The 57,671-nt window shown below is 43.4% G+C and carries 50 protein-coding genes and 1 pseudogene (2 of these 51 cut by a window edge); 13 read left to right on the plus strand and 38 right to left on the minus strand.

Features of this window, described 5'->3' with window-relative positions:
• The 25 genes and pseudogenes from B6A27_RS03685 to B6A27_RS03805 all read right to left on the minus strand — a co-directional run.
• Window positions 1-597, minus strand: the 5' portion of a protein-coding gene (locus B6A27_RS03685; protein ID WP_080860265.1) for an ATP-grasp domain-containing protein. Its footprint begins 360 nt before the window's first position; the window shows 597 of its 957 coding nt (coding positions 1-597); its start codon is at window positions 595-597; the stop codon falls past the left edge of the window.
• A gap of 13 nt (window positions 598-610) precedes the next feature.
• Window positions 611-1,315: a class I SAM-dependent methyltransferase gene (locus B6A27_RS03690; RefSeq protein ID WP_080860267.1), complete on the minus strand. Its 705-nt coding sequence runs from the start codon at window positions 1,313-1,315 to the stop codon at window positions 611-613.
• 88 nt (window positions 1,316-1,403) lie between these two features.
• Window positions 1,404-1,817, minus strand: coding sequence for a sugar 3,4-ketoisomerase (locus B6A27_RS03695; RefSeq protein WP_080860269.1), 414 nt, complete (start codon window positions 1,815-1,817; stop codon window positions 1,404-1,406).
• Window positions 1,818-2,001: 184 nt separating this feature from the next.
• Complete coding sequence (locus tag B6A27_RS03700; protein ID WP_080860271.1) at window positions 2,002-4,230, minus strand: glycosyltransferase; 2,229 nt, start codon at window positions 4,228-4,230, stop codon at window positions 2,002-2,004.
• The gene (locus B6A27_RS03705) at window positions 4,227-4,910 is read right to left on the minus strand and encodes a tetratricopeptide repeat protein (RefSeq protein WP_080860273.1); all 684 of its coding nucleotides are present in this window, start codon (window positions 4,908-4,910) and stop codon (window positions 4,227-4,229) included. Before B6A27_RS03705 ends, B6A27_RS03700 begins: the two co-directional genes overlap by 4 nt.
• Before the next feature lie 310 nt (window positions 4,911-5,220).
• Window positions 5,221-6,291, minus strand: a pseudogene (locus tag B6A27_RS03710) (glycosyltransferase); the annotation flags it as partial.
• A 13-nt stretch (window positions 6,292-6,304) separates the two neighbouring features.
• Entirely contained in the window at window positions 6,305-8,233 is a 1,929-nt protein-coding gene (locus tag B6A27_RS03715) for a glycosyltransferase (RefSeq protein ID WP_236546354.1), read from the minus strand.
• A gap of 125 nt (window positions 8,234-8,358) precedes the next feature.
• On the minus strand, window positions 8,359-9,168 hold the full coding sequence (hag, locus tag B6A27_RS03720; protein ID WP_080860277.1) for a flagellin Hag: 810 nt from the start codon (window positions 9,166-9,168) through the stop codon (window positions 8,359-8,361).
• 146 nt (window positions 9,169-9,314) lie between these two features.
• Window positions 9,315-9,500, minus strand: a complete 186-nt coding sequence (locus B6A27_RS03725) for a hypothetical protein (RefSeq protein ID WP_080860279.1) — start codon at window positions 9,498-9,500, stop codon at window positions 9,315-9,317.
• Window positions 9,497-9,745: a carbon storage regulator CsrA gene (gene csrA / locus B6A27_RS03730; RefSeq protein ID WP_080860281.1), complete on the minus strand. Its 249-nt coding sequence runs from the start codon at window positions 9,743-9,745 to the stop codon at window positions 9,497-9,499. The genes B6A27_RS03725 and csrA overlap by 4 nt, the downstream gene beginning before the upstream one ends.
• Before the next feature lie 13 nt (window positions 9,746-9,758).
• Window positions 9,759-10,196, minus strand: a complete 438-nt coding sequence (gene fliW, locus B6A27_RS03735) for a flagellar assembly protein FliW (RefSeq protein ID WP_080860283.1) — start codon at window positions 10,194-10,196, stop codon at window positions 9,759-9,761.
• A 15-nt stretch (window positions 10,197-10,211) separates the two neighbouring features.
• On the minus strand, window positions 10,212-10,805 hold the full coding sequence (locus B6A27_RS03740) for a DUF6470 family protein (RefSeq protein ID WP_080860285.1): 594 nt from the start codon (window positions 10,803-10,805) through the stop codon (window positions 10,212-10,214).
• A 46-nt stretch (window positions 10,806-10,851) separates the two neighbouring features.
• Window positions 10,852-11,766: a flagellar hook-associated protein FlgL gene (gene flgL, locus B6A27_RS03745; protein ID WP_080860287.1), complete on the minus strand. Its 915-nt coding sequence runs from the start codon at window positions 11,764-11,766 to the stop codon at window positions 10,852-10,854.
• Window positions 11,767-11,776: 10 nt separating this feature from the next.
• Window positions 11,777-13,381: a flagellar hook-associated protein FlgK gene (gene flgK, locus B6A27_RS03750; RefSeq protein ID WP_080860289.1), complete on the minus strand. Its 1,605-nt coding sequence runs from the start codon at window positions 13,379-13,381 to the stop codon at window positions 11,777-11,779.
• 102 nt (window positions 13,382-13,483) lie between these two features.
• Entirely contained in the window at window positions 13,484-13,978 is a 495-nt protein-coding gene (locus B6A27_RS03755) for a flagellar protein FlgN (protein ID WP_080860291.1), read from the minus strand.
• 54 nt (window positions 13,979-14,032) lie between these two features.
• Complete coding sequence (flgM, locus tag B6A27_RS03760) at window positions 14,033-14,302, minus strand: flagellar biosynthesis anti-sigma factor FlgM (protein ID WP_044746292.1); 270 nt, start codon at window positions 14,300-14,302, stop codon at window positions 14,033-14,035.
• Between the two features lie 239 nt (window positions 14,303-14,541).
• On the minus strand, window positions 14,542-14,961 hold the full coding sequence (locus tag B6A27_RS03765) for a TIGR03826 family flagellar region protein (RefSeq protein WP_080860348.1): 420 nt from the start codon (window positions 14,959-14,961) through the stop codon (window positions 14,542-14,544).
• Window positions 14,962-14,989: 28 nt separating this feature from the next.
• On the minus strand, window positions 14,990-15,430 hold the full coding sequence (locus B6A27_RS03770) for a YaaR family protein (protein WP_080860350.1): 441 nt from the start codon (window positions 15,428-15,430) through the stop codon (window positions 14,990-14,992).
• Between the two features lie 12 nt (window positions 15,431-15,442).
• Entirely contained in the window at window positions 15,443-15,700 is a 258-nt protein-coding gene (locus B6A27_RS03775) for a flagellar biosynthesis protein FlhB (RefSeq protein ID WP_044746293.1), read from the minus strand.
• Entirely contained in the window at window positions 15,697-17,493 is a 1,797-nt protein-coding gene (locus tag B6A27_RS03780; RefSeq protein ID WP_080860293.1) for a hypothetical protein, read from the minus strand. The genes B6A27_RS03775 and B6A27_RS03780 overlap by 4 nt, the downstream gene beginning before the upstream one ends.
• Window positions 17,494-17,748: 255 nt before the next feature.
• A complete protein-coding gene (locus B6A27_RS03785; protein WP_080860296.1) occupies window positions 17,749-18,465 on the minus strand; it encodes a ComF family protein in 717 nt (238 codons plus the stop codon).
• Window positions 18,462-19,964 (minus strand): ATP-dependent helicase ComFA, encoded by a 1,503-nt coding sequence (locus B6A27_RS03790; RefSeq protein ID WP_080860298.1) that lies wholly within the window; start codon window positions 19,962-19,964, stop codon window positions 18,462-18,464. Before B6A27_RS03790 ends, B6A27_RS03785 begins: the two co-directional genes overlap by 4 nt.
• Window positions 19,965-20,356: 392 nt before the next feature.
• The gene (locus tag B6A27_RS03795) at window positions 20,357-21,199 is read right to left on the minus strand and encodes a DegV family protein (protein ID WP_044746304.1); all 843 of its coding nucleotides are present in this window, start codon (window positions 21,197-21,199) and stop codon (window positions 20,357-20,359) included.
• A 253-nt stretch (window positions 21,200-21,452) separates the two neighbouring features.
• Entirely contained in the window at window positions 21,453-22,133 is a 681-nt protein-coding gene (locus B6A27_RS03800) for a response regulator (RefSeq protein WP_044746297.1), read from the minus strand.
• On the minus strand, window positions 22,130-23,308 hold the full coding sequence (locus B6A27_RS03805; RefSeq protein WP_066149535.1) for a sensor histidine kinase: 1,179 nt from the start codon (window positions 23,306-23,308) through the stop codon (window positions 22,130-22,132). Before B6A27_RS03805 ends, B6A27_RS03800 begins: the two co-directional genes overlap by 4 nt.
• Before the next feature lie 259 nt (window positions 23,309-23,567).
• Here B6A27_RS03805 and B6A27_RS03810 point away from each other — a divergent pair, with 259 nt between their 5' ends.
• Together B6A27_RS03810 and B6A27_RS03815 are read left to right on the plus strand one after the other, a co-directional pair.
• Window positions 23,568-24,203 carry a YigZ family protein gene (locus tag B6A27_RS03810; protein ID WP_044745022.1) on the plus strand — a complete coding sequence of 212 codons (636 nt, stop codon included), beginning with the start codon at window positions 23,568-23,570 and terminating at the stop codon, window positions 24,201-24,203.
• A gap of 44 nt (window positions 24,204-24,247) precedes the next feature.
• Window positions 24,248-25,297 (plus strand): LCP family protein, encoded by a 1,050-nt coding sequence (locus tag B6A27_RS03815; protein WP_080860300.1) that lies wholly within the window; start codon window positions 24,248-24,250, stop codon window positions 25,295-25,297.
• A 43-nt stretch (window positions 25,298-25,340) separates the two neighbouring features.
• On the opposite strand, the gene B6A27_RS03820 is transcribed toward B6A27_RS03815, so the two are convergent.
• The 8 genes from B6A27_RS03820 to B6A27_RS03855 all read right to left on the minus strand — a co-directional run bounded on the left by B6A27_RS03820 (window position 25,341) and on the right by B6A27_RS03855 (window position 35,541).
• Entirely contained in the window at window positions 25,341-26,408 is a 1,068-nt protein-coding gene (locus tag B6A27_RS03820; protein WP_080860302.1) for a glycosyltransferase family 4 protein, read from the minus strand.
• 278 nt (window positions 26,409-26,686) lie between these two features.
• The gene (murJ, locus tag B6A27_RS03825; RefSeq protein WP_080860304.1) at window positions 26,687-28,174 is read right to left on the minus strand and encodes a murein biosynthesis integral membrane protein MurJ; all 1,488 of its coding nucleotides are present in this window, start codon (window positions 28,172-28,174) and stop codon (window positions 26,687-26,689) included.
• Between the two features lie 29 nt (window positions 28,175-28,203).
• On the minus strand, window positions 28,204-28,686 hold the full coding sequence (pssE, locus tag B6A27_RS03830; RefSeq protein ID WP_080860306.1) for a PssE/Cps14G family polysaccharide biosynthesis glycosyltransferase: 483 nt from the start codon (window positions 28,684-28,686) through the stop codon (window positions 28,204-28,206).
• Window positions 28,683-29,168, minus strand: coding sequence for a PssD/Cps14F family polysaccharide biosynthesis glycosyltransferase (gene pssD / locus B6A27_RS03835; protein ID WP_044745027.1), 486 nt, complete (start codon window positions 29,166-29,168; stop codon window positions 28,683-28,685). The genes pssE and pssD overlap by 4 nt, the downstream gene beginning before the upstream one ends.
• Window positions 29,161-30,273, minus strand: coding sequence for a glycosyltransferase (locus tag B6A27_RS03840; protein ID WP_236631780.1), 1,113 nt, complete (start codon window positions 30,271-30,273; stop codon window positions 29,161-29,163). The genes pssD and B6A27_RS03840 overlap by 8 nt, the downstream gene beginning before the upstream one ends.
• Window positions 30,266-31,420, minus strand: coding sequence for a polysaccharide pyruvyl transferase family protein (locus B6A27_RS03845; protein ID WP_044745028.1), 1,155 nt, complete (start codon window positions 31,418-31,420; stop codon window positions 30,266-30,268). The genes B6A27_RS03840 and B6A27_RS03845 overlap by 8 nt, the downstream gene beginning before the upstream one ends.
• Before the next feature lie 149 nt (window positions 31,421-31,569).
• Window positions 31,570-33,072: an N-acetylmuramoyl-L-alanine amidase gene (locus tag B6A27_RS03850; RefSeq protein WP_236631781.1), complete on the minus strand. Its 1,503-nt coding sequence runs from the start codon at window positions 33,070-33,072 to the stop codon at window positions 31,570-31,572.
• Window positions 33,073-33,252: 180 nt separating this feature from the next.
• A complete protein-coding gene (locus B6A27_RS03855; RefSeq protein WP_236631782.1) occupies window positions 33,253-35,541 on the minus strand; it encodes a S8 family peptidase in 2,289 nt (762 codons plus the stop codon).
• 584 nt (window positions 35,542-36,125) lie between these two features.
• On the opposite strand from B6A27_RS03855, the gene B6A27_RS03860 reads away from it, so the two are divergent.
• From B6A27_RS03860 to B6A27_RS03875, 4 genes are all read left to right on the plus strand, one after another.
• Window positions 36,126-39,080: an SH3 domain-containing protein gene (locus tag B6A27_RS03860; protein ID WP_236631783.1), complete on the plus strand. Its 2,955-nt coding sequence runs from the start codon at window positions 36,126-36,128 to the stop codon at window positions 39,078-39,080.
• Between the two features lie 220 nt (window positions 39,081-39,300).
• The gene (locus tag B6A27_RS03865; protein WP_080860310.1) at window positions 39,301-40,509 is read left to right on the plus strand and encodes a polysaccharide deacetylase family protein; all 1,209 of its coding nucleotides are present in this window, start codon (window positions 39,301-39,303) and stop codon (window positions 40,507-40,509) included.
• A gap of 1,632 nt (window positions 40,510-42,141) precedes the next feature.
• Entirely contained in the window at window positions 42,142-43,083 is a 942-nt protein-coding gene (locus B6A27_RS03870) for an ABC transporter substrate-binding protein (protein WP_080860312.1), read from the plus strand.
• Window positions 43,084-43,322: 239 nt separating this feature from the next.
• Window positions 43,323-44,240 (plus strand): S-layer homology domain-containing protein, encoded by a 918-nt coding sequence (locus B6A27_RS03875; RefSeq protein WP_044745031.1) that lies wholly within the window; start codon window positions 43,323-43,325, stop codon window positions 44,238-44,240.
• A gap of 81 nt (window positions 44,241-44,321) precedes the next feature.
• On the opposite strand, the gene B6A27_RS03880 is transcribed toward B6A27_RS03875, so the two are convergent.
• On the minus strand, window positions 44,322-46,253 hold the full coding sequence (locus tag B6A27_RS03880) for an S-layer homology domain-containing protein (RefSeq protein ID WP_080860314.1): 1,932 nt from the start codon (window positions 46,251-46,253) through the stop codon (window positions 44,322-44,324).
• Window positions 46,254-47,005: 752 nt separating this feature from the next.
• On the opposite strand from B6A27_RS03880, the gene B6A27_RS03885 reads away from it, so the two are divergent.
• Entirely contained in the window at window positions 47,006-48,319 is a 1,314-nt protein-coding gene (locus B6A27_RS03885; protein WP_080860316.1) for a processed acidic surface protein, read from the plus strand.
• A gap of 1 nt (window position 48,320) precedes the next feature.
• The gene (locus tag B6A27_RS03890; RefSeq protein WP_080860318.1) at window positions 48,321-48,917 is read left to right on the plus strand and encodes a class D sortase; all 597 of its coding nucleotides are present in this window, start codon (window positions 48,321-48,323) and stop codon (window positions 48,915-48,917) included.
• Window positions 48,918-49,119: 202 nt separating this feature from the next.
• On the opposite strand, the gene B6A27_RS03895 is transcribed toward B6A27_RS03890, so the two are convergent.
• A complete protein-coding gene (locus B6A27_RS03895; RefSeq protein ID WP_080860320.1) occupies window positions 49,120-50,355 on the minus strand; it encodes an MFS transporter in 1,236 nt (411 codons plus the stop codon).
• A 409-nt stretch (window positions 50,356-50,764) separates the two neighbouring features.
• On the opposite strand from B6A27_RS03895, the gene B6A27_RS03900 reads away from it, so the two are divergent.
• The 5 genes from B6A27_RS03900 (at window position 50,765) to B6A27_RS03920 (ending at window position 55,329) form a co-directional block, all read left to right on the plus strand.
• Entirely contained in the window at window positions 50,765-51,562 is a 798-nt protein-coding gene (locus B6A27_RS03900) for an ABC transporter permease (protein WP_080860322.1), read from the plus strand.
• Between the two features lie 95 nt (window positions 51,563-51,657).
• Window positions 51,658-52,707, plus strand: coding sequence for a taurine ABC transporter substrate-binding protein (locus B6A27_RS03905; RefSeq protein WP_080860324.1), 1,050 nt, complete (start codon window positions 51,658-51,660; stop codon window positions 52,705-52,707).
• An 18-nt stretch (window positions 52,708-52,725) separates the two neighbouring features.
• Entirely contained in the window at window positions 52,726-53,574 is an 849-nt protein-coding gene (locus tag B6A27_RS03910) for an ABC transporter ATP-binding protein (protein ID WP_080860326.1), read from the plus strand.
• A 254-nt stretch (window positions 53,575-53,828) separates the two neighbouring features.
• The gene (locus tag B6A27_RS03915; protein WP_080860328.1) at window positions 53,829-54,761 is read left to right on the plus strand and encodes a TauD/TfdA dioxygenase family protein; all 933 of its coding nucleotides are present in this window, start codon (window positions 53,829-53,831) and stop codon (window positions 54,759-54,761) included.
• Window positions 54,762-54,954: 193 nt separating this feature from the next.
• The gene (locus B6A27_RS03920) at window positions 54,955-55,329 is read left to right on the plus strand and encodes a DMT family transporter (RefSeq protein WP_080860330.1); all 375 of its coding nucleotides are present in this window, start codon (window positions 54,955-54,957) and stop codon (window positions 55,327-55,329) included.
• A gap of 221 nt (window positions 55,330-55,550) precedes the next feature.
• Here the strand turns inward: B6A27_RS03920 and B6A27_RS19025 are convergent, their stop codons facing one another.
• The 3 genes from B6A27_RS19025 to cydC all read right to left on the minus strand — a co-directional run.
• Window positions 55,551-55,712 carry a hypothetical protein gene (locus B6A27_RS19025; protein WP_236631784.1) on the minus strand — a complete coding sequence of 54 codons (162 nt, stop codon included), beginning with the start codon at window positions 55,710-55,712 and terminating at the stop codon, window positions 55,551-55,553.
• Between the two features lie 21 nt (window positions 55,713-55,733).
• A complete protein-coding gene (locus B6A27_RS19030) occupies window positions 55,734-56,072 on the minus strand; it encodes a lipoprotein (RefSeq protein WP_236631785.1) in 339 nt (112 codons plus the stop codon).
• Between the two features lie 338 nt (window positions 56,073-56,410).
• A protein-coding gene (gene cydC, locus B6A27_RS03930; RefSeq protein ID WP_080860332.1) for a thiol reductant ABC exporter subunit CydC crosses the window boundary here: on the minus strand, window positions 56,411-57,671 show its 3' portion. The gene runs 464 nt beyond the window's last position; the window shows 1,261 of its 1,725 coding nt (coding positions 465-1,725); its start codon lies off the right edge, out of view; it ends in the stop codon at window positions 56,411-56,413.

Genomic DNA, 57,671 nt, shown 5'->3' on the forward strand with positions numbered 1-57,671 from the left:
CTTAGAATTAAATACTTCAACTGTAACCTCAGGACCTTGACAAATTTCCTGTAATAAAACATCTTCGTTTCCAATATATTCGCGTGACTCCCTCTTGGATATTTTTTTTATTCCTCTACTACCAAAACCGGATATAGGTTTAATTAAAAACTCATCTGCTTCTGCCTCTTCGATTTCAACTAGTGTATTATATAAATTTGGTACATTTATCTTATTTTCTTGTAGATAATATGAAAGTACTTTTTTATTGCGTAGTTTTTTACATGAACTATGATTGACTCCTGTTGAGAAAACGCCAATTTCTTTTAACATAGGATCATCGCAAGGAAACTCGTATACATCGAAATCAATCAATGGAACAAAAATATCAATATTATACTCCTTAAATAAATTAATCATTGTCTGTTTATAACCAACTGAATGTATTGGCGGCACTTGAATAAATTTATCAGATAATGTCGATGCAGGAACCAAATAGCTCGGATTTATATCACACATATATAGTTCAAAATATTCTTTAAACTCACTTTTAACTAAATTAGCTAAATGCCATGCTGTTGCTGTCCCACCAGCACTAATTAGTATATTTCTTCTCATACTCTTCCCCTCCTTAAGAACCTGCGGAGGCAACTATATAAATCTCAGCAGCAATATCAGGATATAATTCCCCTAACTTAAAAAAAGCGTTCATCATATCTTCAGTCCAATACTCTTCAAGTTGAGCATCAGATAGCGGTTTTAACCAATAACCACCAAAAACCTCGATATTATAACCTGCCTGTAAAAAATGTTCTCTAAATAGCCTTGAATTATATACACGTTTATGGCCATGATGGATATCTTTTTCGCTCATTGCTGACTCCTTACTAAGCAACCCCATGAGTACAGCAGCCTGTCGATGAATACTATGCGAATTTGGAACAGCGGCTAACAACAATCCATTTGGCCTTAAAAATTTTTTGAATTTTCTTAGTATATCAATTGGGTCGTCAACATGTTCCAAAACATGCCCCAAAATAATGTAATCATACTTTTGATGTAAATTAACTTCTTCAAATAATTGATTAATTACTATAGCTTGAGGAAATTTTTTACGCAATTGATTACAAAAAACAGAAGAGCCCTCGACTAAAGTTAGTGTTTTAGCATATTTCTGTAACTCTTCTGTTAAAAGTCCTTCTGCTGGTCCAAGCTCGAGTATATCACCTGAGCGAATGAAACGCCCAAATACTTTAGCCGTGTATTTAATCATTAAAGCATTAACACCTTTATCATATAAGCTATTGCTCGCTATTTTATCTAACTCTTCTTTCATAGTAATAATCCCCTATTTTATAATTTATATATATCATTACCATACTGTAATTTAAATTCACTTATTGGAAAATAATCTCGATTATTAATCAAATTGATTTCTTTACACGATAAATATAGTTTTTAAATTCTTGATAGTTTCTTATATAGTCTTCCTCTTTATAATATTCATTTGCTAAAACTAGCAAAACGCAATCCTCTGAAAAATTATAGATTTCCCTCCAAATCAACTTGTCTATAAATAATCCCTTATCTGGGGAATTCAACTCAAATTCAACAAACTCTCTTCCGTCATCTAGAAGAATTTTGCATGAACCGCTTAATGCTATCAAAACTTGTTGGAGATCTTTATGGGCATGTAGACCTCTTTTTACATCTTCCTTTGTATTAAAAATGTAATAAACCCTTTTAATTTCAAAAGGAATATTTTTATTCTGCTCAAGTGCAATAAGTGAGCCTCTTTCATCACCCATAATTTCAAAGTTAATAATTTTTACATTCATTTTTTTTACACTCTCTTTACCTTAATCAAATTAGCGGGAAGGTTAATCATAAATAACTATATAAATAAATTCAGTTCAAAAAACTGATATAAACAACACCATCTCTGGTTAACTGAAATGAGAAACACAAAAGTGTTTACATATATTGAAAGATCAATCTGTATTTATATATTCCGACAAAAGCCTATAGACTATTTAGAATTTGATTATAAAAATTTATTTCAGCGGAGAGAAAAACCTTTTCTCCACTATTTCTCTGCATTTCTGCCCAAATTGCATCAAATTCAGAAGGTTCATCAATTTTATTAAAACAAACTCTAGTTCTCTTATTGTTATTATTTAGTACATTTGTTAAAAGAATAGAATCTAAGCAATTGTTCCATCCATCCCCAGTGTGTTTATTTATAACCTCTTCACGTTGCTGATTACCTCTCTCTTTTCTTATTTGGAAATCATGTATATAGTTAAAAACTAATTCTCTGTAATCCCTTAAACTTTTTGGTGTTCCATCCAACGAAGTATAGTCGTCTCCTATAGTTAACAGATTAGATAAAGGCTTAGGAGCCTTAATAACAGGTAAACCATACAACATTGCATCTAACTCAGCCGTTAAGGATCCTATAGGAAAACTTTCTAGGAAGATATCAGATAGTTGATAAAATTCTTCTATCTCTGTTGTAGCTCCTATAACTATAATACGTCCATTCGTGCTCTTACCTACTTCCCTCCAAATATCATCTTGTGGATTAGGACCTATTACTATTAGTATGGCATCTGGAGCCTTTCTTAATACTTCTGCTAAAGTAATAGGAAAATTTAAATGTCTATAAGGCTTGAATTTATAGCCACTGGCAATAGAAAGTAAGATAACTGCCTCATTAGGTAGGCCATACTTTTCTCTTAATTTTGTCTTAGAGATTTTTCTCTCTTTCTTCATTAGTGGAATAGGCAGTACAGCACTATTTTGAATGCCTCGTCTATGTTTAGTAATAAATTGACCTGCCATTCGTATATCCATAACAGCATCAGATACGCTTCCACCTAACCAGTAAACATGATCTGCATGATTAACTAAAATAATTGGTGGTAGCCCTTCTTTATTTCCGAAAGCTAGAATAGGTATAGGATCGTTTGGATGTGTATGCAAAACAACTAAATCTGCCCACTCTTGAGCCAACTTTCTCAATTTAAGACACTGACTCCTAAAATTATAATCATTATTAAAAACATAGTACCAACCATTAGCTTCATTAATCGTTTTAATAAGCCAATCGGGGACTACATTATTTCGTTGATCTGTAAACACTACTGAGTGTACTTCATCATAGTGCTTTCTTAATCTAATCCATCGATCCATTAACCTAGTGTGTCCACCAGTTAAATAGGCTGTAGAGATAACATGCAATACCTTAAATCCGGAGTTTCTGTTTATCCGGATTTCTTTTAGATCAACTTTTGCAGAGCTATAGAACAACTTATTAGACATTTCTAATAACTCATCTTCTAACTTATAATCTGCATAATAACCGGTATGCGCTAACCAACCATAAGCCCCAATTATTTTCGAAATAATTACTTTTTTATTAAAATCTATACTTTTATTAGCGTTAAAAATAGATTTAAAAGACCTATAAAATTTTTGATTTTGCTCTAAAATATCGTACATTGTAGAATCATGAAAAAGTTTATCTACATTTTGATTACTATGGTGATACTTTACACTGTTTAAAGTATCTCCTTTACTATCTTTTATGCCTAAATACTTTCTGACAAATATTCTCCTATTTATTTCAAATATCTCACTAATAATTATTTCTCCGCAGTCGTGAACTACCCATGGCCTCGTTTGAAAAGGAACCCCTACATGAAACCCGGCATTAATAAATTCTTTTGACTGAGACAAATCATAAAAATGCCACCCTTTAAAAATGTCTTCTCTCCAAGGTATATCATACTGGGTCATCATAAGAAGGCCATCAATTGCCTGCACAGGCTCATAGCCTTGGTCTACCTCTTCAAATTGCAATAACTCTATTTTCCCTGTATGACTATCATAAACTTTGCCAATCTTGTTTTCGCTTTCCCACCATATTCCTGAGTTAGGAATCGTTTTCGCACCAATTACACCAACCATTCCAAGTTGTTCGTTTTTTTCAAACAATTGAATAGTATCAACTAAAAAGTTCTTATTAACAATAAACACATCCTGATGCAAATACACTTTATACTTCGCATCCGTCTGCTTCATCGCTTGGTTATACCCTGAAGTAATGCTTTGTGCCCCTTCAATCGCAATAAATTCAATTTCATAACCTTCTGGTACATGTAGTGATTTTACATAGCGTACCGATTCTTCATATAAATCACGGTTATTGACACAGTAAATGAACGCGATTTTTTTATCATTCATCATGAAGACTCTCCTCTTGCAGCCTTGAGCAATTCGATTACTTGTGCATCAGGCTGTTGAATTTGCTGTAAGAATCTTTCTGCCAATTCGTATTCCCCATAATAAAGCAGTACATAACCTAAATTGTAAAGAGTATCTCCATTCGTTGGATCAAGGTCGTAAGCAGCGTGCAAATAAGGCAAAACATGTTCGTGCAGCCCGTGCTCAAAACAAATAATTGCAAGGGACTGGAGCACTTTAATTTTGTCGATGATGCTTGTGTTCAACACTTCTTTTACAAGCGTTTCATCAATTTCATTTTCCATTAATTTTCGCACAATCGCTAGTTTCGTTTCTTCTAAATCAACCTCGAACTCCAATCGACGCAACAAAAATGTAAGCGTTTGAATGTTTTTTAGCGACTTTTCATTAATTTCCTCAAACAACTTTTGGACCTCTTCATCCGGATTTTTAATGAACGACAAATATCGTTTAGCCAATTCTTTCTCTCCATACGAATTCAGCACAAACGCTAAATTATAAAGAGTATCCGCATGATCTGGTTCCATTTCAAAAGCAGCATGCAAATAAGGTAGGACATGTTCATGGTGTCCAGCTGCAAAGTTTTCAATTGCCAATCGATTCAATATATCCATTGAATTGTGATTATTTTCTTTAATCGCTGTAATAATTTGTTCTGGCAAATAATTCTGCCCATACGTTTTTCCCAGACATAAGTTCATCTATTAAAGATAAGAGTTGACGATTTTCAAACTGCGCCGCCACTAAAAAGTAGCTCGACTCCAACATCGGGCGAACACTATCTCCATATATAGTCGCTAACTGATTAATAAAGTGCTGCTGGCTGTCGCTAATAAAAGGCTTTAGTCCAGAGATAGAGGTGCGAAATCCCACCTCTTTTAACAGGCAATCGATTTGTGAAAAACTGTACATATTACGATTCGAAACAGGATTACCGCCGCCTAATAAATCCTGTATCACTAAGCAATGGCCGATATTAGGAAGCTTCGCAATAAACGTTCCATTCTCCTTGAGATGCCTTACAATAAATTGAAGCAGCCTTTTGTCTAGGGAAAAAGTGTCGCCGCTTAATAAAATGGCATCAAACTCCCGGCCAATGATGTCATGATGCTCAAAGCTGTCAGTCATGATCGCGAATCTGCTTGCCTCTTCAATTGAAAATGGATTTTTCTCGACACCATATAATTGGGCAAGTGGATACTCATTTTTCACTTTCAACAAAGTGCCTCCCGATCCAGCGCCAATATGAAGCACACGAAGTGCTTCGTCTTTACGCGCCTTTATGCATTCCACCATTTCACAATCCACTCGATATGAATTCGAATCTGTGCCCCACTTCTCCTTAAACTTCTTCTCATTTTCAGTCAAAATGCGAGAATAGGCATTAACATCCTTTTTCCACGATACACTGCCGTAATGGTGAATAAACGTATCTTTGCATAGCATCAAACGGTATCCTGCTTTGCGTAAGCGGACCGAGTAATCGTCATCCTCGAAATTCCCTGGCGTAAATCGCTCATCGAGTAAACCAATTTCATTAATCGCTTTTCTTTTAATCAGCATGCAAAAACCAATTAATTTTAACCGCTCTTCCCATTTACTATGATCAGAAACATTATAGCTCGCGGCAAACCGATGCATTTCATCAATCGATGTATAGTCCACCGGAATTGTTGAATAATATGTCGCCGAGTTGGTCACCGGTCCAACTGCACCTATATCATCAGAGCTATATAAACATGCCAACAAATTCTCAAGCCAATTTTCAGTTACAACCGTATCGTTGTTTAAAAGAAGAATATTGTCCCCTGTTGCTATTTCAATTCCTTGATTACATCCTTTTGGAAAGCCCAGATTTTTATTATTAAAGATTACTTTTAAGTTATTTTGTTCTTTTAACCACTCCACCGTACCATCAGTAGAATGGTTGTCAACAATAATAATGTCGTAACTTCCTTCTTTTGTATATTTAATAATACTTTCTATACACTGTTTTGTGTAATTCAATTGATTATGAGTGAGAATGATAATACTAGTTTTCATATAAGTCTCCCTCTTAATTGCCCTGTTCCATTAACCATTTGCTATCAGGGTAGATTTGTTTGGCACTTTCCAGTATACGTCTCCGTTCTTCATTCATCTCATTCAATTTCATTAGTTCCAACACATATTTATATAAGCGGAAATCGTGATGACCAAGATTCATTCCTAACAGTCCATACTGGATTGCTTCTGCAAATTGTTCTCGCATCGCTAAACCTTCGATGATGTTAACAAAAGCATCTGCATCCAAATCATTAAAGTCTTCAATACTCTGATAAAAGCCAAGAGCCACTTCAATAAATTCATAGCGATGAAGCAAGTGTCCAAGAGAAAGATTAATTCGATTGTCAAATTGATCCCGTAATTTGATTAACTCTTCAAATAGATCATATTTTTGAAGCTGAATCGTCCGTTCAATCATATTCAGATAGAAATTTTGCTCCGGAATATCGTCTGTTTCTTTAAGGATGAATCGTAAAAATTCTTTTTCCTTTTCTTCCCCCACAATATTAATTAACAATCGAATGATATCTAGCTTGCCAATACTCATCGATGCAACTAAAACATCATATAAATCTAAAGAGCCATTTTGGATATACACTTTAAGTGAGGATAAGGAACTATTCAACAATTCTGCAATCGCTGCTTTATATTCTTCTTTTAAAATCTTGAGTTTAATCTCAAAGCCCTTTTTAGTAGTTCCCTCTTCTAACATTGAAACATAATATTCAGCAGTGCCTGTCATTCTGATAGTGAAAACAACTCTTAATAGCAGTAATATATCGCGCTCATTTGTAAACCAGCTTCTTTTTTCTAGAAAATGAATAATCTCATGTTCAGAATGAAATTTGGCCAATAAGCTTAACAAATGAAATAGCGCTTCATAGCTCTTATTGTTGACAGATAAGGCGCTTGTATAATGATGGACGGCTTCTTGAAAATTTTGTTTATGTTTATGAATATGTCCTAGTAAAACGTGAGGATCATACTCTAGATATTCAATACTTTTAATAGATTTCGAATATTTGTGTTTGTTATTAACTAATTCAGTTAAAACGGTTAAGGCATCATCATGTCGGCGCTGTAAATAGTAAATTTCGCCTCTTAAATATTTAAAATCAGGCGTTTCGCTGTAGATATTCTCAGCATCACTAATTACATGTAGCGCATCAGCAAACCGCTCTAAGTATTTTAAACATAGAATAATTTGAACAACACAAATTGAGACCCAGCTAAATCTAAAGTCTGGCTTTAGCCTATAAGCTTCTAAATAATATTGCAATGCTTTTTCTACTTCAGCTTTCGAAAGATACTCATTCGCCAAATTGAAATAATCAAATCCTTTGCTGTTAGAAGATTGTAGCTCTTTTTCAATTAACTCTGTATTCCGTTCATTTTTATTCTTTGCTTTCACTGTTTGAGTCATGTATCCAGAATGATAAACAATAAAAGGAAGGGATTCTGTGGTCAATGCTTCACTTCCATTTTTCTTTAATTGCTCATGAATAGAGCGATAATAGAAGATATGAGAGCGATTCCGATATATTCTCGTGCTTCTGTGCTGAAGAACTCTTTCTCCATATGAACCCATGAAATTATAGATAGTTACATCATAACCATCAACAGTTTCTCTTGCATTTTTTAGCTCTTCTACTACTTGTTTTAAGTTCTCTCTATCCACATACTCATCTGCATCAAGAACTAAAATCCATTCTCCATTAGCTTGTTTTTGTGCATAATTTCGGGCATCTGCAAAACTATTCGTCCACTCAAATTCATATATTTTTTCAACATAATTTAAAGCTATTTTTTTTGTAGAGTCCGTTGATCCAGTGTCAACAATAATAATTTCATCTACAATCCCATAGACAGAATCAAGGCAGCGCTGCAACACCTTTTCTTCATTTTTGACAATCATGCATAAAGATAATAATGGCCTCATGGTACACATCCTTTTAAAAATAAACTCGCTTAAAAAAATATCGTGCCGTTCTTTCTTGTTTGGAAAGGACACGATACTTTTTTAAACGTCCCTCTCCTTGAATTAAGAAGAGGGACTCAACTATATTAGCGAAGTAATTGAAGAACGCCTTGCGGCTGTTGGTTCGCTTGAGCAAGCATTGCTTGTGATGCTTGTGTCAAGATATTATTCTTAGTGAATTCCATCATTTCCTTCGCCATATCGACATCGCGGATGCGAGATTCTGCAGCAGTCAAGTTTTCAGACGAAGTCGACAAGTTGTTAATAGTATGCTCTAAACGGTTTTGATACGCACCAAGTTTAGAACGCTCTTGAGATACTTTGCTAATCGCGTTGTCGATAGATGCGATCGCTTGGCTCGCTAATGCGTTAGAACCAACTGAAATACCAGCAACAGCAAGAGCGCCTGTGCTCATTGAGTTAACTGATAGTGTAATAATTTGTCCATCATTAGCGCCTACTTGGAATGTTCCAGTAAATGAGCCGTCTAACAAGTTTTTAGTGTTGAACTGTGTTGTGTTAGAAATACGGTCAATTTCAGATAACAATTGATTTAACTCGTCTTGAATGTTGTTGCGGTCCGCAGTTGTGTTTGTATCGTTACCACCTTGAACTGCCAACTCACGCATGCGTTGAAGAATCGCATGAGTTTCGTTTAATGCGCCTTCCGCTGTTTGAATTAAAGAAATTGCGTCTTGCGAGTTTTTCGCAGCCATATCTAATCCGCGAATTTGTCCGCGCATTTTTTCAGAGATCGCCAAGCCTGCAGCGTCATCGCCTGCACGGTTGATGCGAAGACCAGAAGATAATTTTTCCATGTTTTTAGCAGCTGCGCTTGTGCCAGCCGTTAATTGGCGGTATGTGTTTAACGCCGCAATGTTGTGGTTAATTCTCATATTCTTTTCCTCCTTGAATGTTGGTTTCCACATCCATGTGGAACATTTTTTTGCAGATAGATAGAAAGTCGGCCGCCTTTCTTCCCTGCTTCCACTTTTAATATCGGTCTAACGTTTGCAAAGTTTAATAGTTTGCTTGTAAAAAATTATATTTTTATGTCGAGAAATTGTGAAAATGGCGAAGGCTGCTGAATTTCTTTAATGACATGCGCCGGATCTTCTTTATGCTTATTGATGATTTCATTGAGCACCTGTTCCGCGATTTGTTTGTTGTCCTCGACTACGCGGGCGATGACTCCTTGAACCGGCACTCCGCCAATGCCCAAGCTCATGATTGTTTCCCCCCTTTCAAATGCTTTAATTGCTGATAAAGCTCATCCAATGATGCTTTTGAGGCGAGTGTTGCTTGCTGATTTTCGTCTTGGATGGCGAGATAGACTTCCTTTCGATGGATTTCGACCTGCTTGGGCGCGCTGATACCAAGCTTAACTTGGTCGCCGTTAATGGAAAGAATGGTGATTTCAATATCATCGCCGATTTGGATCGCTTCCTTTAGTTTGCGTGTAAGTACCAGCATCTGTCTCGCCTCCTTATTTCGCCGCAGTCTTTTCTGGAAATAGGCGATGCTTCGTTTGATACGGCGTATTCGTTAAAATGACTTGCTTGCCGAGCCGCTTTTGTTGGTTTAACACAATCGGTGCCTGCAAATTCGCCGTAGTTTGGTCAAATGGGTCGGCGACGGTCAAAATGACATAAACCGCGACTTCCTTCGCCGAGGACAATTCAAGCTGCTCGATCGAGGCATCGTCAAGTTCAAAATCATAATCTGGAAAATAGAGAAAGGGATCAATCATCGCAAACCCAAGCGCGGGCGTGGCGACCGACTGTAAAATGACAAACGGCGTATCTTCAAGCGGCAGCAAAACAAATCGTTTTTCTTCAGAAAAGCCGGGAATCCCTTGTGCAAAATGAATGATCTGCTGCTGTTGCAATTCATATTCACCGTGGTATTTTGTTTCGATTTTCATGGCTTCTCACCTTTTTTAAATGGAAGTTTCAAATTGGTTGGCATTCGCTAGTTTTAAGTTGACCACATCTATTTTCAGCGTCGGCCGCTGCGCTAAATCAATCTCCACTTTTCCCGGCGTATAGCGAAGAAGCGGCGGATTGGGTTTGGCTTGAATCATCGGACGCCGAGTTTGAACATCAATATGAACCTTCGCCGGTTCATAATTGGTTTTGACACTAAAAAGAGATGGAATCCAGCCGATGTTAAACTCATACATCGGAGGCTCGCTGTTTTCCTTTGCCTGATCCGCGATGGGATTGCCGCCATCTTCAATGCGCATCAGCTCATCTCCTTGTTCAGACAGGCGGGCCATTCCCGCGAGCCAATCTTGATAGCCTTGTTCCGCAAATTCTTCAATGCGGCGAAAAATATGCTTTAAGTCCATATCCTCCCATGCTTTCGTTTGATCAATCGTCAGCTTTCCCGGGGTGGTTTCGATTTGAAGTTGCGCTGGCGGCTGTCTAATTTCAAGCTCTGCCGGCGGCTGTTCGATTTCTTGCACAGGCGGTGTCGTTGCGATGGAAATTCTCGCAACTGTCGATTGTAAACGAATTTGCGGCAGCTGCATCTTTTTCCCTCCTAAAAGAAAAGCCATCTTGGCTTCGCCAGATAGCTTAACGTAAAAAGTCAAGAAGCGTTGGCTGAATAATGCGAGAGCCGACACCAAGCGCCGCGCGATGCACGGTTTCTTGCATTTTTAAATCCGTAATCACCCGCTCAATATCGGCATCTTCATTGTCTGACAAAATCCGATTGGCCACAACCTCCTGCTGGTCCACGCGCTCTTCCATCAATTCGATTCGATTCATGCGCGCGCCTAATTCCGCACGGGCACTCAACAAATTATTAATATGTTTATCCAGATAGTTTAAATATTGACTAATATCGGCTCCTGATTTCATCGCATCCTTCAGATCAGCGCTTAAAAACTGCAAATCGCTGAATAAGCCGTTGCCATTGGCGGTGGTGGCACTGCTATCATAACCAAACACCTTCGTCGGATCGACATTGACAGGTACATAAATTCCTTTCGATAGCTCAATATTGATTGGATTCGCATTCGTAGAGACGATTGGCGGTGTTTGCGTCAAATCGACCGGCTGCTTTAATGTATCGGTTCCATTAAAAATATATTTATCTCCCACCTGTGTATTGGCGATCGAGACAAGATGTTCGGTCAGCTGCTCCACCTCTTGAGAGATCGATTCACGCTGTGTTGTCTCGTATGTGTCATTGCTTGCCTGCACCACAAGCTCGCGAATGCGCTGCAATGCTTGAGTTGCTTTATCGAGCGCATCATCGGAGTTTTCAATCCAATTGTAGGCCTCTGAAAAATTGCGTTTAAATTGCTGAACTTCCGTCAAATTGGTTCGATAAGCCATGCCTTTCATCGCCACGACCGGATCGTCAGATGGACGGTTAATTTTTTTGCCCGTCGCCAATTGGTCCTGATATTTGCCAAGCTGCGCATAGCTGGCGCTTAAATTCCGCAACATATTCGCAGCAAGCATTCCTTGGGTTACGCGCATCCCTGTTCACCTACCTTCCTACAATGCCCATGCCGTTGATGATTTTATCAAGCATCTCATCAATGGCTGTTATTTGCCGGGCAGCCGCGTTATACGCGTGCTGGAACTTAATCATATTTGTCATTTCCTCATCAAGCGAAACCGAGCTTACCGACTGACGATTCCCTTCGACCGATTGCAATAAAGTGTCGCTGTTATTTTTCATTCGCTCGGCTTGCTGTCCATCAACGCCCAGCTTGCCGATCCAGCCTTCATAATTTGATTTAATTGTCCCTGATTTCAACGGAAGGCTAAGACCTGCTAAATCTAATGTGTCGGTTGTGCCGACTAGGCTGATGGAGCTAGAGGACAACAGCATTTTTCCGACATTCGCCAAATTGATGGCGTTGCTTCCGTTCCCCGATGTTTTGTCCATTGATGCCGCAATATTTGAAAGGTTATCAATATCCGATGACAACGTAATCTGTTTCGCCGCATCAGTAGAGGTCAATCCGCTGAAAAATTCCACTCCCGTTGTTGTACCATCCAGTCCATAGCCCTTTTTATGAACTTCATTAAAAATCGTTCCAAAGGTGTAAGCTAAATCATTCAAATGTGCGATCATTTCTGGATAAATGCCTTTTGTATCCCCAGAGGAATCTTCGTAGCCGAACGATTCCACCAATCCTAACAGCTTTCCGGACGAAAACGCTGTAGCTGAAATCGAGGCGCTTCCTACTTGAAATTGAGCGACTGGGCCATTTGGCGTTTCGCTCACTCCGTCACCATCAAGATCTTGTCCGCCTGGCAGTGAAAGCGTATGGGTGGTGCTGCCTTGAACTAAGTAAATTTTATTGCCGCTGCCGTCCAAAATCGGGCTGCCGCTGCTGTCTGTCAAATAAATATTGTACGTTCCCTCGGCGATCTTAAGGGAATTGCCACCGTTGGCCACCTTTTCAACCTGAACGTTCACCAGCTTGGAAAGCTCGTCCACAAGACGATCCCGTTGGTCATATAAATCATTGGGCAAATAGCCGTGCGGCTCAATTTCGCTGATTTGCTTGTTAATATCGCTGATTTGCTTTGTCAGCGAGTTGATTTGTGTAATCGTCACGCCGATTTGGCTGCCAAAATCCTGCTGAATTTGCGACAATGAATCGTACAAATAATGAAAGGTTTCCACGACCGCCAATCCGCGCTGGCGCACGACGGAACGCGCCCCCTCATTTTCCGGATTTGTGCTTAAATCCTGCAATGATTGCCAAAATTCATCCATTGTTTTCGACAGGCCATTATCGGAAGGCTCATTCATAATATCCTGCATTTTAGCCGTGGCATCCGCTCTTGCCTCCCAGTAGCCCAGCTTATTATTTTCATTGCGGTATTGCATATCTAAAAAACCTTCCCGCACGCGCTGGATCGAGCCGGCTTCGACTCCGGTCCCCATCTGTCCAGGAATTTGCGGGCGATTCATCGAGGCTGGCGGATACGGCTCCGTTTCGGTAAAATTGACGCGTTGGCGAGAATAGCCTGGCGTGTTGGCGTTGGCAATATTATTTCCTGTGACGTATAACGCCATTTGCTGCGTCGACATGCCGCGTTTGGCGATTTCTAATCCTTGAAAGGTTGAACCCATTGTCTTTTCTCCACTCCTTGAAGCCCCGCTCCGAAGCTTTGCGGGGGCTATACTTGAGATTCGAATCAGCCAAGCGCTTGAGAAACGCGAAATCTGATCCGCTTATGCTTTTGAGTCAAACAACGAACGGCCGCCTTCGTATCCCGAAGCAGCAGAATGGGGATTCTGGTAGTTGATTTCGGGCGTTTGCGGCAAAAGCAAATCCAAGGTCATATGAACAAATTGCAGCGATTGCTGGACGAGCTGCTGGTTGAGCTCATTCGCTTCCTTCAGCTCTCGAACGGCCTTTGATAGCTCTTCCTGCCGTTTCTTTAGCTCGCTCCGCTCCGGTTCAGCGGCCCTCTCGATGCAAGCGGCCAATGTCGGCGGCTCCTCCGCTGTGCTGGAGCGAGGAAAAAGCGCGGCAATCACATCGTTTCGCTTTTTTTCCAATTGGCTGATCAAAAAAATATGTTTCTGTTCATCCTGGATGATCGTCTTTAGGGCTTCCATATCTCCTTTTTTTAACACGTCTGTTTTTTTGTGGGCTGAATGCAGCAAATGCTTATGCACCTGCACATACTCTTCTAATAAATGAATCAGCGGCGCGGCAGACATGAAACCCCTCCTCTCCTGAAACTCCGCTTTCCGTTCGTTGTTGGGCTCTGCGCCTCATGATCGGGCATAGTAGTCATAGATGCTTTTAGCCACCGCATGGGCATCGATTTTATAGGTGCCGGACTGTACCTGTTCTTTCAACTGACGCACCTTATTTTCCCGTTCGATCTGCCATTGGGGATGCTGCTGTAATTCCTTCGCTTCTGCGGAAATCTCGACTTGATCCCGCTTTTTGCCAGTCTTACCGTTCTGAATCTCTTGGTTCGCATAATGTCTATAGGAATGAACTCCCGGTGACGAGATATTGTTCTGGTTGATGCGCACGGACAACCCTCCTTTTCTTCGTCCGATTCGTTGCTTCTTACTTATATTATCGGCAACGATTCTCGATGTTTTAATAGATGGCCTGAGAAGTTCCTTATCCGCCAAACAAAGAAGAGACAAAAAACTTCATGCTCTTACAGGGCGACTTGAACAATAACAAAACCGCCCCTGTCGCTTTGAAGCTACCAAATCGGCTCCGTCCGCTTAACAGGATTTTCTCTAGATAAAAACGGCTAGATTTAGAAGTCTTTTGGATCGTCTTTTTTTGTATAATATACGGTCGTCGGCCGGCTGCTCTCTTTCTTTTTTGTTTCTTCTTTTTGCAGCTGCTCCACTTGCTGGCTGAGGTCTTGTTTACACGAAACACAAAGCTTGCCTTCGCGAATGATCGTGCCGCAGCGGCTGCAAGGGTAGCCTAAATTCGGAAAGTTGGCGAGCTGGAGCCGTCCCGATTTAATAAATTTCATAATCAGGCGCTCGGACACACCGGTTGCTTCCACCACCTCCGACAGTGTCGCCATGCGGTTTTCCCGCTTTCGCATATAGTTATACACCTTCGTAAACTCTTTTTCTTCCTCTTGATAGCATCGGTCGCAAATATCACGAAATTGATTTTTGACAAATAATCGTCCGCAATTCGGGCAATTTTCTAGATTCACTGTCGCCATCCCCCAATCCTTCGCTCATTTACGTGTAAATATTGATAATTAGCCCTTGAATTTCGCCAATGGCGCGCAAAATCCCCATCCCATCCTTTTCATTTTGCAATACTTGATTCGTTAAGTCGAGTAGCTTTTGATCCACCTCTTTCACGAGCTTATATAAGCGCTGGCGCCCATTCCAGCTGAAGCTGCGCTGTTCGGACAGCTGCAAGCCATGCTTGACTGCATCGTCCAATAAGGTTTTGACTAGCTTTTTGTATTTCCGCAAATCCTCAACTGAATGCGATTCAGCCAATACTTTTCCTTGGTCGGCAATTTGCTGGACAAGCTGCTGGAATCGCTCATACACTAAATCATCCTGCTTTTTGGCCATCACCTCAGCAAAGGATACGGAGGCAGAAGGAACCGTTTCCTTTGGCTGAGTTGTCTTGATTATATTCGGCTTTGTCACTTTTTGGACTTCCACCATACATCGCCTCTATTTCTGTTCTATGTTCTTTATGACGCGCAAAATTTCTCCGATCACCGCATAAAGCTGGGAAGGAACACGCTGCTGCGGGTCGGCTAAATGCTCGACAAGAGTGGCATCTTTTTGAATGGGAATACCTTGCTTTTCAGCGTGCTCGATCATTTCTTTTCCCATTTTTCCGCTTGGCTCAAGAGTTTCCAATAGACGCTCTGCTTCTTCTTCGTAGCGGCTTAATGCCGAAGCATATGTTTCATATGGATGCTTCATACCGTTATATCATAACCTTTCTCTTGAAGTTTCTCACTTGCGGACGGAATTTGTAAAGAGGAAGAAACCGCTGACTCCGTCATTTTCGCAAAGGTCATTTTCGTTACATGGTAGCCGATTTCATTTAAATGCTCCTTAGCGGCTTCCATGAGCGGCTTGAGCGCGCTTTCCACTTGCTCATGATCGGTCTTGACCGTAATCGCTAAGTTGCGTTCCGCAGCTTGCAGCAGCAATCCGATTTTTCCGTATTGTTCCGTATCCAATAAAAAATATAAGCTGCAATTTTGCCAATCTAACTTTCCGTCCTCATTGCGCGAATTCAAATAGACGTGAACGGTTTCCATTTGATCTCGCATCATCAGTGGGAGCTGATATACCATAGTTTGCGTGTGGCTTTTTGCCTCAAACCGGCTCAATAGCTGCTGGCCTGTCAGATTTAAGACCGCCCGCTCTGCCTGCGAAGCTGTGCCGTACCCCCCCTCTCCGGCGCTGAGGAGCAGGGACTTCATGTTTTTGCTTGGCAGCGGTCCGGTTTGGGTCATCACGGCCTGCGCGATTTCTTTTTCATGATGCATCCCCAATAAGCGCAGCTGCTCAAATATCCCTCGGGCGGAAAAGTCATCCGCTGCTGCCGGAAGCAGCCGTCCTATTTGCCCAGCGAGCGGCTGATTAGACACGGAAGCAGATGGAGAGGCCTGCATCTCCGAGACAAAGCGCTGAATCTTGACATCCGCTGGTTGAAAACGGAGGGAGGAGACCGTCTGCCTTACCTCCTGAACGATGGATGCGGCATCGCTCCATTTTCCAGCTGAAATCAATTGCTTCGCTTCTGCCAGCTTTGCGCTTGCCTGAAGAAGCTGTTTTTCCGTTCCCATATCGGCAAACATCATGCATTCTCCGCGCAAAATCATGCGATCAAGCGTATAAACAGCCGCTTCGATCGACATCCTTGCTTGCGAACGGACCTGAGTCGAACGGGCGGTCAATATGGACGCTGTTTGCTCCAGCTTTTGGCCGGTCTCCCGCTGCCAGCTTTGAAACTCGCCCGTTGCTTGCGCCATTTTTTCCGTGACGGTTCGCACGACAAGCTCCTTTGCTTGCGGCGTGATTCCGCTGAACCATTCCTCATGGCCGTACGTCCATTGAACCGTTTCCATATTGGTGCCTGAATCGGTTTCATTTCCGATCCAGCTTGATGTGTTTTCGGCAGCCGTTCCGTTTTTTTGGTCACTTGGAGGCTCCGGGCTTGTCTCTTTCACTGCTGGTGACTCCGTCGTCTCCTCCATGAGCTCCATCAACAGATCACCTAGCGGCTCTCCGTGCAGCGCTTCATGAACCGCTTGCATATGAAGGGACGTCAACGGAAGCTTTTTGCTGGCGAGAGCTTGAATCGTTTCCAGCTTTTCAGCCATTGTTCCTTTTGTTTTTTCCAAGAAGCTTTTGAGAGCCGCCCGCTCTGCCTGGGTCAGAAACAAGCCTTGCTTTCTTAGCAGCTGTTCGATTGGAGCCAACGAATTTCCGGCCATCGCTTGAGCGGCTGCCGAGGGCGAAACCGCTTTAACTTCAAGAACATCACGATCCATTCCCGTGATTTGGACAACGAGCTTTTCCTTGTCTGGGATGTCCCCTTGAAAGCGGACATAGCGATCCTGTCCTTTGATCGTCACAATCGCCTCACTTGCGCTGACTTTTTCCTTGATGGCCACAAAAACGGTATCCCCTTCTTTGAGCGGGGCCGTTCCATCCTGGGAAGCGATGGATGTCTGCACCATCCAATCATGATAAATTTGCATGGTTTTCACACTCCGCTCTCTGATCTATGCTCAAGCATGTTGATGAACAGTCTTATTCCATAAAAACGCGCCTCTTCGTGCACAAAACGCCAACCATGAAAGAGCAGCGGTCTTGTGCAGCAACGCTGCAATCCATTTATTGTACTTATCAAAGCAATAGGATTTTTATACAAAAGCGAATCATCAACACTCATGTTTTTGCTACTTTTTATATCGGCAAATCACGATGAATGTTTATGAGCCAATCCAATCAAATTACGACCTCGCGAGGGTAAAAGAGGAAACGGCGGCAGCGCCCGCTTCCCGCAGCATTCGAGCCGCATGGCGAACCGTGGTTCCCGTTGTGTAAATATCATCGATCAGCACGATAGAAGCATCGGCGGGCAGCAATACATCCGAACGCAAGTGAAAAACACGATCCGTTTCAAGCCGCTCATGCCTTGATTTTTTTGACTGCTTTGCGGAATCGAATCGTTCTAATGCGTCTAAAATCGAACAGCCGAGCAATTCGGCAAGCGCTTTTGCCTGATTAAAGCCTCTTTCGTATAAACGTGCGGAACTTAGCGGGATCGGGACGAGAAGTGAATCGCGCGGAAAGTGGCAGAAAAATTCACGGCACATATCAGTGCGAAACGCTTCAACGAGCGCATAATCCCCACGAAACTTCCAGCGGGCAATCACCTCTTTCATAAAAGCATCGTACACGTATACAGATCGATTTTTCGTTAACACACCGCGCCATGCGTTGTCACGCTTCCAGCGGACACAATCGGCACATAATTCCCCTTGCCGATACGATTCGTCAACGCGGTCAAATGGACGACCGCAGCATTCGCATAGATCGCCAGCAATAAGGGCAAAAGAGCGGCGGCATTCATGGCAAAGCACATCTGTCTGTTTCAACATCAACAAATGTCTCCAACTCATTCGCTGCGCATAACGCCGATGGCACAACAAACAATGTTCACTCATGGACTCTTTAATAGCCCCCTTTCTTGAGCCAGACGGTTCATGCGAACGATCTGCCGTTTCGCGGCGACCATCGCTTTTGTTTTTCCGTAATGAAAAAAGCGGACGTCTCCGTTTGGATGCAGGGCGCTTCGTCCCACCCTTCCGGCAATTTGGACAAGCGCGCCCTCTGTAAATAGGTCATCCTCGGCTCCTAATACCGCCACATCGAGGCGAGGAATCGTCACGCCGCGTTCTAAAATCGTCGTCGTGACGAGAAGCGGAATCGCTCCTTGGCGAAAAGCGTGCACTTTTTCCTTACGGGCGCTATCCTCGGCGTGGACCCCCGCGATCCGCGCATCCAGCCGCTTAAGTATTTGCACAACCTGCTGCAGCAGGGCAATATGCGGAACAAATAGCAGGGCTGGTCTCCCTCCTTGGATTCTCTCATTTGCCCAGGCCAGCACATTGCGGGGGAGCCTTCCTTTTTGCACTTGCTTTCGCCAATGTCCGCACCATTCAAAAGCAGGGACCGGGAGAGGATAGCCGTGATAGCGCGCCGGAATCGTCGCCGCCATTCGCTTGTTCTTTTGAATTTCCCGTTGCCATGCTGGATGGGGAGTCGCTGTTAAATAAATCAAAGCGGACGGTTCACAGCGGGCTTTGGCAGCTGCATATTGCAGCATCGGCTCCACAGAGTAAGGAAAAGCATCGACTTCGTCGATGATCATGACATCAAACGCGCGATAAAAACGAAGCAGCTGATGCGTGGTCGCCATGACAAGAGGGGCCTGTTTGAAACGATCCTCGCTTCCGCCATATAAAGCAATGACAGGAACCGTTGGAAACGCCTGCTTGAAGCGCGGAGCCAGTTCTAATACGACATCCATTCTGGGGGTAGCGATGCAGACGCGTCTGCCGCGCTCTAGGGCATGGGCGATGCCGGGAAAAAGCACTTCTGTCTTCCCCGCCCCACAAACAGCCCAGACCGTTAATTCATTATGGCGGTCTATGGCTTGCTTGACCGCTTGCGCCGCCGCTTGCTGGGCATGGGAAAGTTTGCCGCTCCAAACAAGCGGACGGTCATAAGCGATTCGCTTTGGGCTCACACAAGAAACGACAAGCGGAGTACATTCGCTCACCCTTCCCATCATCAAGCATTGCCGGCAATACGTACAGCTCTCTTCACAGCGGGCGCAGTGAAAGGAGGCAAAAAGATGGGCGCGCTCATTTCCGCATCGTTCACAGCGATAATCGCCGCGCTCGGTTTGAGTAATGCCTTTTTGATAACGCAAATAACCATTTTCATAATGGGCCTGAATCTGTTCCAGTGAAAAAGGGAGGTCATCTATGAGAAGCTGTTTGCCTTCAAGAAAGGCAAGAAGAGTAGGAGAAAAGGGAAATTCGGGGTTTTTCTCGCAAGAAGGGAGATCGGGCAGACGGCTAATCGGCCGGCGGTCTTTATGCTTTTCCTTTGCCAGCGCTTCTGGAAGCCATTTGCCCTGTTCAAACACAAAACGCATCTTATCCCTCCATGATTCATTTTGGCGAATCGTTGCCTAAAGAAAAAAGCGGAACTGACGGTTTTCGGTTGAAGACAAAGCCCACAGTAGACTTTGGCTTCAACCATTTTAACAGCCTTTATGGATTGCGTCGGTTGCATCAAAACGCTTAGCAGATCAGGAACGCAGCCGAGTGAAAACGCGAACCGAACTCAAACGTTCATGAGCCGATGATGCAAGATGAAAGCGTTTATCAACATTCTGAAGCGGTCCGTACTGCTTGCTTCGGCAGCATTGATGCTTTTTCGGTTTCCCGCTGATGCCGCCGATCGATGGCTTGGCGATTGGCATGTGGACGGTCCCATCCGTTTAGATAAGGGACTTGATGTCCCGTTCCATGATGATGAAGCTCTTTATGGGCGATACCAAGTGAGCCCGAGCGCGCCTTCGCCCAGATGCGTCCCAATGACCGGGCCGAAATAGCTGATCAAAAATTCCACATTCGGATAGGTTTGCGCCAGCTCCTGCTTCCACGCCTCCGCTTCCTCCAAGCGGTTCGCATGGATAATCGCCGCTTTCAGGGGCACTCCGAGCTTGGCATCCTCGGCGAGCAGCTCCTCGATCCGCTTGATCGCTTTTTTGCGCGTACGGATTTTTTCAAACGGCACAATGACTTTGTTTTGAAAATGAAGCAGCGGTTTCACCTGTAAAAGGCTGCCGATAAACGCTTGGGCACTGCTCAGCCGTCCGCCGCGCTGCAAATGGATTAAGTCATCCACCATAAAATACGCGCGCAACGAGGTTTTGATTTCGTCCAGGCGGGCAATAATCTCTTGGGGATGCTTGCCCGCCAGCGCCATTTCAGCGGCCTCCATCGCATAAAAGCCTTGTGCCATGCAGCTGATCTCCGAGTCATACGCGTACACCTGAAGGCCTTCTACCATGCCTGCTGCCGTTAACGCCCCTTGATACGTACCGCTTATGCCGCTTGATAAATGAATGCTTACCACCGCGTCATATTGCTTGGCCAGCGTTTCAAACAGCTCAACAAATGCGCCGATCGACGGCTGCGATGTTGTCGGCAAATGTTTATGCTGCCTCACTTCTTCGAAAAATGGCTCCGCATGAATATCCACTTCTTCCCGATAGGCTTCATTGCCAAAGGAAACGCTTAATGGAATCATATAAATGTGCAATGCTTCGCGCACGTCTTTCGGAATATATGCCGTACTATCCGTGACAATCGCTGTCCTCATCATTCATACCTTCCTTATTTTGATTATGGCCTTTGCTGATCCATCGTCACAGCGGATACGCTGCACCAATTCGCTCATGCAGGACCTTTCTCATTTGACTAGCCTGTTCTTTCAGTTTGTCCCCATCGGCATGAGCGAATGGAAACGGTCTGCATGTGGATGATCAGCCCGTCTTCCTTACCTCCATTGTAGCGGAAAAAAAGATGGATTTCATTACAAAAAAAGGCTGCCGAATTCTCGACAGCCTTGGCGCTCAGCGGACCTCCACCCATCCGTTTTTGATCGCCACAACAACCGCTTGTGTACGGTCATTTACATTTAGTTTTTGAAGAATATTGCTGACATGATTTTTCACCGTTTTTTCACTTATAAACAACGCCTCGCCAATGCCGCGGTTGCTTTTGCCGTCCGCAAGAAGCTGCAGCACCTCACACTCCCGGCGCGTTAACAAATGCAGCGGCAGACATACCTCGCGCGATGTTTTTTCGACCTTCTGGCTCGTTCCTGCGGCAAGGCGGCGGTATTCTTGAATTAAATTATGCGTGACACGCGGATGTAAATAAGATCCGCCTTCTGCTACGACCTTGACCGCTTCTATCAATGTATCCGCATCCATATCCTTTAATAAATAGCCTGTCGCGCCTGTTTTCAGCGCATGCATCACATAATTTTCATCATCGTGAATGGAAAGGACCACCACCTTTGTGTCAGGGTACGTTTCCACCAGCTGCCGCGTCGCTTCCACTCCATTCGTATTCGGCATGTTAATATCCATAATCACGATATCCGGCTGATGCTTTTGCACCAACTCGAGCGCATCACTGCCATCCGCTCCCTCAGCTACTACCTCAAATTGTCCTTCGAATTCTAAAATCCGCTTGACTCCTTCGCGAAATAATTGATGGTCATCAATAATAACGATGCGTGTTTTCATTGATCGATCCTCTCCCTTCTTGTTTGTGTCGTTTCTAACAGCGGAATTTGAATAAACACGGTTGTTCCCACACCCATTTGTGAACGGATATTCATCGTTCCTTCCAATAATTCTACTCGTTCCTTCATCCCAATCAATCCAAAGGAATTTTCCTTCTTTTTCTTCACATCAAATCCTTTTCCATTATCTTTAATCATTAGGAAAAGATACTGCTGCTTCATTTCTACCTTCACTTGAATCTCAGATGCCTCCGCATGCTTCAGTGCGTTTTGCACCGATTCTTGGACAAGGCGAAAAATCGCCACCTCAAAATGGGCAGGCAATCGTTTTTCCTCCCCAATATGTACAAAAGAAATTTTCGTTTGCTGGTTATACTCCTCAACATTTTGCAAATATTTACGGAGGGTAGGTATTAAGCCCAGATCATCAAGCGCCATTGGTCTTAAATCATAAATAATTCTTCTCACTTCGTAAAGTGCAGAACGTACCATTTTTTTAAAATCCCGCAATTCTTGAACCGCTTCATCGACACTGCGTTGTCGAATAATCCGCTCCATTAAATCCGAGCGCATCATCACATGGGCGAGCATTTGGGCAGGACCGTCGTGAATCTCTCGCGATAAGCGGCGGCGTTCCTCTTCTTGAGCTTCGATAATCCTTAAACCGAACTCCTGTTTTTGTTTGGCCCCTTCTATAAACTCGCCCACTTGGCGAAAGTCGCTGTTCAAATAATTCAGGACAACGGTGATTTGTCCAATTAAATGATCGGCGCGTTCAATGGTTTCTTTTAGCGCGGCTAAACGCCGTTCCAATTCATCGCGCCGCAGCCGCAGCTGCCTTTCTTGCTCGCGAATCATCGTCAGCTTCATTTGCAGCTCGTGCGCGATTTCATAAGCCTCGCGGATTTCCATTTCGGAATAGCGTGAAAAATGGCGGTTCACCTCTGATAAGCGCTGTCTGGCCAGACGCGCCTGCACCTCCAGTCGATCTGCTTCATCGATAATCAGGCTGACTTGCGTTTTTGTTTCCTCTAGCTCCTTGATCAAATGCTCATACTCATGGCGGGACCGTTCGCCAATCTGAAAAATTTCATCTTTGCTATGATGAACCGTTTTTACCATTTTTTCGACAATTTTATCTAATTCCTTCGCATTTAATTTTTTTGGCAAAGACATACGAAATCCTCCGTGCTTATACAAAAAAGTATCAAGAGATCATACAAATTTTTCTAACGAAAAGTTTTATTTGAAGGAAAAAAGCTGTCGATTTATAATAGAAAAAGATGCTTTTTCGCTACCTGTTCCCGACCGGTAGGCGACGGCATATACTTGTTTTTTTAAGTATAGCATGTTTCACGCAACTTATCGCCAAAAATTGAATTGGTAATAAAAACATATGCAACAGCGTGCCGCATGATCGCGAGGTGTTTCATCATTGCTGCATAAATATTATACCGTAAAAGGATATGGAGAAAGTGAAATCGTGATCGAAAAATCGCGATTCATTTGTTATGCCAATCGGGCAACAACGGAAGAGGAAGCGACTCAGTTCATTCAAACGATCAAAAAAAAGCATTGGGATGCGACGCATAACTGCTCTGCTTATTTAATCGGCGAGCATGACCACATCCAAAAAGCGAATGATGACGGTGAACCGAGCGGCACGGCTGGGGTTCCGATGCTCGAAGTGCTTAAGAAAAAAGGACTAAAGGACACCGTTGTCGTTGTGACTCGCTATTTTGGCGGCATTAAGCTTGGAGCCGGCGGTCTCGTCCGCGCTTACAGCAAAGCGGTATCCGAAGGGCTGAAAGCAGCGGAAATTGTTGAACGCCGCCTCATGCGCATTATGCATGTTGCGATCGATTACAATTGGCTTGGCAAAGTGGAGAATGCCCTTCGCTCCTCCATTTATGATGTGAAAGCCATTCACTATCTAGATCATGTCGAAATCGAGGTATTTGTCGAAGAAAACAACAAGCAGCCGTTTTGCGAATGGCTCACCGATTTAACCAATGCAAGGGCGGACATTCAAGAAGGGGAAGTCACCTATATGGAAACGACCATTTCTTAGCCTCCCTTTCACCACTCTTAGAAAAAAGAAGAGGAGAACAATCAATGACCAATAAACGAACCTATCGTAAAAAGCAAAAAAAGAAAAAGCGCAGAAAGCGCATATTATTATGGATATTGACGCCTATTTTGCTGCTTGTGCTGGGAGCTACTTGCTACGCTTCGTTCCTTATGCATAAGGCGGAATCTGTGATCAATAAATCGTATGAGGAGATCAAAGGACGAGACCAAGATCGCCCAAACCTGAAAATTGATAATTTCTCCATCTTGTTTATCGGCATTGATGACAGCCGTTCGCGAAACTTCAAAAGCGATACACGCTCAGATGCGTTAATGCTAGCGACATTCGATGCCAAAAAGAAATCTGTCAAATTAGTAAGTATTCCGCGTGACTCGTATGTATATATTCCGTCAGAGGAAAGACGGGATAAAATCACCCACGCCCACGCCTTTGGCGGTGTAAAAGGAACCATTGAAACGGTTGAGCAGCTGTTTGATATTCAAATTGACTACTATGTCAAAATGAACTTCTATGCTTTTATGGACGTGGTGGACGCCTTAGGCGGAATTGAAGTAGAAGTGCCATATAATCTTAAAGAAAAAGATTCCGAAGACCATCATAATGCGATTGTTCTGAAAAAAGGATGGCAAACATTAAATGGCGAGCAAGCGCTGGCTCTTGCCAGAACAAGAAAGCTTGATAACGATATCGAGCGCGGAAAGCGCCAGCAAGAAATTTTAAAAGCCATTATAAAAAAAGCAAGCAGCGTCCGTTCGATTACCAAATATGATGATCTGTTAGAAGCGATCGGAGACAATATGAAAACGAACTTAACGTTTGATGAAATGAAATCGCTGATTTATTATGCAACAAGCAGCGAAGGAAAGCTTAATATTGAATCCCTTCACTTACAAGGAACCGATGATTACATTGACGGAGTTTACTATTATAAGCTCGACGAACAGTCTGTCGAAGAGATCTCTCAAGAGCTGAAAAATCATTTGCAAGGGCTGGATACTACTACTTCTACGGACAACAGCGATTCAGGAGCCAGCAGCCAAACAGATCACGCTGATGACGACGGACAACCATAAACAAACACAAAAAACCGCCTTGCATAAAAGCAAGGCGGTTTTTTTAATTTTGTTTTCCATTCGCGTAGCGAATCACACGCATGATTTTCAAAATCGGGCGATAATTCGCATCCACTAAACCGATCTTCTCCGCAATAATCTCAAGGGCAAGCAGCACGACAACCAATATAATCATCGATACCCAAACAGCGGCCTGCGATAAAATGATCGCCAGCAGCCCAAAAACGGCGCTCATGCCGTAAATAATCAGCACGGTCTCCCGATGGCTGTATCCGAGCCGGAGCAGACAGTGATGCAAATGAGATTTATCAGGAGCCGAAAGCGGCTGCTTTTTCACAATGCGGCGAATGATAGCAAAAAATGTATCCGAAATCGGCACACCGAGAATTAACACCGGCACGACAAACGAGATAAACGTAACGTTTTTAAAGCCTAACAGTGACAATACGGAAATCATATATCCTAAAAAGAGCGCCCCTGTATCTCCCATAAAGATCTTTGCCGGATGAAAATTGTACAGCAAAAATCCCAAGGTGCTCGCTAAAATAATCAATCCCATCGAAGTGACGAACCAGTCTCCCATAATCAACGCCATTCCAGAAATCGTGATTAAAGCAATCGCTGAGACACCGGCTGCCAAGCCATCTAGCCCGTCAATGAGGTTGATCGCATTCGTAATTCCCACAATCCATAAAATCGAAATCGGTATGCTTAACATTCCAAAATGCAATTGCCCGCCGAATGGCAAATTAATAAAGGTCACTTGTACACCGGCAATGACAACCACGATAAAGGCGGCAACGAATTGGCCTAAAAACTTCACTTTAGCCGGCAGTTCGTAGATATCATCCAAGATCCCAACGGCCACAATGATCAGACTGCCTAATAAAATATAAAGCGAATCTTCGTTCCAAGGCCGTAAAATCAAATATCCAATCATGGCGCTGACATAAATCGCCAGCCCTCCTAAACGCGGCATAATTTTTTGGTGTACTTTTCGTTGATTCGGTTTATCTGTGGCTCCTACAAGAAAAGCCAATTTTTTCACAAATGGAGTAAAAATAACGGATAACGCAAAGCATATAAGCATCGTTAAGTATAGATATAACATGGGAACCCTCCCCTATGTCCTAGGATAACCATTAATGTCACATTCAAACCAAAACCGTTCATTGCCAAATTTCTCAGTACAAAAGCCCACAGCGTCGATTATAGCATATTCAATCTATGACATAAACAAAAAATTTCTTAAAATCTAGTGACTTCGCGGATGTTCGCGGATATAACCCCATTATATATCATTTAAATCCCAAGAATCGACAGATAACGCAAAAAAAAAAATCAGCTTGTCGACAAAGTCGACAAGCTGAAGGTTTTTTAAAAAAAGCCTTATCCTTGCGAAAGCAAGCCCGCGGTTCGAAAAAGAGCATAGGCAGTCACGGCAAATAAGCAGCCCGCAAGACATAAATCAAGTAAATCATAGCCGGTATGAATCCATAAGCGGCTCAGCCAAACGACGGCCGTCACGATGAGAAGAGACAGGAGCAATTTTCCCCATAGCGCTCCTGTATCCATTCGCAGCTTTAACTGACGCGTGCCAAGAACGAGCAAGGAAAAGAATTGGAATAAAGCGCTAATCGTCGTTCCCCAGGCGATGGAGGCCGCTCCATATTGGTCAATAAAAAAGGAAATGAGCGCAATATTGACGCCAAAAACAGCCACGATCCCTGTGGCGACTGGCGCGAACGATTTCTCCATCGCATAAAAAAAGCGCGTGACAAACAGATTCGCTGCATGGGCAAACATGCCGATCACAAAGATTTTCAGCATCTCCGCCGTCATAGACGTCGACTGCGCCGTAAACGATCCGTACTCAAAAATGATTTTTACAATCGGTTCCGCATATACATAAACAAAGACAGAAACAGGCACAATAAACATGATGAGCAAACGCAGACCTTTGAAAAAGATTTGCGAAATTCCTTCATAATCCTGTTCAGCCGTCTTTTTAGCGAGCAGCGGATAGATCACCGTCGTCGCCGCTGTCATTAAAATCATTTGCGGAAGCTGAACAAGCTTCGAGGCATAGTTCAGCGCAGCGACATACCCGTCATCCAGCTGCGAAGCAAACATGCGCTGGGTAAAAAAATAAAACTGCAGAGTCGCTCCGCCCAATAAAACAGGCATAGCGATCTTAAGCATGCGAAGCACGTATTCCTTTTCCGAAACATGAAAACGGAGACGGAAACAGAGCACGCCGCTCTTATACATATAATAAACGAGCACAGCCACCATGATCGCAGCGCTGACTGTCGCTCCCCATCCATACGCATATACGCCGATGGCCGGATAAAGGAGGACGGCGATGAAAATAAAAAAAGCATTGTTGGCCAATGTGGCAAACGAGGCGCTATAAAATTGGCCGCGCACATTCAAAATGCCGGAAAACCACATCGAAAAAACAAGAAAAAGGGTTGCGGGAGCCATCATGAAAAACAATTTCGATGTCATCGCCACTTCAGACGGATGGAGCCCATTAAAAAAGAGTTGGACCACCTGCTTTGATAAAATCATAAACAAGCCTGTTAATCCAACGCAAAACAGGAGCAAATAGGTGAAAATGACATCGTGAAACCGCTGCTTATGGATGTCACGATCCATTTTGCTATATACGCTAATATAAGCAGTCGCTACAGCCCCTCCCAGCACGGAGTAGACAAAATTAGGAATGGTATAGGCTAAAATGACGCTATCGGCAAGCGATGACGTGCCAAATTGATAACCGATGACAGCTTCTCGAACAAAACCTAAAAAACGCGAAAGCACATTGACAATGGTGACTACTCCAATCAATTGAAAAAAACGTTTTGTACTCACAACCTCACCTGCCGAATCTCTGCTTTCATTTATGCATGCTTATCAATAAATGAACGAATAATAGAGACAATTTCATCATTTCCACTGACAAACGGAACAGGTTCAAACTGCTTGGCTTTTTTCAGCACTTCGCTGAAATCTTCGTTTTCATACCATGCTAAAATGTGTCCCGTCTTTTCAAACTGCTGCACGATTTCCAGCTGATGGTCATCGTTGTGCTCTCCATATTTCATGAGACGAGGGGCAGCAATCATTTTCTTGCCCATTTTTGCCCCTGTCGTAATGGATCCTGTTCCTCCATGAGTAATAATCATGCTCGCTTCCCGGTACAGCCGTTCCATTTCCTCATAGCTTGTAAATGTCATCATGTTCATATGTGGCGATTCGTAAGGCGTATGCCCTTGCTGCACAATCACTTCTTCTTTAATATTTCCAGAGATAATTTGCTTTTCTACTTCCCGCAACAGCCTCGTAAAAGGCAGCTCATGAGTTCCCAACACAACAAAAATCAATAGATCGAACCTCCATAAACCGCTTTCGGGTAATGTTTTTTCATTGTTTCCCACTGCACAATGAATAAATCAGCAATTGGATACACCAATTTTCCTGAAATCGTCGGAGTCGTGGTTTTCGCAAAGCTCTCGATAAAAATGACTTTTTTGCCAAACAACTTAGCAATATAACACATGGGCACGGCCGTATGAGCGCCTGTTGTCACCACAACATCCGGCTTTTCGCGAAGAAAATAATACAAAGACATGATGACATTATAGGAAAATTTAAAAATATATCGGAACGGATAATTCCTTGCTCCATACATTAAAAAAGAAATCTTATACTGTTTGCTCAATTCTTTCGTGATGACCGATTTTTCCGTTACAATATGATAATCGTACGCAGAAAAAAGAGGCTTTAATTGCAACAATTGCGTTAAATGCCCTCCAAGGGAAGCAATAAATAGCACCTTTTTTCTGTCTTTGTTTTTTCTACGCATCCCGTACTCCCTCCGGAGGTGAATAAAGTTGAATCACTCGTTCAACGATTCGCTTTCCATCGTTCTCTTGAGCGCGAAGCTCACCTTTCTGAATTAATTGTTCCCTCATTTTCGCATCGCTAAGCACTGTTTTTATTCCTTCATATAATGATTCCTTGTTACGGGGCTCGACCAATATACCGGCGCCGCCGCTCAATAAATAAGAAAGTCCGCCGACATCGCTACCGACCACCGGCGTATGGCAAGACATCGCTTCTAAAGCAACAAGCCCGAATCCTTCCAAATGGGAAGGCAGCACAAACACTTCAGCCGCCGACATCCACATGGCTAGCTCTGATTGATTCATCGCATCCAGCATGTGAATATCCTGCGCACCGCTTTGTTCCATTCGCTGCAAAAGCCGTTGATAAAACGCTCCATCTTTTTTCTGGCCAATCATATAAAGATTGGCGTTCGGATACTCCTGTTTCAGCATAGCAAATGCATCAACAAGCTCAAGCAGCCCTTTTTGCTCAATCATGTTGCCGACATATAAAACAGGAATCACATCGTCGGCTATTCCGCACAGCTTACGCGCCTCTTGTTTGTTCATCGGCTGAAACACTTCGCGATTGACTCCCATATTAATAATCGAAATTTTCTCTTTCGCCACGCCAAATTGCTCATAAATCTCTTCATAAAGCTTCGGTCCTACCGCAATCACGTGATCAGCTTCCTGAAGAATATATTTTGTCCATTGCCAAATTCTCTTACTTTTATGCGCCATTCGTTCAATATCTCCGCCATGCGCCGTCACAATGAATCTCGTTTTCCAAAGCTTTCTATATAAAAGGCCTAATATGCCTGTCGGAAAAACATAATGGACATGAACGACATCATACCGTCTTCCGCAAACCACCGTATGAATTAGCACTTTCAACAGCCAAACCAGATATTTGATCAGAACCGCTTGTTTTTTCATACTTGGATTGGTTACAGCAATGACATCAACATCCAATCCCGCCTTCTGTAAAGCGACGACTTGATTTTTTACAAAAATCCCAAAAGCTTTTGCCTTTTCAGTCGGATACATATTGCTAAGCACTAATACTTTTCGATTAGACATGCTTCTCACCTATTATCCTCTGTAACAGTTGTATTCCCTTCTCGGCCTCGTTTTTCATATTCTCAGATATCAACTCGATACGCTGCTGGACTTCCGGCCAATTCTTTTCGATTTCATTGACCATTTGCAGCATCAACTGATCATCTTGTGCTAATTTCTCGATCGCAATATAGCGATCAAGCTGCTGAATAGCAGTCAGAAAATGCTGGACCTTCGGGTGATACCCGACACCAATCACCGGAGTTTTCGCAGCGATTCCTAAAATAAGAGAGTGCAGCCTTGTCCCAATCACGAGATCATGCGACTCACAAAGCGATAAAATCTCACTCGGATATAAATTTTGATCGATAATGACGACTTTATCGCGATATTGCATGAAAGAGGCAATGTCTTTTGTTACTTGCACATCTTGGGGATATTTTGTCGAAAAAAATGTAATATGAACCCCTTTTTGACGAATGAGTTCATCTAAATTTTGCGCCATGCCTGAAATATATTGCTGATACTTCTGTTCATCTGTCGTCGGCCAATATTGGGAGCTGTAGTACGGAACAGCTGTCACAGCAATTTGGCGAACCGAATCTCGCTGCATTTTTTTCGATGAACGTGCTAAAAATAGAGCTGGATCGCCAATGACCTCAATCTCTTTTTTTACTTGGAGCGATTGAAGCAGTTTCCTTGAACTCTCGTCTCTTACAGAAATTTGCTGGGCCTTTTTCAGCAGCTGTTTAATAAAAAAAGCACCTGCCTTTGTACGGATCGGCCCTGCACCTACTCCATAAATCACGACCTTGCATCCGGCGTAATGTCCTAGCATGCCGAGCGTTGCATACAACGGTGCATCTCGTTTATATAAATCCATTAATAAACCGCCGCCGCCAATGATCAGCACATCCAGTTCCTTCATTCGCAAATAATTAGCCTTAAGGGTAGCTAAAATGGTAAGCAGAAGGCTTTTTTTTCGCGAAAGAAGCGGAATGGCTCGGACTCCATACCGTTCCTCTGTATTTTCAGGATTATGGCTAAAAATGACGATATCCGTTTTGCTGATCGCCAATTCTTCCGTCAATTGCTTGAGAATCCCCATCAAAATTGCTTCGTCGCCATTATTATGATGTCCGTAATTACCAATAATCCCTATTTTCATAACAAAGCACCTTTAACTTATTATTTATTCAACTTTTACATTATACTATCGTTCACTCATAGGTAAAAGCCTTTATCACGATTCCATTATATCAATTTTTCATCTAGCAAAAAACAATGGGGGCTAATCATCGAAAGCCCCCATTTGTCTTATTTTTTATAGTACTGCACAATTCCATTATAAATGGATTCAGCGAAAATATTCTGAAATTGGTCGGAAGTGAGTTTTTTGACGTCTTCAGTATTCGAAATAAACCCTAATTCAACAAGAATGCTAGGGACGGTATTGTTACGGATGACATAAAAGGCTTCATCCTTGACTTTGCGGTCCACCATATTCGCATTAGCCACAATTTGCGCCTGAACTTCCTTCGCTAATAAATAGCTTTCATATCCGTTCGGATTCGTCGAAGTATCATAGTACGTTTCCGTTCCTTTTGCTGACGGGCTTGCAGAGTTTACATGGATGCTGATAAACAGCTCCGCATAATTTTGCTTAGCGATATTGACCCGTTCTTCCAATGTCGGATACGTATCGCTCTCTCTTGTCATGATGACCTTGGCACCCGCCGCTTCCAACTTCTGCTTCAGCTTTTTCGCAACAGATAGAACGATGTCTTTTTCTTTGGCGCCATTTCCGATCGTTCCCGGGTCTGTTCCGCCGTGTCCCGCATCCACTGTAATAATCCGCCCAGCCAACACGCTGCCGCTTACATTCTGCAATTTTAAGTATGATTTATGTACATAGCCGCGCAAGTTTCCATATGAAATTTTCGCCCAATAGCCTTGAATACTATAAACATTGACAATGGTTCCGTTGCTGAGCTGGCCTACAACCGAAGCGTTCGTCGATCCAGATGAACGAACATTTAACGTTTGGGCGGTGACTTTTCCTTTCGCGATGACCGTACCTTCATCCGCGCTGCTCACCGGCAAACGAAACTGATCGCTCATCGCCCGCGCCAAAAAGGCAGAAAACTGTTCTCTGGAAATATAGGATTCCGGCATAAATTTATTTCCGCTTCCATTGGAAATTCCATTGTAATAAAGCTTCGTTATATAGGAATAAGCCCAGTAGCTTGAGCTAACATCAGTAAATGGGTTTTTCGCATTGGCCGGAGGATTAGAAAGTGAAAAAGTAAGAGCGAGCACTTTGCTCATTTGCGACCGTTTCAATTTATCATTAGGGTGAAAGGAGCCGTCGTCGTATCCTGTGAAAATGCCTTTTTGCGCCGCAAGGCTAATCCAGCGAGCCGCCCAATGGCTTGATGGAACATCTTTAAACTTGACTTGAATGGTAGTTGGTTCCTTTTCACCAATCGCGAGCATCAGCATTTTGGCCGCCTGCGCCCTCGTCAAAGAGTCCGACGGACGAAACTGCAATTGGCTGCCTTGCTGATATCCTTGAATGATCGAACGCTGATACAAAAATTCAATTTCCTCTTTTGCCCAATAGCCTTCAGGTACATCGGAAAAAACCGCGCCTGAGGAAGCAATTGCAAACGAAGCAACGTGAGCAGCTGTCTGATCGGGGGGAGCCTGATTAAAATCTTCAATTTTTAATAACTCGTCGTTTTGCTCAGCCGCATAAGCATTTGCCGCAAAAGGCAGCGACATAACAATGAACGCCAGAGCCATTAACAAAAAACGCAATGAATCCCTCTCCTTCCTGATTTTTGGTGTTATATTCCATCTCAAATTGAATGTGACAGCTATATTTTTCCACTCTATGTTTCATTCTATGAAACTATGTCCAAAACTTCAACCCTCATTTGACAATAAATGACGCAAAAATGTCGAAAAATAAATAATAGAAGAATCGATAGGATTCTTCTATTTTTGTAGATAATCAGAGGCCCTTATCAGCAATGCAGCAAATTGGGCGCGAGTTAAATATTCATTAGGATGAAAATAGTCTTGCTTAGAAATAATACCTTTGTCCGCCAGTTGTTGAACGGCATCATAAGCAAAATGACCCGGATCAGAGAGGTCTTTAAAAGGATAAGGCGTCCCGCTAAATGGATGCTCGCTCAGCTTTAATGCACGCGCCAGCATAACCGCCATTTGCGCTCTCGTCACAAGCTTTTCGGGAGCAAAGCTTCCATTGCTATAGCCCGTTACTACTCGCTGGTCGTATGCAGCATAAATCGAAAGCGCTCCTGCCAAATCGATCGGCACATCGGCAAATGGCGGCTGAATATGATGAAGCGGCCAATGAAACAGCCTGTTCATCATCATCACTGCATGCCGTCTTGATAACGATTGGTTTGGCCGAAACGTGCCGTCTGTAAAACCGTTAATAAGCTTTTGTTGGTAGGCTCTCTGAATTTCTTGATAAGCCCAAAATGAAGCAGGCACATCTGAAAACGATGCCGAAGACGAGTCCGCCGTTTTTATCAACCGTTCGTCAGTTGCTAAAATCGTACCTGCGTCATCCACTGCGATCACCTTTAACGTTTTTTCGTTCCTTCCTGAGCGAATATCCGGCAGCGTCACTGAAATCCATGTGCGATCTGCCTTTTTCTTTAAAATCAACTGATCGTCCAACCAAATATATACATTTTTCCCGACAAGCCCATCCGATACGCCAAGAAGCTGTGACTGAAAGAAATTCAGTTGCTGTCCATTTTTGATGGTGAGCCAATCCAGTGCCGCTTTCGGCGAAGCCTGCAGCGCCTTAGCGATCTGAATGGTCCCATAACCTGAATGGATATCATAGCCTTTTTCCCCTATATCGAAGGCTGTTTCCGAAAGCATCTTACGAATCTGGATCACATCCAGCTCTGGATGCTCCGCTTTCAGCATAGCTACCTCGCTTGTAACAAATGGCGTTGCCATAGAAGTGCCGCTTAAAGATTTATAGGTATCATTTAGAAAGGTACTGATAATATTGGCCCCAGGTGCACTGACATCCACTTCCCATCCGTAATCCGAATAAGGCAATACGCCGCCTTTTTCATCAATAGCCGCAACCGTTATCACGCCTGGATAGGAGGCAGGATAAATATCCTGCAGCGATGTTCCCCAATTACCCGCGGCAGCGACAACAGGGATGCCGTTCAAAAGTGCCTGAGAAATCGCTTGCTCTAAAACAAGCGTCTTCCCTTTCCCCGCTAAACTAAAATTAATCACATTGGCTCCCATAGCAACCGCATCATTCACCGCTTGGGCAATTTCAAAATCCCCGCCAGTCCCTTGCGCATCGAGCACTTTTAAAGGAAGAATATCAACAGGAGCGGACCCGGCTGCACCAACGATTCCTTTTCCGTTGTTCGGGCAAGCAGCAATAATTCCAGCCACATGAGTCCCATGTCCGTTCTCATCTACCGCCATCCCGTCTCCATCCACATAATCTTTTCCTAAGCTATAAAGAACATTTCCGCAAAAATCTTCGTGAACCGAAACGCCTGTATCAATCACCGCGACCGTCACATGGTTAACAGCGGCCGCTTTCTTCACGATCGGCTGCTTGGACCAGCCATTCGTTTGAATCAAAATATGGATCGTATCGTACGTACGATTTTGGGGCAGCAGCACGTCCAGTTGAGCCGTATTCCCTTCATTCGCTGCCAGCTCATTGCCTTGCCCATCTGTCACCTCAAGCCGCCAGTTTCCCTCCACGTGATCCATTTCCAGCGATAACCGCGATAATTTCATGCCATTCAATAAAAAAGAAAAGCTTGAAGCTGATAACGGCTGCTCCTCATATGTAAATGATTGATTCTGCACAATGACTTCCCGACCATCTAAAAGGTTTTGCCCGTCTCGTGACGGCGCAATCACCTCTGCACCTACCGTTCGCAGTCCCCATTGTTGAAAGAAGAAGGGATCATTAAAAGCCGTTGTTTCAGCCAGCGTTTTCTGGTAGTTAGGCTCTACCCTTGATACGATAGGCAATTGTTCAACTGCTTTGATTTCATCGCTGCTAAAACGCGCTTTGACCACAAAAGAGCTTCCGGTATCTTCCACTCGGCTTTGATACGTCTGAAGAAATTGCAAATAGTCGTCTTGCGTACGAAAATAAATCAGCCACTCTGATAACGCTTGGCCGTGAGCATAGGACCCATTGAAAACAAAAAAAAGAATAACAGCAAAAAAACCAAGGATGAGTTTTCTGTTCACACTGTTCACCGTCCTCATATGATCAATAAGGGATCGCCCATTCTCCATGAGTGATCCCTTCCTTTTTGGTTTATGGAAGACGCCTCTCTTCTGCAAGTAAATCTCGAACAAAAGCAGCCGCTCACCGCGTTTTTTTCTCCTATAATACAAATTCCATCCCCTTCATAAACATCCTTATGAAGAAGTTATGATTTTCGTTACCTAGCTTGAATCGTCTATTTTTCTATCACTCGTTACTTTGTTGTATACACTTTCTAGCAAACATGCTCCAATACGTTAAAACACCATTTGTCCCCTCATTATAGCGTATATGAAAACCGTTCTACAACCAATTCCATATATTTGCCAAAGAACTCTAAACACATGGCCCCAGATGGTCGACAAACATTCTTCACTATGATATCAGCGCAAATCTCAAGAAGATGTAAATGTAGGATCATACTAGGGAATTTTGGTAACTTTTTATCTATTAAATTCCAATTATCGTGAGATAGCCCCATCGAACTATGTCATTTTATTGGGAAAAATGATATAATTTGTTTTGTATCACTATAAATCTTACATAATTTTACTGGGGGATTGAGATGTTTGTGAAATTCAAAAAACTTTATAGTGTAGTTGCTGTGTTATTGCTGCTTATTTCCTATGCTTCACCTTCTATTTATGCGTCGGCAGCGACAGATAGTTCTGAACCACCCGCTCCATACATACAGGTCGTGCGAGACGGAACAGCTGTAAAGGAAAGTGAAGACACTCCGCCTATAGGCGAGTTAGCCAAAGGAGCGATTGTCAAAGTTGCCAAGATAGAAGGAGAACACGTTTATTTTCAGTGGGGAAAGGAATTAGCTTATGTCGATGTAGTGTATACACAACACATCGATCCTCCGTCGCCTGATGATTACTCATATAATTCTGATAACACTAATGACTCGTATGTGCAAATTCAGGAGAAATCGGCCGTTTATTCGCAAAACGGAGAAGTGATTGGATATTTACTTCCAGGCGACACCTATCCCATCTTCCAAGAAACGGACGAAGCCTTTCAAGTCGTGATCGGAAGCCAACTAGCTTATATTCAAAAAACCGCTTCGATTACAAAAACGGAGCAGCCAAGCGATCATCAGCCATCCGAAGCTGATTCCACGACATCAACAGATCCGGCAAACTCAACCGATTCAACAGATTCGGAAAGTTCAAGCAACTTAAACGAGGCTCCTTCAAGCCGGCCAACAGAAACAACACCAGCAAGCAAGCCGGCAGAGTCTGGACAAACAAGTCAACCGCGTGCATCTGTAGCAACGACTGCTGTACAAACAACGGCGTTTACTGCTAACATCAAATACTTCCAAGTCACAGTCGACAAATTGCCTGTCTACGACAACAGCACGGGTAAGCTCGTTCAAGTTGCCACCTTGGAGAAGGGGCAATTGTTTCCAAGAATAAAGGATTACGGCGCGAACTGGCATGAAATCCAATTCGGTTCTAAAACCGCTTATGTATTAAAAAGCAGCACCATTCCCGTCAGCTCCGCAAACTTAAAAACTAGCACACAGACGGGCGGCGCAAGCACTTTCACGACAACAGCCGATGCCCCAGTCTATGACAATTCCACTGGCTCGCTTATTCAAATCGCTACGATCCAAAAGGGGCTGTCCTATCCGATTATTCGAGACTACGGCAATTGGTATGAAATTTCAATTTCCGGAAGAATCGCTTATATCCATAAAAGTCTCGTGCATGTCGATTTTAAAAGCAGCGACCGCTACTTCTTAGTCGTGAATGGCCCTCTACCAGTCTATGACAATAGCACTGGGCAGCTCGTACAGGTGGGCACGCTTGAAAAAGGACAAGTGTTTCCAAGAGTGAAAGATTACGGCGCAAACTGGCATCAGATCAAGTATGGTAGCGGCTATGGATATGTGTTAAAGCAATCCACAGATCCTGCTACAAGCGCAAGTATCAAAAACTTAAATTCGTTAGCGCCGACTTCGCAATATTTTACGACCATCGCGGATACAGCTGTATATGACAATTCGTCAGGAAGTCTTGTGAAATTTGCGACCATTCAAAAAGGCGTGAAATATCCGATTTTGAAGGACAGCGGCAATTGGTACATGGTTGATGTGTCAGGACGAGCTGGATATGTCCATAAAAGCAGCGTCAAGCTTCCGTTCAAAACGACCGACCGTTATTTCGAAGTGATCGAAGATCGCGTGACTGTCTATGATAACAGTACAGGAGCGCTCGTGCCGGTTGCTTACTTGGAAAAGGGACAAGTCTTTCCGCGGGTGAGCGACGGAGGCAATTGGCATAAGATTAAATACGGGCAAAAATTCGGATATGTTTGGAAAGAGTCGACAAGACCTCCATTCCAAATCAATGTAAAAAATGAAAACCAAGGACTTCAGCCGCTAAACCAAACGTTCTTCACGCTCGCTGATGTGCCTGTGTATGACAAATCAACCGGCAGCCTCGTCCGCTTTGCCATCCTTAAGCAGGGACAAAGCTATCCGATCATTCGTGATGAAACAGACGCTGTCGTCATTGATCTGTCAGGGCGAATTGGATACGTTTTAAAAAATGACATTCAAGTCGGCCCAATTTTGCGTTACACACAGTATAACTTAACGCTTGATGAGATGCTGGCTATTCAGATGACGAAAAATCCGCAAACCGATCTGTACAGAAACCAAAAATCATATGTCCACTCCGCCTATGTTCAAGTACAAAACGCCACAACGTTCCCAACAAAAGGAACGGTTACCGCCACTACCTTGAACGTACGGGAAGGAGCCGGAGAAACTTACTGGATTGTGGGAACATTAAAGCAAGGAGCTGTCGTTAACATTAAAGCGAAGGTGGGCGATTGGTACGAAATCGACTTTGGCCCTTGGAAAAATGCCAAACAAGCGGATGTGCTTTCTTACCTCGATCCAAGCCGCTTTAGTCGCGACAGCAAGGAGTATTTTCAGTTTCTTGTATTATCAGAAACAGCCGGTGTTCCTGTCAGCGATATTAACAACAAAATTTTAGCCAACAAGGGCATCTTATCAGGCAAAGGCCAAGCATTTGTCGATGCAGCGGAACAGTACCATATCAATGAAATTTATCTCATCTCACACTCTTTATTGGAAACAGGGAACGGAACTTCCGCTTTGGCGAATGGCATCTTAGTCGATCAAGTCGACGGCAAGCCTGTCACTCCAAAAACGGTCTATAATATGTACGGCATTGGCGCTTATGACAGTTGTCCGAATACATGCGGGGCTGAATACGCCTATAAACAGGGCTGGTTTACTCCAGAAGCTGCTATTATTGGAGGCGCTCAATACATCGCCAGCCAATATATCAGCAACCCAACCTATAAACAAGACACGCTGTATAAAATGAGATGGAATCCAGCCAATCCGGGAACCCATCAATATGCAACCGATATCGGCTGGGCCGTCAAGCAAGTGGCCAATATTAGCCGCTTGTATGATTTGATCGATAACTATACATTAATTTTCGATATCCCTGTATACCAGTCAAGCAAATAAAGAAGAAATCCAAAATGAAACCAGTGGAGAAAATCGTGCCGATTTTCTCCACTGGCTTTTTCTGCTGCTTCTAAAACAGCAAGTTTCACGGATTGAAAAATCGCTCGATAACCTTGGAAGCGACGTGATTTCGAGGTTTGTCAACACACATTCGCGTCAGGAAAGTGGGAGGAGTTCCCATTCCTATGGCGCTACACATAAGTGGAGGTAGGAGATTTCTATGAAGCGAACATCTTATATAGTGGCAGCTATCTGTATGGCTCTTCTCGCTATAGTAGTCGCAGCCGCCCGCTGGATTCCGCAGCATTTTGAGAAAAAGATCGAAGCGACAGACGATCGCACGTTTTTTTGCCGTAAAGTTCACGGTCGACTTGAACCAGCCGGGAAATTGTATAAAAATCAGCCTTTTTATGCGATACAATACAACAAAAATTGGTATGTGACTGAAATTGGCGGCAAGCCATACTATATTTATCAACAGCGAGTGAAAGAGCTGAATCGTTCGTTTACTCTTTCACCGCTCGCATCACCAAAAGCGATTCAAACGGTTCGCCCAAAAGAAAACATCTGGGTCTATCAAGCCCCCCGCTTCGGCCAGCCGATCGGCGTCCTTTATAAAAATACGCCTGTTCAAGTGACCGCAATCCATGGAGATTGGTATCAAATCATGTTTGCCGGCACTACCGCCTATATTCATAAAAAACAGGTAGCCGGATTAGCCACTGCGGTGCCTATTATTGTCTATCATCATATCTTAAAAGAAAAAGAAAATCGAAAATATCATAATCCGACAGTGGTAAGCTATGAGGAATTTTCCAAACAAATGAAATTGCTGCATGATGATGGCTACCATACGATCACTCTTCATGATCTTGAAGACTTTGTTAAAGGGAAAAAGGACTTGCCTGCTAAAAGCATTATGATTCATTTTGATGATGGATTAAAAACCAATTACGTGTATGCCTATCCAGTGCTTAAAAAATACGGACTGCACGCAGCTGCCTTTTTAATCACAAGCCGAAACAGCCGTCCGTTGAAGCCATTTAACCCTGATGACTATCAGTTCTTGAACTGGAAGGAGATTGCGAAAATGGGCGATGTGTTCGAATTTGCGAGCCATACGCACGCTCTGCATAATCGCGGCAAAGACGGCATTGGCAATTTGGTTAAAGTGCCAGCAACGACTGTCAAAGCAGATTTACTGAAAAGCCGGCAGTTGCTTCATGGAACGACTTATTTTACGTATCCGTTTGGCCAGTATAAGCCGGAAACGATCGGCATATTAAAACAAACAGGGTTTACACTAGCCTTCACAACGAAGATCGGGACGGTGAAGCCTGGCGATGATCCATATCAATTAAAGCGCCATGGCATCACTCCAGACATGACGCTCGACGAGTTTAAAAAAGTCATTCAAGTGGTCGAATAGAGGCTTTTTGGCCTGCCGCACTCACCGTCATAACCGACGCGAAAATCATGCGGCAGCACAAGAAGCCTTTTTTACTGTTGCGAAGATTCCATGTCACTGAAACCATTTTCTAAGCCATTTATTCCATTTTAACAATGATCATTTACCGTACAGGAAGCAAAATCTCGGTATCGCCTTTAGGGGTTAGACACGAAATCCGACAAAAACCGACATATTCTTTCATTTTCTTGATGATGGACACCATTGACACTCTATTTGAACAAAGATGATGTATATGATGACAGAAGACAGATCAAGGCGGACTTGCCGATTGCCGAAAAATCTGCTTCTGTATGCCAAAGTACAAACCGGTCTTTGTTTGATAATAACCTCTACAATATATACATTATTAAAAATGTGGTCGGCAATGGACCCTTTTATCATATATCCACAATATAAGTCAATATCTTTCTTTCGACAAAAATCATCATTATTCAGTCAGCGTTGATTCATAAAAATAAAAAAAAGACCAGGCATATTCGCCTGGCGAAAAGCTGTTGGGTAACCATGAACTTCAGTTGGTAGCCTCATCAATGGTTTACCCACCAAAATCTTACCGTAATTACATTATAAAAATTTTGTCGAATTTTGTCTAGGTATTTTGTCGAATAAAGAATATTTTGTCGAATAATGTCGTAATTTTTTTCTAAAATGCCATAACCCTTCCTCTATATGAACATTATTCCTCATTTTTATCAATATTAAACACGTTTTTCTCGTGCGCTGTTCCTTATTTTTCCATTACACTTGCTTATATCCGTCATCGGGCAAGACAGCATAGCTACATAGGTCTTGCTTGTGCGCTCGCCAAAGCTCAGCCTTTTTGACACTTTGTTGTCCCAATCATCCGAAAGCAATAGAAGTTTATTCTTTACTGTCCACGTTGTTACATACATGACATATTCTACATTTCCTCTTTAGAATCCTTCTTCAGTCGGACAAAGCAAAGAAAACAAAACAGCAAGCCACCAGAACAAATCATTGCCCTTCTCCTGTCGGAATCGCTCTTAGGGAACACCCCCCACTCTGTTTAGAGGCGGGAGACTTTTCGATGGATGATGTTACATACTTTATGAAAATCATGTGAGTGTCCATCCCATGGGATTGAATGAATCACAACTGTATATAATTTTCAATTTAAGTGCTTATGCGTGTTCCAACACGTTTCAACTTATCTAGCGGAGTGAAATGACTCTTTAGTTGAATGGGCAAGTATGGCGCTTGGATGTGACCGAGACAAGTCCGTGATTTGCCGCCAATCGTCGAAAAAATCAAATTCCGCTTTTTGAGTCGGCCCTATGTTCCATCTTCTTATTCGATCTAGCTCATTCGCCAAGGGCTCCAATACCGAAATCATTAAGCATTTATATATAGAGAAAAAGATTATGCAAAAAGTCCTATAAAAACTTCCATACCAACCATCCTGTTACGCATACATCCATCCAAGGTGACGAGGACAAAAAAGGTAACGTTGCCGCTGTTTTATGGAGTTTGTCCAAAATAACTTCTGGATCCTGTCTATGGATGAGTGAAAAGACCCACTTATAATTATTAATGATAATCATTATCATTATAAAACAGGGGGGCTCATTTATGAAAAAACGGAAGTGGCTTTATCGTAGCTTTATTGCTCTACTTATTGCGCTCTTAGCCATTGGTGGAGTGCAATCACCAGCCGCGGCAGCGACCAGCAAGACGACCAAAATTAAATATCTTGGAAAGACGTATACCGTTCCTGTGCCAGCGAAAAGAATCGTGATCACCGGAAGCATGGAAACGATGGAAGATGCCCTTGTGCTAGACGTGAAGCCGACTGGGGGCATCACGGTTGGCGGTAAGTTTCCAAGTATGTTCAAAAAAATTACCGGTTCTACGGTATCCATTGGTGAAAAAACCCAGCCAAACATGGAGGCCATCGTCAAGTTAAAACCAGATGTCATTTTAGCCTCGACCAAATTCCCGAAAGATGTGCTGAACAAATTGCAAAAGATTTCTACTACCATTCCCGTCTCCCACATTTCGACAGATTGGGAAGCCAATTTACGACTGCTCGCTACATTAACGGGAAAGAAACAACAGGCAGAGAACATCATCAAAAGCTACAAAACTCAACTGGCAACGGCTAAGAAAAAGTTAGGCACGAAGCTGAAAGGGAAAAAAGTGGTGGCGATCCGAATTAGAAATGGCAACATTATGATTTATCATAAGGATGTGTTTTTCAACCCTACGCTGTATAGAGATTTAGGATTGACGGTGCCAAACGAGATTAAAAAGGCGAAATCTCAGGAAGTGATGTCTCTTGAGAAATTCAGCGCCATGAACCCGGACTATATCTTTGTTCAATTCTCGACAGACGAAAACAAGAATAAGACGGATGCCTTGAAGCAGCTGCAAAAAAATCCGATTTGGCAAAATATCAAAGCGGTGAAAAATAAGAAAGTGTTCGTCAACGTGGTGGATCCGCTGGCACAAGGCGGCACAGCATGGAGCAAAACGAATTTCTTAAAAGCCGCTGTACCGATGCTCAGCAAATAATAGAATGTTTTCACACGATTTATGCAGACCAACTTTGGAAACAGTCTTGAGAACATCCTTTATGGCATGTTCAAAGTCTTTATGTATTTTCTGGAATGAATCGATGAATGGGCATGAAAAATCACAATCTATGAACATTCCTATTTATTTTCCAATAAATTCTTACTCTTTTCAAACTCTCAGCTTCTCTTTATAATGAAATTCGACAAATATATCTAAAGATTACACAGGGGGTCAAAATGAAACGTTTATTTCTTCGCGCATTGTTATTTTGTCTAGCCGCGGCATTCGTGTTGCCGGCAAATCTCACATCCGCAGCTGGTTCATTTTCCGATGTCAATTCCAGCTACTGGGCCTATAATGAAATCAACTATTTAGCCAGCAAAAAAATTATCAACGGGAAAAATGGAAAGTTCCTTCCGGAGGACTCCATTAAGCGCATGCAAGCTGCTGAAATGTTAGTGAAAGCGTTAGGGCTAGATACAAAAAACCGCCCAAATCCTAATTTCAAAGATCTTAAACCAGGCGATTACGGATATGAGTATGCAGCAACACTTGCAGACGAAGGCATCATGACAGGAAGCAACGGCTATTTCAAGCCTTGGGACACGTTAACAAGAGGACAAATGGCCAAAATCCTTGCTGAAGCCTATCATTTAGATTATGCCTTCGGCTCAGAATTTGACGATGTTGATGTCGAAAGCTGGTTGTACGATTATGTTTCTTGCCTTGTTGATAACAACATTACAACAGGATATTCCGATAATACGTACCGTCCGAATGCACCTTTGAAGCGTTCACAGTTTTCCGCATTCATGGCAAGAGTACTAGATGACTCATTTAAGCAGGCCGTATTGTTAAAAGCCGTCAGCTATCATTTCGAAGAAGATGGTAGCTTAACTCTTACAGTGGAAGCGAAAAACAACTTCTCTTATCCTGTTGAGGTCAACGATTCGCTTGTATTGGTAACCAGCAATGGCGAATGGATTGCTAGCGGATTGTTTGAATTCGAGTCAAACGAAGTTTATTTAAATGCCAAACAATCGAAACAGCTCGAGCTCAACTTCCCATCTGCCAATTTCTATGATACGTTGGATCCAGCAACGAATTTAACTAATATCACTCTATACGCTCAAACCACTATTACAAAAAAATAACCGAATAATAAAAGAGCGCCTTCAAGGGCGCTCTTTTATCGTCGGAAGCAAAAGGCTTTCGCCGCCTTCTCGCCAACGATTTTATCCTTTGTCGACCGCCTGCAATGAACGATTGACAAAGGCCGCAAACTGCGCACGGGTCGTTCGTTCATATGGACGAAAAAGTCCGCTAGCCTTGGTCACTTGATTCGCTAACAATGTGGCAATGTACGGCCTTGACCATTGCGTCGAGGCAATATCTTGAAAGCGAACGTCATCTTCTCCGGTCAGATGATACGCATTCACTAAAATTTTCGACATCTGCTCTCTCGTTAAAGGAGCTTCCGGATGAAAGCGCCCGTTGGAGCCGCTAAAAATCCCCTCATCGATAACAGTTGCAATAATTTCATACCCGTATTGTCCCGGTTTGACATCTTGCAGCTGCGGATTCGGCCGATTTTTTGTGCTTAATCCAAGCGAACGGACAATCATGGCGGCCGCTTGCAGACGACTAACAGGCGCTTCCGGTTTAAATGTTCCATCCTTATATCCTGTAATGCCTCCTAAGCTTACTAAATTCTCAATGTCCGCCTTCGCCCAATAACGCGCTGGCACATCTTTAAATGGGGTCATAGGAAGGACTGAAGCGCTCTTTTTAGGATCTTTAATTGAAATCATGATCGTATAGCCGGCCGTTTTTACTCCGCTTTGAGCATTTCTGCCTGCGCGATAGGAAGCCGTTAGCTTATAGCTTCCTACAGGGGTATTTTTCGGAAGTGTGAACGCAAATTTTTCTGGATAGCTATCTCCTTTTGGTACAAGACCCACTACATACTTTTCATAAGAGGCTCTCACTTTTCCTGAAGGATCGGTTAGCTCGACTCGCATCGTCCCGCGCGAAATCACATTTCCGTTGTTCTTGGCTTTCATTGTGCCATATACAACATAATCGCTCTGACGCGGATAGGCCCGGACATCGGTTAATGTCATCGCTACTTTACGGTCGATTGGGTGCGATACAGCTAATGGCTGCGCCGCCCAGCGAACACTCTCATTGACCAACGTTTTTAAATCTTCACCGCCATTCAAATCATCCCATGCTTTCCCTTTGACCTCCAGCTGTCCAGCAGGATTCTTTTCCTCCCACTCATGAGATAGACGCTCATCGACCGTTATATAATCCAATAGCTGAAATCCAAACCAAACCGCTTTCCCTTTTCCGTATTCAATCGCATAAGCCGCTCCTGTCTTAGGAGGTGTATGCTCGGGCACAGAGGAATAACCGATCGTCTCATACTGCAAAATGGGGGTAGCATAACGATTATTAGAATAAGGCTTTATGATTTCAACCCATGTCGGCTGGTACTTGCCGAAGCGGCGATTTTCAAGAAGCAGACTTGTCTTTCCTAATCGTTTTAACGTATTTGTGACAATGGGGTGGCTTCCTGCCGCTTTGATCGTAAAGTTGCCAAGGGCTACATCGTTCACAAAGGCGGATTGAAAGACCTCGCTCAAATTGTCCCATTCCCAAATCCATGTTTTCGTCTCGTAAATCACCGGAGTTATATCCAAATCTGTCTCTTTATACGGATAACGTGCGCTGTCATTCCTCGCCATGGCAAACGCAAAAATCGCTCCGCCGCCATTTTTGATATATTCCTTCACTGCTTGACGTTGCTGTCTTGACATCATGACGGTATTCGGGAAAAACAGCAAATCAAATTTCGCCAGTTGCTTTGGATCGCTTAACTGCGCATCATGGACGCGTTCCACCTGATATCCTAATCCTTCAAGCAATAACTGGGCTTTGATTCGTTTATTTTTAATCGACGAGCCGATCAGCTTTGGCTGAATATAAGTCCCGTTGGAATAACCGCCCGCCCTTTCAATGAAAGCATAGCTTTCGCTGAGCTGTGAAACAACGAGGCCGACGCGCACGTTTTCCTCCGCGTGCACGTGTCCAGCCTGCCAAAATCCCATATAGATCAAGACAGCCAACCATACAAAAACAACATGCCGCAAACCTTTATTCATTCTATTCCCCTCCCTCTTCAACACTCTCTTACATTTATTTATATCGTCCAAATTTGTCAAAACTTAACGAATCATACCAATTTCATGATAGGAGTGAAAACATATGAATCAATATGTCCCAGCTATTAAGAAAAACATTCCCCACAAAGGAAAAGGGAAGGATTTGTTCATTTTCACAAAAAATGATCAGGTGTGTTGATGATCTAATAAAAGCCCATTGACATTGCTTGGTGTCTAGCTCAATCATTCCATATTTTTAGTAAAATAATAATCATCAACACTTGTGAAAAATGATAGGGGGCAGCTTGTGGATGGAACGAACCGGCTTCGGAAAGCAACAAGCCGAAGTCCAAAAACCTGAAAACAGAGCATTCCCACCATTTCTTATTGATTCATCATCCCCACTATGGTAACATATGTTCTTGTGCTGTCTTTCTCGCAGATGAACCTCTCCCGCCGACTTTCGGTGTGTATGTGATATTCATACAGGATGATTTCACAGCCTTCTTCCCCATGACGGCTATTCTTCAAATTGATGAAAGCATCTTGTTGATCGCGATTTTCTATCTGCATCACCATCTGGCAGGCACCGTTGCGCTATTTTTATTAACGTCGACTTCCTTCAAAATGATTAGTTATACATAATTTCAATTTAATTACATTAATGTTACATTTTTTTAGATTTCAGAACATTTTGCGTTCGTTTATACTTATCACGTAATCATTACAACAACATAGGGGGCTACTTACACATGAGAAAAAAATTCATTCCTTTCGCTTTGGCTACATCGCTCGCCATCGCGGCATGTCCTGTTTCTGCTTTTGCCATGGATTCCCGCGATCCAGAGCTGCAAAGCTATTTGAATGAAATCGGCATGACAGTCGAAGAATTGGAGGAATACTTAGCAGACTCTTACGATTATACGCTTGATGATTTTGACAGCGTCGACGAACTCCGCGCTGAGCTCGGTGATGCGCTGACAGAAGAGAACTTGGCGCAATTGCTGAACGAATACGGAATGACCGAAGACGAACTTAAACAAATGCTGATTGACAATGGTGAACTCGAACCAAATCAACCAATCACCGATGTGTTTAAATTTTACAACGAGCTGGCTGATTATGTCGAATTTTTCCATGACTATTCGACTCCAATTACAGATGAAACATTAAACCAATTTTTGCAAGAACGCCATATGACAAAAGAGCAATTGCTGACACTGTTAAAAAAACATGGAGAATCTTTAGAAGATTACAGCTCCATTGGGGATTTAGCAGATGCCGTAGACTATTATCAAAGCCTCACTCCGCTTACTGAAGAAGCGTTAAATGAATTTTTAAGCGGGCTTGGTTTAACGAAGCAGCAGCTGGAGAAGCTTTTAGCCGCTCACGGTGATTCATTAAGCCATTATACGACTGTCGAAGAGCTGGCAATGGCTGTCGTGGATTATCTAATGCCTGACTTGGATGAGCTTGGTCTGACAAATGACGAATTGGAAAAATTATACAATCATTTTGGATCGTTAAATCTTGAAGATCCACAATTCGCAAGCAAAATGGAGGAAATCGGAGAACGCTTAGCCGCCATTGGCGCGTACGATTTTACAAGCGCAACCGAATTGTCTCCTGCTCAATTAGCGGAAATTGCCGATGTTCTTCATGACATGCTTGACCTGTTTGAGCTGGATGTTCAATTTTACCTAACAAAAGCTGGAGAGAAAAAACCATTAAGCTTATCGTCATTGCTGACTCTTGAATCGACCAATGGCTATGACCTTCTCATCGAAATTTACAACAAGCAAGGAGAAATGCTTGCTGATTTTGTGTTGACAGCCGATATGTTCAATTCCGATCTATTTGAAGAAGTCGGAAATGATGTGAAACAAGGCGGAAAAGTGGTACAAATCCAAAAACAACTTAAACCAAAACCAGTCAAGAGAACGGAAACAGGAGCCAAGCTGCCAAAAACGGCTGCTCCTTATGCGGCAAACATGCTAGCTGGCGTTGCTCTTGTGGCCATTGGAGCCTTTTTATTCCGAACTCGAAAAGGAGCAGACAGCAAATAAAATGCGAAAACGAACCATCGCCCGCTTTTTCGGTATCATCCTGATGGCGGCTGGTCTTTTGTTGATCTTATTCTATGGATACAAATGGGAAAAAGGCATTCATGCCTCTAAACCGATCCCAACCAAAACAGCAGACGCAAAACCAGCTGTATCGGCCAAAGCCGCACATGTCGTCTACCGTCATCCTCCAAAAACTGGAGAGCAAATGGGGGAGCTTCTCATTCCCAAGCTAAACGCCGCATTGCCGATCTATCACGGCACGAACGAAGACGAGCTTGAGAAGGGCGTCGGCCATTACGCTGGAAGCGTCCTTCCCGGTGAGCCAGACAACTGTGTGCTCGCTGGCCATCGCGACACCGTCTTTCGCAGGCTTGGTGACGTGGGAAAAGGAGATCTCCTCATTGTCAAAACCGAAGCTGGTGAGTTTACTTATAAAGTCCGCAAAGTGCGGATTGTCGACGCCAATGACCGGACTGTCATTGTGCCAAAACCAAAAGCTACGTTGACCGTTTCCACTTGCTATCCGTTTCACTATATTGGAGCGGCTCCAAAACGGTATGTACTTGTCGCCAATCTTGTGAAAACAGAAAAAACATGAGGGTTCCGCCAACAAACAAAGCACGATCCGCATAGAAAAAACAGCAGCTTTATTCTTCGTTAGCCTATGTAAAACCGGAGCGGCCATTCCTTATTTGGAAACAGCTGCTCCGGTTTTTTCTTGCTTGCGCTAAATGAAGGGTCGCACGAAACAACGCGGTCTGCTATGCGATCCACTCCTATTTCAAGCGCATGGAAACTCCCTATTCCTTTTCCATGTCGCCTCTTCGTCCGTCCTGCCGCTGCGTCTTCCTCCATAATGCTGACTTCGCATAAGCGATGACGCTGACCGGCAAAAACAATAGCCCTGAAAAAACAAACACGATGGAGGCACCGAACGTATCGGAAAGCCATCCCATAATCAAAGAGGAAATTCCAAATATAGCGGTGGATATTGTTCCAATTGAAGTATAGACAGCAGCCAATTGTTCCTTTAGAACACTCGCTTGAATCAGTGTTTGTTGTGGAGTTTGCTTCAATTGGCTAAAGCAGCCAATGACAGCCGATAAAATAAGCGCCAGCACCGGAATTCGCGTCATCCCTACCCCAATCGTCGCCATGCCAGACACAAGCGAACTCCATGCCATCAACGCTGCCCGTCGCCGGTCCACCCATAAAGGAAATTTTACGCATAATAAGCTGCCGAGCATCAGGCCAATCAAGGAAGCGCTGTTTAGATACCCCCACCATATTTCCTGCACGTTTAACATCTCTTGTACGTACACCATTAATATGGCAGCGATCCAAACAGAGCTAGAAGCCGTTTCTAAACATTCCATGACCGCAATCGCTTTTAATGCCGGTATCGCAGCAATCGTTTGCCAGCCTTGCGTCAGCTGCTGCCACCGTGATCCTCGCTCCCTTTCGTGCTGTTTGACCTTTTTTAATAAACAAAACAACAGGCTTGCCAATGTAAACAACGCAGCGGCAAGCGAAATCAGCCCGCTTGGTTGAAATACAGCCAATAGCAGGCTGCCAAAAAACCAAGCGCCAATTTGAATAAGCTGTGTCACCGTTTCCGCCATTCCATTCGCCTGAATTAGCCGCTCTTCTTCCACATAATGGGGAATTAGCGCCTTCCCAAGCGGATTCGCGCATCCGTCAAGAAAAGCAATCACACTGATCATGGCGAAGATTACATAAACATGATCCGCGTCTGCATATTTTGCAACAACAGCACCGAGTCCCAACAAAACCGCGGTTTTGCCGATTTGCGAACCGGCCAATAGGTTCGTTAAAGAACTGACGCCGATAAACAGCGGCAAGAGAGCGCTGGAGATAAACATCGCCAGCGTAATGGTCAGCGGAACGAAAGACGCCGCAGCTGATCCCGTCATGCGGTAAATCATGGTCATCACACCGACAATATAAAGCACATCACCAATATTGGCCAATGATTGGCCCAGCATCAGCACTAGAAAATGCCGTTCTATGTTCAAATAAGATCCCCCATTTTTCTTAGTAATGATAGAAAACGTGGGAGAATATTTAAATTGGACGACTTGCCATATTCCCTTGCTCCTTTACCATCATGCCAACCCACAACAGCTTGGGGGATCAAAAGCTGTCGCACTGGCAGTCATCTTGATCGTTGCAAATGAAAAAATCCATTCTCATCTTTAAGTTGTATTTTATATTAGGTTCACATTTTATTTCTACGCAAAATTTGCTGCGTATTTCCCAATTTTAAAAATGAGCAGCATGTTCCTTCTTTAATTTAACGCAAAAAAATATTGACAAAGCAAAAACCACTTGCTACCATATTTCCAAGTAATCATATAGGAATTTACAATTTTATTGCTTCCTTGAACGAAAGGAACGTTAAATTTTAAAGAAGGGAGATGACCAATGGGACCAAGATCTACATATAAGAAGCATGTGCTTGCTAGAGGGGTTTCTTTCATCAGCGTCGCCTTCATACTTATGATTTGGACAGTCAGCACCCATTTCAAATGGGTCGATCCTGTATTTCTTCCATCCCCTCAATCTGTATGGCAAACGTTTTTAGAATTACTAAGAGAAGGATATAAAGGCATTTCGTTAAGCTCTCATATACTCGATAGCTTATACCGGCTTTTTATCGCTTTAATCCTAGCCTTGTTCACAGCTGTACCGTTAGGGATTTTCTGCGGGATCTCCAAATACGTCCTTGCATTTTTTGATCCCATCATTGAATTTTACAGACCGCTCCCGCCGTTGGCTTATTATGCTTTGCTTGTTTTATGGCTAGGAATTGATGATCGATCAAAAGTAGCCCTGCTATTCTTAAGCGCCTTTGCTCCTCTGTTTCTTGCAACGGTGGCCAGTGTGCAGAGGGTGCCGCAAGATCGAATCAACGCAGCACGATCTTTAGGAGCTACCAAACCGAAAGTCCTTTTATATATCATCTTGCCATCCTGCTTGCCAGACATCATAACCGGTTTGCGCACCGCCATTGGGGTTACATATGCTACGCTGGTCGCAGCTGAAATGGTGGCCGCTACTTCAGGCATCGGATGGATGGTATTAGATGCTAGCAAATATTTGCGGAGCGACATCGTCTTTGTCGGAATCATTCTAATGGGAGGAATCGCTATTCTTATGGATAGCCTCATCCGATTGTACCAGCACTTGCAATTCTCTTGGGTGGGGAAACAAGACTCATAAGCGATCATCATCGCTGATAAACTTTGATTTCACACAAAAAGACAGAATAGTGGAACGAATAATAATCAATCATAAGCAACGGGTGGAGGGAAAAAATGAAGCTTCAATGGAAATCAAATACGTTATTGCTAATTTTTCTGCTCATGCTAACAAGCGCCATCATCGGCTGTTCCAAGCAAGACACCGCGACAACAGCTGCCCAAAACACGGCATCAAGCCATGAGCCTAAGGAAATCAAGCTAGGATACCAAGTGTCGCCAAACGGGGAGCTTTTAGCCAAAGCATTAGGGCTGCTTGAAAAAAAATATCCCCACATTCAAATTCGGTGGATCAAATTTGATTCCGGCCGGGATGTAAATAATGCCATGGCAAGCGGGAGCATTGATTTCGGTCTTGTCGGCACCCCTCCGGGATCTATCGGCATCGCTAACAAGCTGCCTTATAAAGTGTATTATCTTCACGATATGATCGGTGAAAGTGAAGCGCTCGTGGTCAAAGAATCTTCTGGCATCCAATCATTGCATGACTTAAAAGGAAAGAAAATTGCGACTACATTTAGTTCCACCTCTCACTTTAGCTTGCTCGGAGCCTTAAAAGAAGCAAGCATTGATCCGAAAAAAGAGCGAATCACCTTGCTTGATATGCAGCCGCCTGATATTTACGCTGCTTGGCAACGGGGGGATATCGACGGCGCTTATATTTGGCAGCCGACACAGACAAAGCTTATCAATGAAGGCGGACGCGTAATAATCACCTCCAATGACCTAGCACAAAAAGGCGTGGTAACCGGAGAATTTGGAATTGTCAATAAAGAGTTCGCCCAAAAATACCCTGACATTGTAAAAGGTTATATTTCTGTTCTAGATGAAGCGGTACATTATTATCACAGCCAGCCGGAGCAGGCTGCTCAAGTACTTTCGAAGGAATTAGGATTGTCCCCTGATGAAAGCTTAAAAACCATGAAGCAAATTATTTGGCTGGACGCTTCACAGCAAAAAGACTTTTTTGGTGAACCAAATCAACCAGGAAAATTAGCCAAAATATTAAAAGACACGGGAGATTTTATGGCTAAACAGAAAAACATACCATCTTCTCCTAGTCTTGACGTTTATCAAAAAGCATTATTAAGCGAGCTTTATCAATAAAGAATGGAGAGGGATGTTATGCAGACTAGTGCGCCAACGACCGCACATTCGTCAATGGCCCATAACCGCAATCCGACATTGATCGAGTTAAAAAATATTCGTTTAGCTTATTCGCAAGAACATCACGATACGCCCATATTGGATGATATCAATCTTCAACTGGATGTCGACGATTTTGTGTGCCTGCTGGGCCCATCAGGCTGTGGCAAATCTTCATTATTAAATATATTGGCAGGATTTCAGAAACCAACCGCCGGCGAAGTAATGATTGACAGCCAACCCCACACCGGTCCAAGCGCCAAAGTAGGGGTTGTCTTTCAACACCACAACTTGTTTCCATGGATGACCATCGCCAAAAATATTGAGTTTGGTTTAAAGATGAAAGGAGTGGAAAAATCCGAACGAAAAAAACTCGTTTCCGATTATTTGAATCTGGTAGGATTAGAGTCTTCCGCTCATCTGCTGCCTTATCAGCTCTCTGGAGGCATGAAGCAGCGGGCAGCGATCGCTAGAACACTAGCTACCGATCCGCAGGCCATTTTAATGGATGAACCGTTTAGCGCACTGGATGCTTTAACACGGGAAAATATGCAGGCTCATCTACTTGAGCTTTGGCAAAAAACCAAAAAATGCATCTTTTTCATTACTCATGATGTAGAGGAAGCCCTTTTGCTGGGCAGAAGAATTTTAGTCATGCACGCCAATCCTGGAAGAATGGTAGTCGATTTGCAAAACCCGCTATCGTCATACCGCCAGCCTATTCAAGAACTCAAGCATTTGAAGGAATTTCATGATCTGCGATCTTATTTAATTTCTGCAATTAGAAATAAAGAAGTGAACAGTCCAAGGTTGGGCTGGTCGAGATAAAGTAAAAGCTTTCGACCATTCTCTTAATCTCGTATAGCTTTTGGACGGTCGGACACTCACACGACAAACCGCCCTAAGTACTATGAATAAGCTCATTCTCATTGTGCATTCACATGAAAAAGTCAAGTTCACAGATTGGCCTCCGACCGCCCTTTTTCCAAGATGATTCGTTCCATCTGATTCATGTTTCCGGCAGGCTTTATGATTACTTTATGTTCAGAGTCATAGATCAATATTTGAAAGGAGCATATTGAATGTCTAATGTAAATACTCGTTATCCCCGTCCATTGAAATTTGAAAATCGTGATGATCATGTAGGTCCGCGTATTTTACGCCGTCTCCCTGAAGGTGTAGAAGAACAGCCCTATACACTGTTTGAAGTCAAACCGTTAAGTCCGATCATAGGCGCGGAAATCAGCGGTATCGATTTAAGAACTCCTGTTACACCGGAGCTGCAGGCAGAACTTAACCGCGCCCTCTTGGAATGGAAGGTTCTCTTCTTTCGCAATCAAAACATCACAAGCGAACAACAGCAAGCCTTTGCCCGGCTATGGGGCGAATTGGAAGTTCACCCGTTCTATCCTGTCGAAAAAGGTCAATCGAAGGAAGTGGTTCGCTTTGCGAGAAATCATAAGCAAGGAGGATATGAAAACATTTGGCACGCAGATGTGACTTTCCGAATCAATCCGGCTAAAGCGGCCGTATTAAGGCTTATTGAAGCTCCGCCGATTGGCGGTGACACGCTGTGGGCCGATATGGCCGCCGCATACGACAATCTGCCTGATGAAATAAAGGAACGTATTGATGGCCTTACGGCGATTCATGATTTCACTCCTGCATTTAGCCATTTGCTGACGCCAGAGGAATTAGCGATAAAGCAACAAGAGTTTCCGCCTGTTGAACATCCGGTCGTCCGCACTCATCCGGAAACAGGCCGGAAAACATTGTTTGTCAATCCTTCCTTTACAACGCAGATCGTCGGGCTGGAACCAGAAGAAAGCGAGCAGCTGCTTCAATATTTGTTCCGTCAAGCTCACGTTCCCGAGTATCAAGTACGCTTCCACTGGGAAAAAGACTCGATCGCCTTCTGGGATAATCGCGCCACTCAGCATTACGCTGTTTCCGATTATTATCCGCATCCTCGCAAAGCAGAGCGCGTAGCCATCGTTGGCGATCGGCCATTTTAAAATAAATAAAACGAATGGAATCCATTTTGGTTCCATTCGTTTTATTTATGAAAGTTACCGTTATTCAGCGGTTTCTTATCGACCTTTTTTATTGTATAATATTTCCATGAATGATCCCTATACATACTTTGTCTGATGGAAAACGCTTGTATGATTTTATTTCGTCATTACTTTAAAGAAAGAAGGAGAGTTTATGAGCTGGTTTTTTCTATTATTAGGAATCGTCTCGGAAGTAATGGGTACTACTTCAATGAAAATGTCGCAAGGATTTGCCAAACTGATCCCTTCTATTTTCATGTTTGTTTTTTACGGAACCAGCCTGACTTTCGTAACGCTGGCGCTCAAAAAGATTGATGTCAGCATCGCTTATGCCATTTGGTCTGGACTTGGCACAGCCATTATCGCTGCAATCGGAATCCTATTCTTCAAAGAGTCTTTTTCTTTATTCAAGCTCTTAGCCATCCTTCTCATTATCATCGGAGTCGTGATGCTCAATATGAGCGGCGAAGCGCATGGAACTGAAGCCGCTTCATCATACGTGCCTATGGAAAAAAATGGTGAACAATAACACGAGCTGTTTCCCATTTTTTTCGCTGCTAAAAGAGAACGCCATGTCTCAACGATGCCCATGCCGTTTTCATTCCCCATCGAATTAGGTTCGGCGTTTTTCTATTCACTTTCGTCCCTACCCAAACAAGCTCCTTGGAGGAGGCCCTCTCCAAGGAGCGGCTTTTAAGAACGTGAGAGAATTTTAACGAGATTATAGCCCCCTTTTATTCGATCCAATAGCTATTGAATGATGATCTTTCCCATATGCTTGACGCGCTCCAGCAACGCAAACAGCCTTGAATAGCCATCTTGGATCATTTTCTCATTTTTTATATGATTGTAAAGTCCTACACCAAAATAGGTGTCTTTATAGAAGCCGATAAAATAATCGCCGGATTTCATTTGATGCGCCTTTTCATAGCTTCATTCACGATCGACAAACACCAAATATACTTTCTCTGATTCAATAAATACAAACGGAACAGGAGATTGCAAATAAATGTCGGCATACGGCGGCTTGGCCGCTTCTTTTAAATAACGTTTATGAATCAATAGAGCATCGACATTTTGAAAATTTTTCTTTAACACATCCTCCATCGACAAGGGAATAAAGGAAATGTTTTTTTCGCGAACGTTCGGTGGCTCTCCAACGATGCCAATGGTTAATGCTTCTCCAGAATAAATCGGTGAGTCAAAATGAGGTGGTTGACTGCAGGCCGATAATAAAAGCAGGCTTGTGATAAAAATGAACCATTTTTTCATCTCGTCCCCCTAATAGATCTGCGATATGCAAGACAGCTAAGCCGGAACAAACCCTCTCAACCATCATCGGAATTCCATATCAATCATCTAAACATAGTATAATTTGGTAAATATGGACTGTCACTCCTTCATGACTATTCATCGTTTAAGAAAGTAGGCATATGGAATACATTCCTTTTTCTTCTACAAAGTTAAGATGTTTCGGTTCGATTAGCGGCTAGCGCAAATAAAAAAGAAGAGCTCGCCGCTATAAAGAGGACTGCTCTCCTTGTTCAAGCTCAAGCATAAAAAAGGGACTGCAACTCCTGATTCCAGCATCTAGAGAAGTGAGGCACCAGCTATCTCATCGCATGCAACCGCTTGTAGCGTTCGCTTGTCTTTAATAATTGCTCGTGTGTGCCGTGCAGCTGAAGCTTCCCGCAATCCAAAAACAACACATCATCCACCATATGAATAAAGGCGAGATGGTGCGTGATCCATAAAACCGATTTGTCTTTTAACACCTCAAATATGGTCAGCATCAGCTCTTTCTCCGTCATCGGATCCAATCCGATGGTCGGCTCGTCTAAAACGACGATGGGCGCGTCTTGCAAAAGAATTCTCGCAAGAGCGATCCGCTGTCTTTGCCCTCCTGAAAAACGGACCCCCGTTTCCAGCAGCGGCGTGTCATATCCCAGCGGGAGAGATTGAATATAGTCATGCAATTTCACCTGCTTAGCTGCCCAAACAATCTCTTCGTCCGTTGCGTCTTCCCTTCCTAATCGAATATTATTTCGGATGGTCGTATCAAATAAATGCGGCTTTTGATTTAACACCGCCACCCATTTGGCGATATCAACGCTCAAGCTGGTTGTAGGAACGCCATTCAACACCACCTGGCCAGCCGTTGGCGACACCGCTCCTTCAATAAGCTTCAGGATGGTCGATTTCCCCGCTCCGCTCGGTCCAAGCAGCGCCAGCTTTTCCCCTGGTCTAATCGTAAAGGAAATATCGTCTAACGTCTGCTCCGTATGGTCATAATGAAACGAAACATGGCGCAATTCGAGCGTGACCCCGCCACCCGCAGCGATCCGTGGGATATCCTGATGAAGCGAAAGTTTTGGTTCCTTTTGATCTTTGGCAAGACGGGACAGGCGCCCAAACGAGTCCTGATAAGCCGGAATCTCGCTCAGCGCATCGGATATTGGCAAAAACGCCTCAGTAAGCGGAAAAATCACAAGGACAAAAGCGGCGATCATCACCGGTGCCAATTCGCCCCGCGCCGTTTGTTCCGCCGTCCAACGCAGCATGGACACCACCATCAAAGCGATCACCCCTTGAGCCGCCGTGTTGCGCCATCTCACAAAACGCATGCGCTGCCGCTCATCTTGAGAGAGGGCTTCTTCCTCGCGTTCATATTCTTGAATAAAATCATGTTGGCGGCCGCTAAACTGCCAGTCGCTGATTCCCATCACCGCATCGGTCAGTCGTTCATATAGCCGATGGCGCCCCGCTTTCATCGCTTGCACCTTTGCCTTCGTCACAAGAAGCGAGACAAGCGGAAAAAGAAGCAACAAAACACCAGCGTAAAAAGCCATCAAGAGAGCAAAAGGCCATGAA

It is taken from the genome of Anoxybacillus sp. UARK-01 (assembly GCF_002075365.1).
GTDB lineage: Bacteria > Bacillota > Bacilli > Bacillales > Anoxybacillaceae > Anoxybacteroides > Anoxybacteroides rupiense.

Bases quoted from the DNA above. Each gene is read 5' to 3' on its own strand.
- B6A27_RS03690 (WP_080860267.1), bottom strand. From the start codon at position 1,315: ATGAAAGAAGAGTTAGATAAAATAGCGAGCAATAGCTTATATGATAAA.
- B6A27_RS03695 (WP_080860269.1), bottom strand. From the start codon at position 1,817: ATGAATGTAAAAATTATTAACTTTGAAATTATGGGTGATGAAAGAGGC.
- B6A27_RS03700 (WP_080860271.1), bottom strand. From the start codon at position 4,230: ATGATGAATGATAAAAAAATCGCGTTCATTTACTGTGTCAATAACCGT.
- B6A27_RS03715 (WP_236546354.1), bottom strand. From the start codon at position 8,233: ATGAGGCCATTATTATCTTTATGCATGATTGTCAAAAATGAAGAAAAG.
- hag (WP_080860277.1), bottom strand. From the start codon at position 9,168: ATGAGAATTAACCACAACATTGCGGCGTTAAACACATACCGCCAATTA.
- B6A27_RS03725 (WP_080860279.1), bottom strand. From the start codon at position 9,500: ATGAGCTTGGGCATTGGCGGAGTGCCGGTTCAAGGAGTCATCGCCCGC.
- csrA (WP_080860281.1), bottom strand. From the start codon at position 9,745: ATGCTGGTACTTACACGCAAACTAAAGGAAGCGATCCAAATCGGCGAT.
- fliW (WP_080860283.1), bottom strand. From the start codon at position 10,196: ATGAAAATCGAAACAAAATACCACGGTGAATATGAATTGCAACAGCAG.
- B6A27_RS03740 (WP_080860285.1), bottom strand. From the start codon at position 10,805: ATGCAGCTGCCGCAAATTCGTTTACAATCGACAGTTGCGAGAATTTCC.
- flgL (WP_080860287.1), bottom strand. From the start codon at position 11,766: ATGCGCGTAACCCAAGGAATGCTTGCTGCGAATATGTTGCGGAATTTA.
- flgK (WP_080860289.1), bottom strand. From the start codon at position 13,381: ATGGGTTCAACCTTTCAAGGATTAGAAATCGCCAAACGCGGCATGTCG.
- B6A27_RS03755 (WP_080860291.1), bottom strand. From the start codon at position 13,978: ATGTCTGCCGCGCCGCTGATTCATTTATTAGAAGAGTATGTGCAGGTG.
- B6A27_RS03775 (WP_044746293.1), bottom strand. From the start codon at position 15,700: ATGAAGCATCCATATGAAACATATGCTTCGGCATTAAGCCGCTACGAA.
- B6A27_RS03780 (WP_080860293.1), bottom strand. From the start codon at position 17,493: ATGCAAATTTATCATGATTGGATGGTGCAGACATCCATCGCTTCCCAG.
- B6A27_RS03785 (WP_080860296.1), bottom strand. From the start codon at position 18,465: ATGAGTGAACATTGTTTGTTGTGCCATCGGCGTTATGCGCAGCGAATG.
- B6A27_RS03790 (WP_080860298.1), bottom strand. From the start codon at position 19,964: ATGCGTTTTGTGTTTGAACAGGGCAAATGGCTTCCAGAAGCGCTGGCA.
- B6A27_RS03795 (WP_044746304.1), bottom strand. From the start codon at position 21,199: ATGAGGACAGCGATTGTCACGGATAGTACGGCATATATTCCGAAAGAC.
- B6A27_RS03800 (WP_044746297.1), bottom strand. From the start codon at position 22,133: ATGAAAACACGCATCGTTATTATTGATGACCATCAATTATTTCGCGAA.
- B6A27_RS03805 (WP_066149535.1), bottom strand. From the start codon at position 23,308: ATGTCTTTGCCAAAAAAATTAAATGCGAAGGAATTAGATAAAATTGTC.
- B6A27_RS03815 (WP_080860300.1), top strand. From the start codon at position 24,248: ATGACCAATAAACGAACCTATCGTAAAAAGCAAAAAAAGAAAAAGCGC.
- B6A27_RS03820 (WP_080860302.1), bottom strand. From the start codon at position 26,408: ATGTTATATCTATACTTAACGATGCTTATATGCTTTGCGTTATCCGTT.
- pssD (WP_044745027.1), bottom strand. From the start codon at position 29,168: ATGCGTAGAAAAAACAAAGACAGAAAAAAGGTGCTATTTATTGCTTCC.
- B6A27_RS03840 (WP_236631780.1), bottom strand. From the start codon at position 30,273: ATGTCTAATCGAAAAGTATTAGTGCTTAGCAATATGTATCCGACTGAA.
- B6A27_RS03845 (WP_044745028.1), bottom strand. From the start codon at position 31,420: ATGAAAATAGGGATTATTGGTAATTACGGACATCATAATAATGGCGAC.
- B6A27_RS03860 (WP_236631783.1), top strand. From the start codon at position 36,126: ATGTTTGTGAAATTCAAAAAACTTTATAGTGTAGTTGCTGTGTTATTG.
- B6A27_RS03865 (WP_080860310.1), top strand. From the start codon at position 39,301: ATGAAGCGAACATCTTATATAGTGGCAGCTATCTGTATGGCTCTTCTC.
- B6A27_RS03870 (WP_080860312.1), top strand. From the start codon at position 42,142: ATGAAAAAACGGAAGTGGCTTTATCGTAGCTTTATTGCTCTACTTATT.
- B6A27_RS03875 (WP_044745031.1), top strand. From the start codon at position 43,323: ATGAAACGTTTATTTCTTCGCGCATTGTTATTTTGTCTAGCCGCGGCA.
- B6A27_RS03880 (WP_080860314.1), bottom strand. From the start codon at position 46,253: ATGAATAAAGGTTTGCGGCATGTTGTTTTTGTATGGTTGGCTGTCTTG.
- B6A27_RS03885 (WP_080860316.1), top strand. From the start codon at position 47,006: ATGAGAAAAAAATTCATTCCTTTCGCTTTGGCTACATCGCTCGCCATC.
- B6A27_RS03890 (WP_080860318.1), top strand. From the start codon at position 48,321: ATGCGAAAACGAACCATCGCCCGCTTTTTCGGTATCATCCTGATGGCG.
- B6A27_RS03900 (WP_080860322.1), top strand. From the start codon at position 50,765: ATGGGACCAAGATCTACATATAAGAAGCATGTGCTTGCTAGAGGGGTT.
- B6A27_RS03905 (WP_080860324.1), top strand. From the start codon at position 51,658: ATGAAGCTTCAATGGAAATCAAATACGTTATTGCTAATTTTTCTGCTC.
- B6A27_RS03910 (WP_080860326.1), top strand. From the start codon at position 52,726: ATGCAGACTAGTGCGCCAACGACCGCACATTCGTCAATGGCCCATAAC.
- B6A27_RS03915 (WP_080860328.1), top strand. From the start codon at position 53,829: ATGTCTAATGTAAATACTCGTTATCCCCGTCCATTGAAATTTGAAAAT.
- B6A27_RS03920 (WP_080860330.1), top strand. From the start codon at position 54,955: ATGAGCTGGTTTTTTCTATTATTAGGAATCGTCTCGGAAGTAATGGGT.
- B6A27_RS19025 (WP_236631784.1), bottom strand. From the start codon at position 55,712: ATGAAATCCGGCGATTATTTTATCGGCTTCTATAAAGACACCTATTTT.
- B6A27_RS19030 (WP_236631785.1), bottom strand. From the start codon at position 56,072: ATGAAAAAATGGTTCATTTTTATCACAAGCCTGCTTTTATTATCGGCC.